Source organism: Pseudomonas sp. GW821-FHT03A09 (assembly GCF_059421065.1).
Map to the genome: position 1 here is coordinate 128,801 of NZ_JBWKUX010000010.1, position 57,375 is coordinate 186,175.

Annotated in this window: 50 protein-coding genes and 2 riboswitches (1 of these 52 running past the window's edge); of the genes, 24 read left to right on the plus strand and 26 right to left on the minus strand. The window is 60.2% G+C overall.

Features of this window, described 5'->3' with window-relative positions; genetic code table 11:
- Window positions 1-100 precede the first annotated feature (100 nt).
- Window positions 101-3,811 (minus strand): methionine synthase, encoded by a 3,711-nt coding sequence (metH, locus tag AC07V4_RS19145; RefSeq protein ID WP_492636501.1) that lies wholly within the window; start codon window positions 3,809-3,811, stop codon window positions 101-103.
- A gap of 162 nt (window positions 3,812-3,973) precedes the next feature.
- On the opposite strand from metH, the gene AC07V4_RS19150 reads away from it, so the two are divergent.
- Both AC07V4_RS19150 and nfuA read left to right on the plus strand, forming a co-directional pair.
- The gene (locus AC07V4_RS19150; protein ID WP_492636502.1) at window positions 3,974-6,265 is read left to right on the plus strand and encodes a fatty acid cis/trans isomerase; all 2,292 of its coding nucleotides are present in this window, start codon (window positions 3,974-3,976) and stop codon (window positions 6,263-6,265) included.
- A 94-nt stretch (window positions 6,266-6,359) separates the two neighbouring features.
- Entirely contained in the window at window positions 6,360-6,944 is a 585-nt protein-coding gene (gene nfuA, locus AC07V4_RS19155; protein WP_003190728.1) for a Fe-S biogenesis protein NfuA, read from the plus strand.
- Window positions 6,945-7,164: 220 nt separating this feature from the next.
- Here nfuA and cobM read toward each other — a convergent pair whose 3' ends face one another.
- The 4 genes from cobM to AC07V4_RS19175 all read right to left on the minus strand — a co-directional run bounded on the left by cobM (window position 7,165) and on the right by AC07V4_RS19175 (window position 9,271).
- Complete coding sequence (cobM, locus tag AC07V4_RS19160) at window positions 7,165-7,911, minus strand: precorrin-4 C(11)-methyltransferase (protein WP_492636503.1); 747 nt, start codon at window positions 7,909-7,911, stop codon at window positions 7,165-7,167.
- Window positions 7,912-7,980: 69 nt separating this feature from the next.
- Entirely contained in the window at window positions 7,981-8,373 is a 393-nt protein-coding gene (locus AC07V4_RS19165; protein ID WP_431750800.1) for a cobalamin biosynthesis protein, read from the minus strand.
- Window positions 8,370-9,071 carry a CbtA family protein gene (locus tag AC07V4_RS19170; RefSeq protein ID WP_492636504.1) on the minus strand — a complete coding sequence of 234 codons (702 nt, stop codon included), beginning with the start codon at window positions 9,069-9,071 and terminating at the stop codon, window positions 8,370-8,372. Before AC07V4_RS19170 ends, AC07V4_RS19165 begins: the two co-directional genes overlap by 4 nt.
- Window positions 9,072-9,082: 11 nt before the next feature.
- Entirely contained in the window at window positions 9,083-9,271 is a 189-nt protein-coding gene (locus AC07V4_RS19175; protein WP_078742010.1) for a CbtB domain-containing protein, read from the minus strand.
- A 97-nt stretch (window positions 9,272-9,368) separates the two neighbouring features.
- Window positions 9,369-9,570: riboswitch (cobalamin riboswitch) on the minus strand.
- A 759-nt stretch (window positions 9,571-10,329) separates the two neighbouring features.
- Window positions 10,330-10,529, plus strand: a riboswitch (cobalamin riboswitch).
- A gap of 93 nt (window positions 10,530-10,622) precedes the next feature.
- On the opposite strand from AC07V4_RS19175, the gene cobW reads away from it, so the two are divergent.
- The 4 genes from cobW to AC07V4_RS19195 are packed head-to-tail and all read left to right on the plus strand — an operon-like array spanning window position 10,623 to window position 17,103.
- Window positions 10,623-11,684, plus strand: coding sequence for a cobalamin biosynthesis protein CobW (gene cobW / locus AC07V4_RS19180; RefSeq protein ID WP_492636505.1), 1,062 nt, complete (start codon window positions 10,623-10,625; stop codon window positions 11,682-11,684).
- 3 nt (window positions 11,685-11,687) lie between these two features.
- Window positions 11,688-15,449: a cobaltochelatase subunit CobN gene (cobN, locus tag AC07V4_RS19185; RefSeq protein ID WP_492636506.1), complete on the plus strand. Its 3,762-nt coding sequence runs from the start codon at window positions 11,688-11,690 to the stop codon at window positions 15,447-15,449.
- Window positions 15,449-16,447, plus strand: coding sequence for a magnesium chelatase ATPase subunit I (locus AC07V4_RS19190; protein ID WP_492636507.1), 999 nt, complete (start codon window positions 15,449-15,451; stop codon window positions 16,445-16,447). Before cobN ends, AC07V4_RS19190 begins: the two co-directional genes overlap by 1 nt.
- Before the next feature lie 53 nt (window positions 16,448-16,500).
- Complete coding sequence (locus AC07V4_RS19195; protein ID WP_492636508.1) at window positions 16,501-17,103, plus strand: vWA domain-containing protein; 603 nt, start codon at window positions 16,501-16,503, stop codon at window positions 17,101-17,103.
- A 292-nt stretch (window positions 17,104-17,395) separates the two neighbouring features.
- On the opposite strand, the gene AC07V4_RS19200 is transcribed toward AC07V4_RS19195, so the two are convergent.
- Window positions 17,396-18,343: a DUF1853 family protein gene (locus tag AC07V4_RS19200; protein ID WP_492636509.1), complete on the minus strand. Its 948-nt coding sequence runs from the start codon at window positions 18,341-18,343 to the stop codon at window positions 17,396-17,398.
- A gap of 145 nt (window positions 18,344-18,488) precedes the next feature.
- Here AC07V4_RS19200 and AC07V4_RS19205 point away from each other — a divergent pair, with 145 nt between their 5' ends.
- From AC07V4_RS19205 to AC07V4_RS19250, 10 genes are all read left to right on the plus strand, one after another.
- Window positions 18,489-19,379, plus strand: a complete 891-nt coding sequence (locus AC07V4_RS19205; RefSeq protein WP_003217892.1) for an NAD(+) kinase — start codon at window positions 18,489-18,491, stop codon at window positions 19,377-19,379.
- Window positions 19,376-20,350: a metallophosphoesterase gene (locus AC07V4_RS19210; protein WP_492636717.1), complete on the plus strand. Its 975-nt coding sequence runs from the start codon at window positions 19,376-19,378 to the stop codon at window positions 20,348-20,350. The genes AC07V4_RS19205 and AC07V4_RS19210 overlap by 4 nt, the downstream gene beginning before the upstream one ends.
- The gene (locus AC07V4_RS19215; RefSeq protein ID WP_431752062.1) at window positions 20,347-21,216 is read left to right on the plus strand and encodes a rhomboid family intramembrane serine protease; all 870 of its coding nucleotides are present in this window, start codon (window positions 20,347-20,349) and stop codon (window positions 21,214-21,216) included. Before AC07V4_RS19210 ends, AC07V4_RS19215 begins: the two co-directional genes overlap by 4 nt.
- Before the next feature lie 14 nt (window positions 21,217-21,230).
- Window positions 21,231-21,491, plus strand: coding sequence for a YeaC family protein (locus AC07V4_RS19220; protein ID WP_016972751.1), 261 nt, complete (start codon window positions 21,231-21,233; stop codon window positions 21,489-21,491).
- Window positions 21,488-22,318, plus strand: a complete 831-nt coding sequence (locus AC07V4_RS19225) for a DUF2797 domain-containing protein (RefSeq protein WP_492636718.1) — start codon at window positions 21,488-21,490, stop codon at window positions 22,316-22,318. Before AC07V4_RS19220 ends, AC07V4_RS19225 begins: the two co-directional genes overlap by 4 nt.
- A 13-nt stretch (window positions 22,319-22,331) precedes the next feature.
- Complete coding sequence (pepN, locus tag AC07V4_RS19230; RefSeq protein WP_492636510.1) at window positions 22,332-24,989, plus strand: aminopeptidase N; 2,658 nt, start codon at window positions 22,332-22,334, stop codon at window positions 24,987-24,989.
- A gap of 202 nt (window positions 24,990-25,191) precedes the next feature.
- The gene (locus tag AC07V4_RS19235; protein WP_492636511.1) at window positions 25,192-25,908 is read left to right on the plus strand and encodes a helix-turn-helix transcriptional regulator; all 717 of its coding nucleotides are present in this window, start codon (window positions 25,192-25,194) and stop codon (window positions 25,906-25,908) included.
- Window positions 25,909-25,959: 51 nt separating this feature from the next.
- Window positions 25,960-26,295, plus strand: coding sequence for a nuclear transport factor 2 family protein (locus tag AC07V4_RS19240; protein ID WP_492636512.1), 336 nt, complete (start codon window positions 25,960-25,962; stop codon window positions 26,293-26,295).
- A gap of 15 nt (window positions 26,296-26,310) precedes the next feature.
- Window positions 26,311-27,417, plus strand: a complete 1,107-nt coding sequence (gene zapE / locus AC07V4_RS19245; RefSeq protein ID WP_492636513.1) for a cell division protein ZapE — start codon at window positions 26,311-26,313, stop codon at window positions 27,415-27,417.
- Window positions 27,418-27,582: 165 nt separating this feature from the next.
- Window positions 27,583-28,074 (plus strand): GNAT family N-acetyltransferase, encoded by a 492-nt coding sequence (locus AC07V4_RS19250; RefSeq protein ID WP_431752974.1) that lies wholly within the window; start codon window positions 27,583-27,585, stop codon window positions 28,072-28,074.
- A gap of 101 nt (window positions 28,075-28,175) precedes the next feature.
- Here the strand turns inward: AC07V4_RS19250 and AC07V4_RS19255 are convergent, their stop codons facing one another.
- From AC07V4_RS19255 to AC07V4_RS19265, 3 genes are all read right to left on the minus strand, one after another.
- Window positions 28,176-28,397 (minus strand): hypothetical protein, encoded by a 222-nt coding sequence (locus tag AC07V4_RS19255; RefSeq protein WP_492636514.1) that lies wholly within the window; start codon window positions 28,395-28,397, stop codon window positions 28,176-28,178.
- A 161-nt stretch (window positions 28,398-28,558) separates the two neighbouring features.
- Entirely contained in the window at window positions 28,559-30,301 is a 1,743-nt protein-coding gene (locus tag AC07V4_RS19260) for a phosphoethanolamine transferase CptA (protein ID WP_492636515.1), read from the minus strand.
- 158 nt (window positions 30,302-30,459) lie between these two features.
- A complete protein-coding gene (locus AC07V4_RS19265) occupies window positions 30,460-30,636 on the minus strand; it encodes a DUF6026 family protein (RefSeq protein WP_492636516.1) in 177 nt (58 codons plus the stop codon).
- A 269-nt stretch (window positions 30,637-30,905) separates the two neighbouring features.
- Here AC07V4_RS19265 and gnd point away from each other — a divergent pair, with 269 nt between their 5' ends.
- The 3 genes from gnd to AC07V4_RS19280 are packed head-to-tail and all read left to right on the plus strand — an operon-like array spanning window position 30,906 to window position 34,227.
- Window positions 30,906-31,889 carry a phosphogluconate dehydrogenase (NAD(+)-dependent, decarboxylating) gene (gnd, locus tag AC07V4_RS19270; protein ID WP_492636517.1) on the plus strand — a complete coding sequence of 328 codons (984 nt, stop codon included), beginning with the start codon at window positions 30,906-30,908 and terminating at the stop codon, window positions 31,887-31,889.
- Entirely contained in the window at window positions 31,886-33,409 is a 1,524-nt protein-coding gene (gene zwf / locus AC07V4_RS19275) for a glucose-6-phosphate dehydrogenase (protein WP_492636518.1), read from the plus strand. The genes gnd and zwf overlap by 4 nt, the downstream gene beginning before the upstream one ends.
- Complete coding sequence (locus tag AC07V4_RS19280) at window positions 33,406-34,227, plus strand: HAD family hydrolase (RefSeq protein WP_492636519.1); 822 nt, start codon at window positions 33,406-33,408, stop codon at window positions 34,225-34,227. The genes zwf and AC07V4_RS19280 overlap by 4 nt, the downstream gene beginning before the upstream one ends.
- Before the next feature lie 136 nt (window positions 34,228-34,363).
- Here AC07V4_RS19280 and AC07V4_RS19285 read toward each other — a convergent pair whose 3' ends face one another.
- Window positions 34,364-34,624, minus strand: a complete 261-nt coding sequence (locus tag AC07V4_RS19285) for a hypothetical protein (RefSeq protein ID WP_492636520.1) — start codon at window positions 34,622-34,624, stop codon at window positions 34,364-34,366.
- 346 nt (window positions 34,625-34,970) lie between these two features.
- Here AC07V4_RS19285 and AC07V4_RS19290 point away from each other — a divergent pair, with 346 nt between their 5' ends.
- A complete protein-coding gene (locus tag AC07V4_RS19290) occupies window positions 34,971-36,296 on the plus strand; it encodes a sigma-54 dependent transcriptional regulator (RefSeq protein WP_492636521.1) in 1,326 nt (441 codons plus the stop codon).
- A gap of 64 nt (window positions 36,297-36,360) precedes the next feature.
- Here AC07V4_RS19290 and fapF read toward each other — a convergent pair whose 3' ends face one another.
- The 9 genes from fapF to AC07V4_RS19335 all read right to left on the minus strand — a co-directional run bounded on the left by fapF (window position 36,361) and on the right by AC07V4_RS19335 (window position 47,609).
- The gene (fapF, locus tag AC07V4_RS19295; RefSeq protein ID WP_492636522.1) at window positions 36,361-37,674 is read right to left on the minus strand and encodes a fibril amyloid transporter FapF; all 1,314 of its coding nucleotides are present in this window, start codon (window positions 37,672-37,674) and stop codon (window positions 36,361-36,363) included.
- A 50-nt stretch (window positions 37,675-37,724) separates the two neighbouring features.
- Window positions 37,725-38,474: a fibril amyloid subunit FapE gene (gene fapE, locus AC07V4_RS19300; RefSeq protein ID WP_492636523.1), complete on the minus strand. Its 750-nt coding sequence runs from the start codon at window positions 38,472-38,474 to the stop codon at window positions 37,725-37,727.
- A 36-nt stretch (window positions 38,475-38,510) separates the two neighbouring features.
- Complete coding sequence (gene fapD / locus AC07V4_RS19305; protein WP_492636524.1) at window positions 38,511-39,188, minus strand: fibril amyloid maturation endopeptidase FapD; 678 nt, start codon at window positions 39,186-39,188, stop codon at window positions 38,511-38,513.
- Between the two features lie 62 nt (window positions 39,189-39,250).
- Window positions 39,251-39,928 carry an amyloid-like fimbrin subunit FapC gene (gene fapC, locus AC07V4_RS19310; RefSeq protein ID WP_492636525.1) on the minus strand — a complete coding sequence of 226 codons (678 nt, stop codon included), beginning with the start codon at window positions 39,926-39,928 and terminating at the stop codon, window positions 39,251-39,253.
- Window positions 39,929-39,994: 66 nt separating this feature from the next.
- Entirely contained in the window at window positions 39,995-40,558 is a 564-nt protein-coding gene (gene fapB, locus AC07V4_RS19315) for a fibril amyloid subunit FapB (protein WP_492636526.1), read from the minus strand.
- Entirely contained in the window at window positions 40,555-41,007 is a 453-nt protein-coding gene (gene fapA, locus AC07V4_RS19320) for a fibril amyloid chaperone protein FapA (RefSeq protein ID WP_492636527.1), read from the minus strand. The genes fapB and fapA overlap by 4 nt, the downstream gene beginning before the upstream one ends.
- A gap of 314 nt (window positions 41,008-41,321) precedes the next feature.
- Window positions 41,322-42,317, minus strand: a complete 996-nt coding sequence (locus AC07V4_RS19325) for a FecR family protein (protein ID WP_492636528.1) — start codon at window positions 42,315-42,317, stop codon at window positions 41,322-41,324.
- A 139-nt stretch (window positions 42,318-42,456) separates the two neighbouring features.
- A complete protein-coding gene (locus tag AC07V4_RS19330; RefSeq protein ID WP_492636529.1) occupies window positions 42,457-46,932 on the minus strand; it encodes a dermonecrotic toxin domain-containing protein in 4,476 nt (1,491 codons plus the stop codon).
- The gene (locus AC07V4_RS19335) at window positions 46,914-47,609 is read right to left on the minus strand and encodes a hypothetical protein (protein WP_492636530.1); all 696 of its coding nucleotides are present in this window, start codon (window positions 47,607-47,609) and stop codon (window positions 46,914-46,916) included. Before AC07V4_RS19335 ends, AC07V4_RS19330 begins: the two co-directional genes overlap by 19 nt.
- A 207-nt stretch (window positions 47,610-47,816) precedes the next feature.
- Between AC07V4_RS19335 and AC07V4_RS19340 the strand changes: the two genes are divergently transcribed.
- Window positions 47,817-48,845, plus strand: coding sequence for an Ldh family oxidoreductase (locus tag AC07V4_RS19340; RefSeq protein WP_492636531.1), 1,029 nt, complete (start codon window positions 47,817-47,819; stop codon window positions 48,843-48,845).
- Window positions 48,846-48,882: 37 nt separating this feature from the next.
- On the opposite strand, the gene AC07V4_RS19345 is transcribed toward AC07V4_RS19340, so the two are convergent.
- The gene (locus AC07V4_RS19345; RefSeq protein WP_431752957.1) at window positions 48,883-49,203 is read right to left on the minus strand and encodes an ElaB/YgaM/YqjD family protein; all 321 of its coding nucleotides are present in this window, start codon (window positions 49,201-49,203) and stop codon (window positions 48,883-48,885) included.
- Window positions 49,204-49,367: 164 nt separating this feature from the next.
- Here AC07V4_RS19345 and AC07V4_RS19350 point away from each other — a divergent pair, with 164 nt between their 5' ends.
- The gene (locus AC07V4_RS19350) at window positions 49,368-49,622 is read left to right on the plus strand and encodes a hypothetical protein (protein ID WP_003190904.1); all 255 of its coding nucleotides are present in this window, start codon (window positions 49,368-49,370) and stop codon (window positions 49,620-49,622) included.
- On the opposite strand, the gene AC07V4_RS19355 is transcribed toward AC07V4_RS19350, so the two are convergent.
- The gene (locus tag AC07V4_RS19355) at window positions 49,615-50,499 is read right to left on the minus strand and encodes a LysR family transcriptional regulator (RefSeq protein ID WP_492636532.1); all 885 of its coding nucleotides are present in this window, start codon (window positions 50,497-50,499) and stop codon (window positions 49,615-49,617) included. The two genes, AC07V4_RS19350 and AC07V4_RS19355, sit on opposite strands and share 8 nt — an antisense overlap.
- An 82-nt stretch (window positions 50,500-50,581) precedes the next feature.
- Between AC07V4_RS19355 and AC07V4_RS19360 the strand changes: the two genes are divergently transcribed.
- A complete protein-coding gene (locus AC07V4_RS19360) occupies window positions 50,582-51,508 on the plus strand; it encodes a carbon-nitrogen hydrolase family protein (RefSeq protein ID WP_492636533.1) in 927 nt (308 codons plus the stop codon).
- 112 nt (window positions 51,509-51,620) lie between these two features.
- Here the strand turns inward: AC07V4_RS19360 and AC07V4_RS19365 are convergent, their stop codons facing one another.
- Genes AC07V4_RS19365 through AC07V4_RS19375 form a run of 3 tightly spaced genes read right to left on the minus strand, consistent with a single transcriptional unit; the run spans window position 51,621 to window position 54,080 of the window.
- Entirely contained in the window at window positions 51,621-52,172 is a 552-nt protein-coding gene (locus tag AC07V4_RS19365; RefSeq protein WP_492636534.1) for a GNAT family N-acetyltransferase, read from the minus strand.
- 5 nt (window positions 52,173-52,177) lie between these two features.
- Entirely contained in the window at window positions 52,178-52,639 is a 462-nt protein-coding gene (locus AC07V4_RS19370; protein WP_492636535.1) for an LEA/WHy family protein, read from the minus strand.
- Window positions 52,640-52,652: 13 nt separating this feature from the next.
- Window positions 52,653-54,080, minus strand: a complete 1,428-nt coding sequence (locus tag AC07V4_RS19375) for a nucleobase:cation symporter-2 family protein (protein ID WP_492636536.1) — start codon at window positions 54,078-54,080, stop codon at window positions 52,653-52,655.
- 234 nt (window positions 54,081-54,314) lie between these two features.
- Between AC07V4_RS19375 and AC07V4_RS19380 the strand changes: the two genes are divergently transcribed.
- Window positions 54,315-55,940, plus strand: coding sequence for a methyl-accepting chemotaxis protein (locus tag AC07V4_RS19380; RefSeq protein WP_492636537.1), 1,626 nt, complete (start codon window positions 54,315-54,317; stop codon window positions 55,938-55,940).
- Window positions 55,941-56,069: 129 nt separating this feature from the next.
- Here the strand turns inward: AC07V4_RS19380 and AC07V4_RS19385 are convergent, their stop codons facing one another.
- Together AC07V4_RS19385 and AC07V4_RS19390 are read right to left on the minus strand one after the other, a co-directional pair.
- Window positions 56,070-57,047 (minus strand): NAD(P)-dependent oxidoreductase, encoded by a 978-nt coding sequence (locus tag AC07V4_RS19385; protein WP_492636538.1) that lies wholly within the window; start codon window positions 57,045-57,047, stop codon window positions 56,070-56,072.
- On the minus strand, window positions 57,044-57,375 hold the final stretch of the coding sequence (locus AC07V4_RS19390; protein WP_492636539.1) for an MFS transporter. It continues 961 nt past the right edge of the window; 332 of the gene's 1,293 nt are visible here — the last part of the coding sequence; its start codon lies beyond the right edge, outside the window; the stop codon is at window positions 57,044-57,046. Before AC07V4_RS19390 ends, AC07V4_RS19385 begins: the two co-directional genes overlap by 4 nt.

Sequence of the window (57,375 nt, forward strand, 5' to 3'; positions counted from 1 at the left end):
GTCGGCAGTGTTTTCCCAAACACCGCCAATCTCCTGTGGGAGCTGTCGAGCTTCAGCGAGGCTGCGAAGGCGGTGGCACAGGCGGCCATGCGGTATCGGATCAGTTGTCGTAACCCAGGTTTGGCGCGAGCCAACGCTCGGTCACGGTCAAGTCCTGGCCTTTGCGGGCGGTGTAGCTCGTCACCTGGTCCTTGTCGACCTTGCCCACGGCAAAGTATTGCGCCTGCGGATGGGCGAAGTACCAGCCGCTGACGGCTGCCGCCGGGAACATCGCGTAGTGTTCGGTAAGGAACACGCCGCTGCGACCGGCCTGCATCTCACGTGCCTCTGGGTCCAGCAGTTGGAACAGGGTGCCTTTCTCGGTGTGGTCCGGGCACGCCGGGTAGCCGGGGGCAGGGCGGATGCCGCTGTACTGCTCCTTGATCAGCGCTTCGTTGTCCAGTTGCTCGTCCTTGGCGTAACCCCAGTAGTCTTTACGCACTTGCTGGTGCAGCCACTCGGCGCAGGCTTCGGCCAGGCGGTCGGCCAGGGCCTTGACCATGATCGAGTTATAGTCGTCGCCCGCATCCTGGTAGGCCTTGGCGACTTCTTCGGCGCCGATGCCGGCGGTGGTGATAAAACCACCCACGTAGTCAGTCACGCCGCTGTCCTTGGGCGCCACGAAGTCGGCCAGGGAGAAGTTCGGCTTGCCGTCGGTCTTGATAATCTGCTGGCGCAGGTGGTGCAGTGTCGCCAGGGGCTTGCCGTCTTCGCCGTAGACTTCCAAATCATCGTCGCGCACCTGGTTGGTCGGCCAGAAGCCGAATACCGCACGGGCGCTGATGAGTTTTTCGTCGATCAGTTTCTTGAGCATTTCCTGGGCGTCGGCGTACAGCGCGGTGGCCGCTTCACCCACCACTTCATCGGTGAGGATGCGCGGGAACTTGCCGGCCAGATCCCAAGAGATAAAGAACGGCGTCCAGTCGATGTACTCGGCCAGGACGTTGAGGTCGATGTTGTCCAGCACCTTGGCGCCAGTGAAGGTCGGAACCACCGGCGTATAGGTGCTCCAGTCGAACTGCGGCTTCTTGGCGATGGCCGCCGCGTAGCTCAGGCGCTCGGTGCGGGCGCTGCGGTTGGAGGTGCGTTCACGCACTTCGACGTATTCCTCGCGGGTACGTTCGACAAACCCGGCTTTGAGTTCCTTGGACAGCAACTGGGTGGCCACGCCCACTGCACGCGAGGCGTCGGTGACATACACCACCGCATCGTTGCTGTACTTGGGCTCGATCTTCACCGCTGTATGCGCCTTGGACGTGGTGGCGCCTCCGATCATCAACGGCAGGTGGAAGTCCTGGCGCTGCATCTCACGGGCTACATGCACCATCTCGTCGAGGGACGGTGTGATCAGTCCGGACAGCCCGATGATGTCGCACTTCTGCTCCTTGGCTACCTGCAGGATCTTCTCCGCGGGCACCATCACGCCGAGGTCGACGATGTCATAGCCGTTGCAGCCGAGTACCACGCCGACGATGTTCTTGCCGATGTCGTGCACGTCGCCTTTGACGGTCGCCATCAGGATCTTGCCCTTGGCTTCCGGCTTGTCGCCTTTCTCCAGCTCGATGAACGGGATCAAGTGGGCCACGGCTTGCTTCATCACCCTGGCGGATTTCACCACCTGTGGCAGGAACATTTTGCCCGCGCCGAACAGGTCGCCGACGATGTTCATGCCGGACATCAACGGGCCTTCGATCACTTCAATCGGCCGCGCGAACGACAGTCGCGATTCCTCGGTGTCTTCGACAATGTGCGTGGTGATGCCCTTGACCAGTGCATGTTCCAGGCGCTTGTTCACGTCCCAGCCACGCCATTCCTCGGTCTCGGCTTCCTTGACGCTGCCGTCGCCCTTGTACTTGTCGGCAATGGCGAGCAGGGCGTCGGTGCCGTCCGGGGTGCGGTTGAGCACTACGTCTTCCACGGCGTCGCGCAACTCGGCCGGGATCTGGTCGTAGATCTCCAGTTGGCCGGCGTTGACGATACCCATGGTCAGGCCGTTGCGGATCGCGTACAGCAGGAACACCGAGTGGATCGCCTCACGTACCGGGTTGTTGCCACGGAACGAGAACGATACGTTGGACACGCCGCCGGAGGTCAGTGCATACGGCAGCTCGTCACGGATGTAGGCGCAGGCGTTGATGAAGTCGACGGCGTAGTTGTTGTGCTCTTCGATACCGGTGGCGACCGCGAAGATGTTCGGGTCGAAGATGATGTCTTCCGGCGGGAAGCCGACTTCATTGACCAGGATGTCGTAGGAGCGTTTGCAGATTTCTTTCTTGCGCGCTTCGGTGTCGGCCTGGCCGGCTTCGTCGAAAGCCATCACCACCACGGCGGCACCGTAGCGCTTGCACAGCTTGGCGTGGTGAATGAACTGCTCCACACCTTCCTTCATGCTGATGGAGTTGACGATGCCCTTGCCCTGGATGCATTTCAGGCCGGCTTCGATCACATCCCACTTGGAGGAGTCGATCATGATCGGCACGCGGGAGATGTCCGGCTCGCCGGCAATCAGATTGAGGAAGGTCACCATGGCCTTCTTCGAATCCAGCATCCCTTCGTCCATGTTGATGTCGATCACCTGGGCGCCGGCTTCCACCTGCTGCAGGGCGACTTCCAGGGCTTCGGTGTAGTTGTCTTCACGGATCAGGCGGGCGAACTTGGCCGAGCCGGTGATGTTCGTGCGTTCGCCGACGTTGACGAACAACGAGCTGCGATCAATGGTGAACGGCTCCAGGCCGGAGAGGCGGCAGGCCTTCGGAATATCCGGGATCACGCGCGGAGCATAACCGGCCACTGCCTTGGCGATGGCTTCGATGTGGCCCGGCGTGGTGCCGCAGCAACCGCCGACAATGTTGAGGAAGCCGCTCTGGGCGAATTCTTCGATGACCTTGGCGGTTTCCGATGGCAGTTCGTCGTACTCGCCGAACTCGTTGGGCAGGCCGGCGTTGGGGTGCGCGGATACGTGGGTGTTGGCCTTGTTCGACAACTCTTCCAGGTACGGACGCAGTTCGCTGGCGCCCAGGGCGCAGTTCAGGCCCACCGAAATCGGTTTGGCGTGGGCGACGGAGTTCCAGAACGCTTCGGTGGTCTGGCCCGACAGGGTGCGGCCGGAGGCGTCGGTGATGGTGCCGGAGATCATGATCGGCAGTTCGATATTAAGTTCTTCGAACACACCTTGCACGGCGAAGATCGCGGCCTTGGCGTTGAGGGTGTCGAAGATGGTTTCGATCAGGATCAGGTCGGCGCCGCCTTCGATCAGGCCTTTGGTGGCCTCGGTGTAGTTCTCCACCAGTTCATCGAAGGTCACGTTGCGGTAGCCGGGGTTATTCACGTCGGGCGACAGCGAGCAGGTGCGGCTGGTCGGGCCGAGTACGCCGGCGACGAAACGTGGTTTGCCCGGGTTTTCCAGGGTCTTGGCGTCGGCCACCTTGCGTGCCAGGCGTGCGCCTTCAACGTTCAGTTCATAGGCCAGCTCTTCCATGCCGTAGTCGGCCATGGAGATGCGAGTGGCGTTGAAGGTGTTGGTTTCCAGGATATCGGCGCCGGCATCCAGGTAGGCCTTTTCGATCCCACCGATCACGTCAGGGCGGGTGATCACCAGCAGGTCGTTGTTGCCCTTGACGTCGCTGGGCCAGTCGGCGAAGCGTTTGCCACGGTAGTCGTTTTCCTCAAGCTTATAGCTCTGGATCATCGTGCCCATGCCGCCGTCGAGGATCAGGATGCGTTCCTTGAGGGCTTGGTTAAGGGCTTGCAGACGAGCGCTACGATCGGACATGGGACTACTCTGGTCAGGCATTACGGAGGGCGTGGATCATAGCAAACCTGTGCCGATTTGGAGCATGTTCGGGTTTTGCATGAATATCGTTCATGTTGTCGTGGGTGATGGCCCGGTAGAATTACCGGCAATTTTCCAGCGCTTCGAATCGGGACCGGATACATGTCACTTCGTCTAATTACCAGCACCATCGTGGCGCTGGTCACCAGCTTTGCCCAGGCACAAGGTCCCGCCTCGGTGATCTCCTATACCCGCGATATCCAGCCGATCTTTACCGAAAAGTGCGTGGCCTGCCACGCCTGCTACGACTCGGCGTGCCAGCTCAACCTGGGCAGCGCCGAGGGTGCGGCCCGTGGTGCGAGCAAAACACCGGTCTACGATGGCGAACGCAGCCAAGCCACGCCGACCACCCGTTTGTTCTACGACGCGTTCGGCAAGCAAGCCTGGCAGCAAAAGGGCTTTTATTCGGTGCTGGACGCCCAGGGCAGCCAGGCCGCGCTGATGGCGCGCATGCTGGAGCTGGGCCACAACGCGCCGTTACAACCCAACGCCAAGTTGCCCGAAGACATTGTGCTGGGCCTGAACCGTGAAAACATGTGTGCCATGCCCGGCGAGTTCAACGCCTACGCCGGCAGCCACCCCAAGGAAGGCATGCCGCTGGCGGTCACCGGCCTGACCGACCAGCAATACCAGACCCTGCAACGCTGGCTCGCCTCCGGCGCGCCCATAGACGAGCAGGGCCTGGCGCCCAGCGCAAAAGAAGCGCTGCAAGTGCAGCAATGGGAAAACCTGTTCAACCAGCCCGGCGCCCGGGAAAGCCTAGTGGCGCGCTGGTTGTTCGAGCATTTGTTCCTGGCGCATATCTATTTCGAGAACGGCGAACCCGGGCATTACTTTCAATGGGTACGTTCGCGCACGCCGAGCGGCAAGCCCATCGACCTGATCGCCACGCGCCGTCCCAACGACGACCCCGGTACCCAGGTGTACTACCGGCTATGGCCGGTTCAGGGTGTGATCGTGCATAAAACCCACATCACTTACCCGTTCAGCGCCGAGAAGATGGCGCGCATCAAAGAGCTTTTCTATGCCGGCAACTGGCAGGTCAATGCGCTGCCAGGCTATGGCCCGGGCCGTCGCGCCAACCCATTCGAAACCTTCGAGGCGATCCCGGCCAAGGCGCGCTACCAGTTCATGCTGGATAACGCCGAATACTTCGTGCGCACCTTCATTCGCGGGCCGGTGTGCCGTGGGCAGATCGCCACGGACGTGATCCGCGATAACTTCTGGGCCCTGTTCCAGGACCCGGACCACGACCTGTACATCACTGATGCCCGTTATCGCGGCCAGGCCACGCCACTACTGGCGATGCCGGGGCAGAACGATGACGTGGGCAGCGTACTCAGCCTGTGGCTGGCCTATCGCGACAAGCGCAACCAATACGAGGCGTTGCGCCGTGATAGCTATGCGGATGTGTCGCCGCCAAGCTGGTCAACCCTGTGGGCCGGCAATGACAATGCCTTGTTGAGCATCTTCCGTCACTTTGACAGCGCCTCGGTCACCAAAGGCTTGATCGGCGAAGTGCCGCAAACCATGTGGCTGTTTGATTACCCGCTGCTGGAGCGCACTTATTACCAATTGGCGGTGAACTTCGACGTGTTCGGCAACGTGTCGCACCAGGCCCAGACCCGCCTGTATTTCGACCTGATCCGCAACGGCGCTGAGCAGAACTTCCTGCGCCTGATGCCGGCGGACAGTCGTGATGGGTTCCTCGATGACTGGTACCAGAACAGTGGCAAGCTCAAGCTGTGGCTGGACTACGAATCGATTGATGATGACAAGCCGAGCGGTTTGTACCTCAACGAGAAAGACCCGAAACGCGACTTCGCCAACCAGTTGCTGAGCCGCTACGGCGACCTGAATGCCAGACCGGACCCGATCAACCGCTGCGCCGGGGCCTTTTGCTCCCGTGACGGTATCGATCCGGCGTTACAGGACGCAGAGCAGGCGCTCAGCCGGCTGACCTCGCGCCCGGCCGCCGGGCTCAAGGTCATTGACCAATTGCCTGAAGCCACCATGCTGCGCATTGAAACCGCTAGCGGCAAGCGTGAGGTCTACAGCATGCTGCGCAACCGTGCACACAGTAACGTGGCGTTCTTGCTGGGTGAGGCTTATCGCTATCAGCCAGGGCTGGATACGGTGACGATCTATCCGGGCGTACTGAGCAGCTACCCCAATTTCATGTTCAATATTCCGGCACGGGAAGTGCCAGAGTTTGTTGCTGCGATGGAGAATGCCAAGGATGCCAAGCGTTTCGAGCAGATCGTCGATCGCTGGGGTATCCGTCGCAGTCACCCGCTGTTCTGGCAGTACTTTCATGACTTGTCGCAGTACATCCACGAGACTGCGCCGGTAGAAGAGGGCGTGTTGGACATGAATCGCTATGAAAACCTCTGACAGGCGGTGCGGGTCTTTTCCGACAAAATTACTAGGACTTTGTACCTGCGTAATATTTTGGCGTAAACTGCCGGCAAGCCTGTGAGGAGTTTCCATGACTGCCATAACCATTACCGACGCCGCCCACGATTATCTGGCTGACCTGCTGTCCAAGCAGAACACCCCGGGTATCGGCATCCGCGTCTTTATCACCCAGCCCGGCACCCAATACGCCGAGACTTGCATCGCCTACTGCAAGCCTGGGGAAGAGAAGCCTGAAGACACCGCCCTGGGGCTGAAAAGCTTCACCGCGTACATCGATGCCTTCAGCGAAGCCTTCCTGGATGACGCCGTGGTTGACTACGCCACCGACCGCATGGGCGGCCAGTTGACCATCAAGGCGCCGAACGCCAAGGTGCCGAACGTCAACGCCGACAGCCCGGTGAACGAGCGCATCAACTACTACCTGCAGACCGAGATCAACCCAGGGCTGGCCAGCCATGGCGGTCAGGTCAGCCTGATCGACGTGGTGGATGACGGCATCGCCGTGCTCAAGTTCGGCGGCGGCTGCCAGGGCTGTGGCCAGGCGGACGTGACCCTGCGTGAAGGTATCGAGCGCACGCTGCTCGAACGCATTCCGGAGCTCAAGGGTGTACGTGACGTGACTGACCACACGCAGAAAGAAAACGCCTACTACTGAGTAAGGTGTTCGCTGCGAACAAAAAAACGGCGCCCCGTGAGCGCCGTTTTTTATGCTTTAAATTCAATGTATTGCACTATCTACTTAACAAAACACATCAACTGTGGGAGCTGGCTTGCCTGCGATAGCGGTACATAAGCAGGCAAATGTTTTACCTGGCACACCGCAATCGCGGGCAAGCCCGGCTCCCACAGGGTTTTGCATTGAGTTCGGAATGTGTTCAGGGGCGATAAAGGTGCGCATGCCCAGCCCGATACAGCGACGACTCACTAAAGCTGTCACTGGCCAGCACACGGCCCACCACGATCAGCGCCGTGCGCCGAAACCCCTTGGCGGCGACCTTCTCGGCAATATCAGTAAGCGTTCCGACCACCCAATCCTGATCCGGCCACGTCGCCCGGTGCACCACAGCAATCGGGCAATCCGCGCCATAGTGCGGCAGCAGTGCGGCGACGATCTTCTCCAAGTGGTTGACCCCCAGGTGAATCGCCATGGTCGTGCCATGTCGGGCCAGGCTGTCGAAGTCTTCGCCAGCGGGCATGCTGGTTTTGTCGGCGTAGCGGGTCAGGATCACGCTCTGGGCGATGTCCGGCAGGGTCAGCTCCGTTTCCAGCAGCGCCGCACATGCCGCCACGGCGGTGACCCCAGGAATGATCTGGAACGGAATGCCCAGCTCGCGCAGATAGCGGATCTGCTCGCCAATCGCCCCATACAGGCTTGGGTCACCCGAGTGCACGCGCGCCACATCCTGGCCCTTGGCGTGGGCCGCCTTGATCAGGTCGATGATCTGTTCCAAGTGCAGCTCGGCACTGTTGACCACCGTTTGCGCCTGATGACCTTCCAACACCGCTGCTGGAACCAGCGAGCCCGCGTAGAGGATCACCGGGCAGCTGCGGATCAGTCGCTGGCCCTTGACGGTGATCAATTCCGGGTCGCCGGGGCCTGCGCCAATGAAGTAGACGGTCATGGGGAGTTCCTGTTGAAAAACGGGCGAGCATGAAAAATGCTCATGATCTGACGGGCAATTATCGGGATTTCAGCCGGCGCACGCCAATGCAAAGGTGGCCTGGGAGGATTTTCTGCGGTTAATCAACAGGCGGGCAGGTGCGTTGGCCAGGTGTTCGGCCAGGGCCAGGGCGGCGCTTTCGGCGATGCCGTAACAGCCGGTATGGGCAAAGGCAACTTCGGACCTGTGGCTCAGGCGGTCTTCAAACGTCGCCAAGTGTTGCGCACTGAAACACTGCAAAGGCAGGTCCAGCAGCGCGGCCAGTGCCAGTAATCCCGGTTCATTCTGTTTGTTATCGATACTTGCCAGCGCCGTGACCTGTTGGCGCTCGATACCGCCCGTGACCAAGGCGTCGTCAAACAGCGCCAGCAAGGTGTGAACTTCACAACCTCGCTGGCAACCCAGGCCAACCACCAAGGTCATGCCGAATACTGACCATCGCGATTACGTCGAAACAACCAGGCGCTGATCAGGCCCAGGGCCAGCCAGAACGCCACGTTGGTGAGTTGCGACGCGATCTTGAACTGCGCCTCCAGGGCCTCTGGAGCCAGCATCGAATGCACTTCCGGTTGCGGTGCGCCGATTACGTGGGGCACGACCAGGATCGCCACGCCCAGCACTTTCAGCAGCCAGCTTCGGCCGAACACGATTAGCGCAATACCAACGGCGGTAGACGCAGCCGTGCCGATCCACCAGATTTGGCGCTGCGCCAAGTCCGCTGCGGTAGTGCCCGGCAACTCTGGCGGCAGGCCCAGGGTCGGCGCCAGTACAAAGGTTGCGTAACCCGCCAGGCCCCACAGCAGGCCTTGGGCGGTGCGGGTGGGGGCGCGCAAGGTATAGAGGCCGGCCAGCATCAGCGCGAAACCTACCGCGACCACCAGGTTGCCACCGGTGGTGGACAGCACGCGCTGCCAGCCGTTTTCCGGCTCCCAGGCTTCAGCGTCGTGGGTATGTGCGGCCGCACCTTCGGCGTGCTCGTGTATTTCGGTAGCGGCCGGGGCCTTTTCAAAAGTCTCCGCCTGCAGAATCAGCGGGGCGACCCAGAAGCTTTGCAGCAAGGTCAGCAGCAGGGCGGCCAAAAGGCCCGTGAAACCTGCGGTTTGCGCAATACGCTTGATCATGTCGGCAGGTCTCAGTGGCACGGGAACGCGGCGCTGTGGCGGGTATCGTGGGCGGCGTTATGCACCGCTTCGATATGGGAGAAACCCGCGAAGTACACCAGGCACGCACCCAGGATCGATGCACCGATGGCGGCGGTCAGGCGTTGGCTCAGGGTAGAAGTGCTGCTGGCGGTGTGCGAAGTGCTGCTGATGATCGACATGGCGCGTCCCTTTGGGTTTTCGGGGCGAAACGAGCGCATGAAAACCCCGCGAGCCAGGCCCGCAGGGTTTCGAACAGCGCCCGCCCACCGCGGGTTTGTTATCTGATTTTTTCGGGCCGGTCTCCGGGCTTGCGAGGGGCTCAATGCCTGAAAACGTCGCCTTCCCATACCGTTTGGCACAGTGGATATGACGTTTCGCTCGCTTACCGTTGCGGGGGCAGCACCGGACTGTCATGTGAACATGAGTCACCGGTTTCCCGTTTCACCCTTTGCAGGGCACCCGAAACAAGATGTGTAGGAGAGCATGGGGGTGGGAGGGGAGTCAATTGGGATGTGGTTTTTGGTGGTGGTGTACATATCCGTTATTTGGGTAACGGCTACTATTGGTTCCGCCCTTACGGCGGGTCACTTTGGAAAAGTCCCAAAGTAACCAAAGGGCTCTTGCCCCAACACTCGGCACCTCGCCTAGGCTCGGTGTGCCCTCACTCCGGGTTGCCCACGGATTCAAGCCTGCGTTCGGCCAGCGTGTTTGACGGGGCGCTCCAGATCAAAAGCAAAAGCGCGGCGGCCTTAGAGCTGACCGGTTTCTGACTGTCGATCTCGGTCAAATGTGGGAGCTGGCTTGCCTGCGATGGCATCAGTTGGGTGTACCTGATTCACCGAGGTGTTTGCATCGCAGGCAAGCCAGCTCCCACAGAAAAGCAGATCTGATGCTGCTCTGGCTTTTGCTCTGTTTTTGATCTTGATTTTGATCTTAGGCGCCCCATCAAACACGCTGGCCGGAATTCGGCATGGATTTGGGGGGTAAACCGGCATGGATGCCGGTTTAGCCGCCCCGCGCCATGGATGGCGCGTGGCGGCGGCCCCCCAAATCCATGTCGGATTACGGGCACACCGAGCGTGAGCGAGGTGCCGAGTGTTGGGGCAAGAGCGTTTTGCTTACTTTTGCGCTTTTCAAAAAGTGAGCCGCTGTAAGAGCGGAACCCTAAGTGGCCGTTACCGCAGCAACGGATATGTACACCAGCCAACCCCATCATTGACCATCCCCCAAGCACTGCGTAGCCTTGCACCCTCGAGGTTCTTCGGCCCAGGCCGAAGCTAAGAAGGGAACGCGGTTCAAGCCGCGGCTGCCCCCGCAACTGTGAAGGGTTCTGCTGACTGCCACGCCACTGCCGATAAGGCGGGAAGGCGCAGCCAGCGCCGGTCGCAAGACCTGCAAGCCCCAAGCCAGGAGACCTGCCTCGCAACCGATTTTCCAATTCAACCGGGCGGGGTGATCCGGTGACGAAATCCGCTGCTGCGCGCTGCCGCAGGGCCTGTCGTCCCGTATGCCCGCCCCAAAGGGCATCCGATGAAAACACTGGCCAAACTCCCTGTCACCATCGTTACCGGCTTCCTCGGCTCGGGCAAGACCACTTTGCTGCGCCATATGCTGGATAACGCCCAGGGCCGCCGCATCGCTGTGATCGTCAACGAATTTGGCGAGCTGGGTATCGACGGGGAAATCCTCAAGCAGTGTTCCATCGGTTGCACCGAGGAAGAAGCCAACGGTCGCGTGTACGAACTGGCCAACGGCTGCCTGTGCTGCACCGTACAAGAAGAGTTCTTCCCGGTGATGCGCGAGTTGGTGGCCCGTCGCGGTGACCTCGACCATATCTTGATCGAAACCTCCGGCCTGGCCCTGCCCAAACCTCTGGTGCAAGCCTTCCAGTGGCCGGAAATCCGCAGCGCCTGCACCGTTGACGCGGTGATCACCGTGGTCGACAGCCCGGCCGTGGCCGCTGGCACTTTCGCCGCGTTCCCGGATCAAGTGGACGCCCAGCGCAAGCTCGACCCGAACCTGGATCACGAGTCGCCGCTGCACGAGCTGTTCGCCGACCAACTGGCCAGTGCCGACTTGGTAATCCTCAACAAGACTGACCTGATCAGCCCTGAAGACCTGGCCCGTGTGCGCCTGGAAGTCGCCGAAGAACTGCCGCTAGCAGTGAAGATCATCGAAGCCAGCAGCGGTCGCCTGCCATTGGACGTGCTGATTGGTTTGGGCGCAGGCTCTGAGGAGCATATCGACGCTCGTCACAGCCATCATGATCATCATCACGAAGGCGAAGACGATCACGACCACGATGCTTTCGATTCGATCTCCATCGACCTGCCCCAAACCGACGAAGCGCTGCTGCTCGACGCCCTGACGCAGCTCGTTGTGCAACACGGCATCCTGCGCATCAAAGGTTTTGCGGCCATCCCGAACAAACCGATGCGCTTGCTGATCCAGGGCGTGGGCACACGTTTCGACAAGCACTTCGACCGTGCCTGGGGCGCCGATGAGGCGCGCACCACACGCCTGGTGCTGATCGGCCAGGAGCTGGACGCAGCGGGCCTTGAAGCGCAACTGCGCGCTGCCCTCAGCGTCTGACCCATGCACCTGCTCAGGACCCAACCCGGTGGTTTCGTCTCGGATGACAATATTGCCGACTTAGGCCAAACCCCCGCTGAACTGGTAATCCTGTGCAGTGGCGATTCCAGCCTGGCGCTGTTGGCCGAGGCCGCTCAGCAGTTGCCTGAGGATTACCCCAGCCTGCGCCTGGCCAACCCGATGCAGGTACAGAACCACGCTTCGGTCGATCTGTACGTTGATGAGGTGTTGCGCCACGCCAAGGTGATCCTGATTTCGCTGCACGGCGGTATCGGTTATTGGCGCTACGGCATCGAACGCCTGGTGGAGTTGGCCGAGCGCGGCGTGCAACTGATCCTGGTGCCGGGGGATGATCGCCCGGACCCGGAACTCAGTGGCCTGAGTACCGTCGGTATGGAAGAGCGCGACCGCCTCTGGCACTTCCTGCGCCAGGGCGGCTTGGGCAATGCCCTGGATTTCTATCGTTGCCTGGCCAGTGCTTACCTGGGCCGCGATTACGCGTGGAGCGAGCCGCAAACCTTGCCGCGTACGGCGATTTACCACCCACATAAAGCCAATGCCCGGCTCAATGACTGGCAAATAGCGTGGGAGGCTGAGTTTCCGGTGGCGGCGGTGCTGTTTTACCGCTCTCATTTGCAGGCCGCCAATACCGCTTTTATCGATGTGTTCTGCCAACGTTTGCAGGCGGCGGGGCTTAATCCGTTGCCGATAGCGGTGGCCAGTCTGAAAGAGCCCGGCTGCCTCACGGTGGTCGAGGAACTGCTGAATGACGTCGGAGCAGCGGTGATCCTGAATACCACCGGCTTTGCCCAATCCAGCCCCGAAGCGCCGCACTTGCGCCCGTTTCGCCGCAATGTCCCGGTGATCCAGGCGATCTGCGCCCAAGACAACCAGCCCGGCTGGGAGGCCAGCGAACAAGGTCTCGGCCCGCGTGACCTGGCGATGCACATCGCGTTGCCGGAGTTGGACGGGCGCATCATCAGTCGGCCCATCAGCTTCAAAGACCTGGCTTGGCGCAGCGAGCGCAGCCAGTCGGACGTGGTGTGCTACCGCGCCGCCCCTGAGCGCATGGACTTTGTCGCCGCACTGGCGCGGCGTTGGGTCGAACTGGCGCGGCTGCCGAATGCGAGCAAACGCATTGCGCTGGTGCTCGCCAACTACCCGACCCGCGACGGACGCATCGGCAACGGCGTGGGCCTGGACACCCCGGCCGCTGCGCTGAATATCCTGCGTGCGTTGCAAGCTGAAGGCTATCCACTGCCGCAGACACTGCCGGACAGTGGTACGGCGCTGATCCATGAGCTGTTGGGTGGTGTTACCAACGACATGGACAGCCTCGACCAGCGCCCTTGTCACCAAAGCCTGGGCTTGGACGATTATGAGGCGATGTTCAACGGCTTGCCCGCAGCCAACCGCCAGGCCGTGCTGGAGCGCTGGGGCGCGCCTGATCGCGACCCGATGTGCCGCGACGGTCGTATGATGGTCGCTGGCCTGCGCTTGGGCCTGACGTTTGTCGGCATCCAGCCAGCGCGGGGTTATCAAGTAGACCCTAGCGCGGTGTATCACGATCCGGACCTGGTGCCGCCCCACGGCTATCTCGCCTTCTATTTCTGGTTGCGCCACACCTACGGCGCTCACGGCGTTATCCACGTGGGCAAGCACGGCAACCTCGAATGGCTACCGGGCAAAGGGGTGGGCCTGTCGGAAAACTGCTGGCCCGACGCATTGCTCGGGCCGCTGCCGAATATCTACCCGTTTATCGTCAATGACCCGGGCGAGGGCGCCCAAGCCAAGCGGCGCACCCAGGCGGTGATCATCGATCACTTGATGCCACCGCTGACCCGTGCCGAAACCTACGGCCCGTTGCGTAACCTGGAGCTGTTGGCGGACGAGTACTACGAGGCGCAGTTGCTTGACCCGCGCCGTGCGCTGGAGCTGCAGAAAGACATTCTCAAGTTGGTGCGCGAAACCCGTATCGACCAGGAACTGGAGTTGGGCAGCGACGTGGATGCGGCCGTCTGGTTGCCGCGCCTGGACACTTATCTATGCGACTTGAAAGAGTCACAGATTCGCGACGGCCTGCATATCTTTGGCGAATCCCCCGAGGGCCGCTTGCGTATCGACACGCTGCTGGCGTTGTTACGCATCCCGCGCGGAGATGGTCGTGGCCCGCAATCGAGCCTGTTGCGCGTGCTGGCCAAGGCTTTCGACTTGGGCTTCGATCCCCTCGATTGTGCCTTGGCCGAGCCCTGGACCGGGCGCCGTCCGGAGGTGTTGCAGAAGATCGACGCGCAATTGTGGCGCACCGCCGGTGATACCCGCGAACGCTTGGAGCTGTATGCGACGCGACTGATCGAGCAGGCGCTGGAAGGTCCGCTTGAGCAGTTGGAGGAGCCCGGGTGGGAGGATGTGAAGGCGGTTATCGAAAGCCTGCGCATCGTCGTCGCGCCACGCCTGGATGCCTGCGGCCCGGCAGAAATGCGCGGGTTGCTGGATGCCCTGAATGGTCGGTTCGTGCCCGCAGGCCCCAGTGGCGCGCCGAGTCGTGGGCGCCTGGATGTACTGCCCACGGGGCGCAATTTCTTCACGGTGGATGTGCGCAACTTGCCGACCACCACCGCTTGGCGCATCGGTTTCCAGTCGGCCAACCTGATACTTGAGCGGCACCTGCAAGACCACGGCGATCATCTGCGTCAACTCGGCCTGTCGGTGTGGGGCACGGCGACCATGCGCACCGGCGGTGACGATATCGCCCAGGCCATGGCGCTGATGGGGGTACGCCCCGTGTGGGCCACCGGCAGCCAGCGGGTGGATGACTTTGAGATCCTGCCGATCAGCCTGCTGGATCGCCCGCGAGTGGATGTGACGTTGCGGGTGTCCGGGTTCTTCCGCGATGCCTTTGCCAACCTGATTCGTCTGTTCGATGCGGCGGTGCAGGCGGTCGCGGCGTTGGATGAGCCGGACGATATGAACCCGTTGGCAGCCAAGGTGCGTAGCGAGCGTGAGGCGCTGCTCAAGTCCGGCCTGGATGAAGAAGCCGCCGCCAAGCAGGCCGGTTGGCGTATCTTTGGTGCCAAGCCGGGTGCCTATGGCGCAGGCGTGCAGGGCGCCATTGACGGGCGCTTGTGGCAAAGCCGCGAGGATTTGGCCGAGGTCTACCTCAATTGGGGGGCTTACGCGTATGGCGGCTCCGATGAAGGCACCGCGGCCCGCGAGCAATTCGCCCAGCGCCTGAGCCAAGTGCAGGCGGTGTTGCAGAACCAGGACAATCGCGAGCACGACCTGCTCGACTCCAACGACTATTACCAATTCCAGGGCGGCATGCTTGCTGCCGTGGAAACCCTGAGTGGCGAAAAAGCCGCCAGCTACCATGGCGACCATAGCCAACCGGACTTGCCGAAGATCCGCACCTTGAAGGAAGAGCTCAACCGTGTGATCCGTTCCCGGGCCGCCAACCCCAAGTGGATCGACGGCGTTAAACGTCATGGTTATAAAGGTGCGTTCGAAATGGCGGCGACCGTGGACAATTTGTTCGCCTTCGACGCCACCACGGCCCTGATCGATGATCATCAATACGCCTTGCTCGCCGACGCCTACCTGCTTGACCCTGACACCCGGGCTTTTGTGCAGCAGCACAACCCGGCTGCGCTGCGTGACATGACCGAGCGCATGCTCGAAGCCCAGCAGCGTGGTCTGTGGCAGGAGCCGGGGGCCTATCGCGAGGCGTTGGAAAACCTGTTGCTGGATATAGAAGAAGACAGCTGATGACTGATATTCCCCATTTCCCGCTGTCCGCCGTGGTCGGTGCCAACGACTTGAAACTGGCCCTGTGCCTGACCGCCATTGACCCGAAGATCGGCGGCGTACTGATCGAAGGTCCGCGCGGCATGGCCAAGTCCACCTTGGCCCGTGGCTTGGCCGACCTGTTGGCCAGCGGTCAGTTCGTCACTTTGCCGCTGGGCGCCACCGAAGAACGCCTGGTCGGCACCTTGGACCTGGATGCTGCACTGGGCGAAGGGCGTGCGCAGTTTTCTCCTGGCGTGTTGGCCAAGGCCGATGGTGGGGTGTTGTATGTCGATGAAGTCAACTTGTTGCCGGATCACTTGGTGGATCTGCTGCTGGACGTGGCCGCCAGCGGCACCAACCTGATCGAGCGAGACGGCATTTCCCATCGGCATTCGGCGCGCTTTGTGCTGATCGGCACGATGAACCCGGAGGAAGGTGAGTTGCGCCCGCAGTTGCTCGATCGATTCGGCTTCAATGTGGCCTTGAGCGGGCAGACCTTGCCGACCGAACGCGGGCAGATCATTCGGCGTCGACTGGATTTTGACAGCGACCCTGACACCTTCTGTGCGCAATGGGCTGAGCAACAGGCTGCTTTGCGCGAACGTTGTACCCAGGCCCGGGCGCGGCTCGACCGTATCGCGTTGGATGATCAGGCCTTGGCGCAGATTACCGAACGCTGTTTTGCCGCGGGTGTCGATGGTTTGCGTGCCGACCTTGTCTGGCTGCGCGGCGCCAGGGCGCACGCCGCTTGGCGGGGGGCTGATGCCATCGCCGACGAAGATATTGAGGCCGTGGCCGAATTTGCCTTGCGCCATCGCCGTCAGGAGCAATCACCGCCTGCCGGCCCATCCAATCAGGGCCAGTCGCCCAAGCCGTCCGATACTTCATCCGGTCAAGGCCAGTGGGGCGATATGCCCGCACCGGCACTGCCCACGGGCGTTCGCCGTGATGTGCCTGCCTGGCCAAAAAAGCCCTAGGCATTCGCCCTCGACTTGACGCGGGGGCGGATGCCCGGCCCAAAGCAGGGCGAGTGGACAAAGGCAGACAGGGCAGGGCACGTAGCGCTCAACAGGGCTTGATCAATTGGCCGGGCACCTTGCTCGGTGGTCGCCCGCAAGCGCGCGAGGACTTGCTGTTTCATCTGCGCAGCCGTTCGGCCCATGAATTGTGGCTGGTGATTGTCGATGCCTCGGCGTCCACGCGTCGCCATCGTGCATTAAGCGACGCCAAAGGCTTGCTGGCCCAACTGTTCGAGGACGCTTACCGCCAGCGAGCGCGCATGGCGTTGTTGACCGCCAGCGGGCAGTCGCCCAAGTGGCAGGTGCAGGGGCTGAAAGCGGCGAAGAGCCTCTCAGGTTGGCTGGAGCCGTTGGGCGCCGGTGGCGGTACGCCGTTGCTGGCGGCGCTGACCGAGGCTGGGCATTGGTTGGCGCTGCGGCGCAAACGCTATCCTGCCGAGCAGCAGCGGTTGTTGGTGATTACGGATGGGCGGCTTAAGGATGTTGCCGGGTTGCCGTTGCTGGAGTGTCCGGGGTTACTGGTGGATATCGAACGTGGGCCGATCAGGTTGGGCAGGGCTCAACAGCTGGCGATGGGGTTGCAGTTGGAATATTGGCATATCGATAAGTTGTAGTGCCTGGGCAACTGCTATCGGGGGCAAGCCCCCTCCCACAGGTGACCGCATTCCAAATGTGGGAGGGGGCTTGCCCCTGATGAGGTCCTGAAATCCACCACACAATTCAACCTATCCCGGCATATTTCCCACAGGTGAACGCATTCTAAATGTGGGAGGGGGCTTGCCCCCGATGAGGCCTTGAAGTCCACCACACAACTCAACCCACCCCGGCACATTTCCCACAGGTGAACGCATTCCAAATGTGGGAGGGGGCTTGCCCCCGATGAGGCCTTGAAGTCCACCACACAATTCAACCCACCCCCGGCACATTTGGCCAAAGATCCGCCACCAGGAACAACCGCTCGGCCTCTTCCCAGTCCTCACCGTTCTGCACCAACCGCACCAGCAATTGCGCCGGCGCCATGGGGTCCAGGTCGGTGAGCCAGCCTTGCATCTGCGGTTCACTCCAGACCTCATCCGGCGGGTAATGCGCCGGCGCCAGCCACGCGTGCCGGGGCAGAGGCTGCCAGCGGCCGGGCTGGCCCGCGCTGACAAAGTCGCGCCAGTCCCGCTGGTGCAACCAACGCCCACGCAGATGCTGCGGGTGGGCGCCGTGGGGGGATTCAGCCTGACCAGGCCATGGGTACAACAAATAGCCGCCGAGCCACAAATGCGCGTCGAATTGCTGGATGTCCAGCGCGGCCAAGGCTTCGCGGCTCTCTGATTTGGCCGATATCGGCAGTTGATGGTGCGCCAGGTGCGCCAACTTGCGGTCCAGCCGATCATGACAACCCGGCCCTAGCCATTGCGCCGCATCTTGGCCGTCACCGTCCTGGGGGCCGAGATACAGTTTGATTGCCAGTTCCAGGTGGTGCACGCCATCGCGGTCGCGCACCAGCATGTCGAGCTCGCCCAAGGTGTGCCCGGCGCGGCGGATCGGCAGGTTGGCTGCCAACAATTCCACCCCCGGTGCATGCTGCACGGCGAACTGCCACAGGCGTTCATAGTAGAGGCCCAGGCGCCGGGTGCGGGACAGGCTCAGCCAGTGCTGCAAGGCGCTGCTGTCTTGGTCGAGGGTGCGCAACCAATGCTCAAGCCGATCGGGCGCCTGCACCCAGTCGCTGCCGGCCAATGGATGACGCTGCGGCCATGGCGTTTGCGCGAGCATCGGCGGGGCGAGCATCACCCACGCCAAGTCGCGCACTTCTGGGTGGCGCAGTTGGCGGGGCAGGTTGTGCAGATCCGGGAACACAGTCATGGTCCGAGCATAGCCTTTTAACTGCACGGCAGGTGGCTGAGAACCGTTGTCATCACGGCTTCACGGCGACAAAGGGTTTTGCCTGACGCGGCCTTTCGCCCATAATCGTTCTTTTTGGCCACACCCCATACCCCGCAGGAGCCCCATGGAGCAATTTCGCAATATCGGCATTATCGGTCGCCTGGGCAGTACCCAGGTGCTGGACACCGTCCGCCGGCTGAAAAAATTCCTGCTGGAACGCCACCTGCATGTGATCCTCGAAGACACCATCGCCGAAATCCTGCCGGGCCACGGCCTGCAAACCTCGTCGCGCAAGATGCTCGGCGAAGTGTGCGACATGGTGATCGTGGTCGGCGGCGATGGCAGCCTGCTCGGCGCAGCCCGGGCGTTGGCGCGGCATAATGTGCCGGTGTTGGGGATCAACCGGGGCAGCCTGGGTTTCCTCACCGATATCCGCCCCGATGAACTGGAAGTCGAAGTGGCCAAGGTGCTCGACGGCCATTACCTGGTGGAAAACCGCTTCCTGCTGCAAGCCGAAGTACGCCGCCACGGTGAAGCCATCGGCCAGGGCGATGCACTGAACGATGTGGTGCTGCACCCAGGCAAATCCACGCGGATGATCGAGTTCGAGCTGTACATTGACGGCCAGTTCGTGTGCAGCCAAAAGGCCGACGGCCTGATTGTCGCCACGCCTACCGGCTCCACGGCCTATGCGTTGTCAGCGGGTGGCCCGATCATGCATCCCAAGCTCGATGCCATTGTGATCGTGCCGATGTACCCCCATATGTTGTCCAGCCGGCCAATTGTGGTCGATGGCAACAGTGAGCTGAAAATCGTGGTGTCCAAAGACATGCAGATCTACCCGCAAGTCTCCTGCGACGGGCAGAACCATTTCACCTGCGCCCCCGGTGACACCATCACCGTGAGCAAGAAGGCACAGAAGTTGCGCTTGATCCATCCTCTGGATCACAACTACTACGAAGTGTGCCGCACCAAGTTGGGCTGGGGCAGCCGCTTGGGGGGTGGAGGCGACTGATGCTCGATCCCGCGCGTAGCTACGACCTGATTGGTGACGTGCACGGTTGCGCCCATACCCTTGAGCACCTGCTCGACCGGCTGGGTTACCAAAAGCAGGGCGGCACCTGGCGCCATCCCACGCGGATGGCGGTGTTCCTCGGCGATATCATCGACCGTGGCCCGCGTATCCGCGAGGCGCTGCATATCGTCCATGACATGGCCGAGGCCGGCCAGGCGCTGTGCATCATGGGCAACCACGAGTTCAACGCGCTGGGCTGGACCACACCGGCGCCGCCGGGTAGTGGCAAGCAGTTCGTGCGCGAGCACACCCCACGCCATGCGCGCTTGATCCACGAGACCCTGGCCCAGTTCGAGCACCACCCGGCTGACTGGCACGACTTCCTTGGCTGGTTCTACGACATGCCGCTGTTTGTCGACGCCGGACGCTTCCGCGTGGTGCATGCGTGCTGGGATGACGGCTTTATCGATCCGCTGCGCGCCACGTTCCCGGATGGCTGTATCGATCAGCACTTCCTGCAAGCCGCCGCGGTACCGGGCAGCTTTGCGTGCAATGCCTTCGACCGCTTGCTGCGCGGCACCGACATGCGCCTGCCCGATGGTCTGACGTTGACCGGTGGCGATGGCCTGACGCGCTCGTTCTTCCGTACCAAGTTCTGGGAAGACGATCCGAAAACCTACGGCGACATCGTGTTCCAGCCGGACGCACTGCCGGAGCCAGTGGCACGCACGCCGTTGTCGTCGACGGAGAAAAACTCCCTGCTGCGCTATGGCGTCGACGAGCCGTTGTTGTTCGTTGGCCATTACTGGCGCAGCGGCAAACCTGCACCGATCCGCGACAACCTGGCCTGCCTGGACTACAGCGCCGTGCTGTACGGCAAGTTGGTGGCGTATCGACTGGACCAGGAAGCCCAACTGGACCCGCGTAAATTTGTCTGGGTGGACGTTGAGCGCCCTGAGGTCATTGCATGAGTACCGTAGCTGTATTGCGTTTGCCCCTGAGCGTCGACCTGGGTGGTTTCGTCAAGTTGTTGCAACGCATGCAAGTGCCCCATCGCGTCAGCGAAGAGGGCGGAGAGCAGGTGCTGTGGGTGCCTGAAACCATTAGCGACGATGTGCGTGTGCTGTACCAGCGTTTCCCCGCCGGTGACCCGGACCAACAGCTGGATATTCCCGAGCAGGCGCCCGTTACCCGCCCAAGCTTCGTTCAACAACTGCGCATGAGCCCGGTCACGGCGCTGGTGTTGTTGGCGAGCATGGTTGTGGGTGCCGTGACCTTGCTTGGCGAAAACCTGCAAGCCATGGCCTGGCTGACCTTCCTGCCGTTCCGGGTGATGGGCGAGTACATCCAGTTCACGCCGCTGGCCGACAGCCTGGCCTCGGGGCAGTGGTGGCGGTTGGTTACGCCGATGCTGATCCACTTCGGCATCCTGCACCTGGCCATGAATGGCATGTGGTACTGGGAACTGGGCCGCCGTATCGAAGTGCGCCAGGGCAGTATCAATTTGCTGGGCTTGACCCTGTTGTTCAGCCTGGTCTCCAACTACGCGCAATACGCCTATGGCGGCCCCGGCCTGTTTGGTGGGTTGTCCGGCGTTTTGTATGGCCTGCTCGGGCACTGCTGGATTTTCCAATTACTGTCGCCGAACCCGGCCTATCGCCTGCCCCGTGGAGTGCTGGCGATGATGCTGATATGGCTGGTGCTGTGCATGTCGGGGCTGGTCTCGATGATCGGCTTCGGCGAAATCGCCAACGCGGCCCATGTGGGCGGCTTGGTCATCGGTTGCCTGACGGGTTTGCTGGGTGGGCTGTACAGCCGCCGCAAAGCCTCTATTTGATAAGGAAGAGCCTTATGTCCTCTTTTGCTGAAATGATCGAAAACATCACCCCGGACATCTACGAGAGTCTCAAGCTCGCCGTTGAAATCGGCAAATGGTCCGATGGCCGCAAACTCACCGCCGAGCAGCGCGAATTGTCCCTGCAAGCGGTGATCGCCTGGGAAATCCAGAACCTGCCGGAAGACCAGCGCACCGGCTATATGGGCCCGCAGGAATGCGCGTCCAAGTCGGCACCGGTGCCGAACATCCTGTTCAAGTCGGATGCGATCCATTGATTGAAATTGGTCGCGGTGCAGTCAGTAAAATGTCGGCTCAACTCGGTGAGCCGACCGTTCAATACGCGTTTCGTCTGGGTGATGTCGAGGTGCCGGTCAACCCGTTGATCGGTACTCACGTGCGCCTGGAATACCTCGGCGCCATCCATTGCAGCCATTGCGGCCGCAAGACCAAGACCAGTTTCAGCCAGGGCTATTGCTACCCGTGCATGACCAAACTGGCCCAGTGCGATCTGTGCATCATGAGCCCCGAGCGTTGCCATTACGATGCCGGCACCTGCCGTGATCCGGGCTGGGGCGAAAAATTCTGCATGACCGACCACGTGGTCTACCTGGCCAATTCGTCAGGCATCAAGGTCGGCATCACCCGCGCCACGCAATTGCCAACCCGATGGCTCGACCAGGGCGCCAGTCAGGCGCTGCCGATCATGCGGGTTGCGACTCGCCAGCAATCCGGTTTTGTCGAAGACCTGTTCCGCAGCCAAGTGGCTGACAAGACCAACTGGCGCGCGCTGCTCAAGGGCGATGCCGAGTCGGTGGACCTCAAGCAGGTACGCGATGAACTCTTTGCCTCCTGCGCCGAAGGCTTGCTCGGCTTGCAGGAACGCTTCGGCCTGCAGGCCATCCAACCGGTGACCGATATCGAGCCCATCGAAATCCGCTACCCGGTGGAGCAATATCCGGCCAAGATCGTCAGCTTCAACCTGGACAAGAACCCGATTGCCGAAGGCACGCTTCTGGGGATCAAGGGCCAGTACCTGATCTTCGACACCGGCGTAATCAACATTCGTAAGTACACGGCCTACCAGCTCGCCGTGCATCAGTAGAAGGATGCCACCCATGCGCACCGAACAACCGAAGATGATTTACCTTAAGGACTATCAGGCGCCGGACTACCTGATCGACGAGACACACCTGACCTTCGAGTTGTTCGAGGACCACAGCCTGGTCCACGCGCAGCTGGTGATGCGCCGCAACCCTGAGCGCGGCGCCGGCCTGCCGCCACTGGTGTTGGATGGTCAGCAACTGGAGTTGTTGACCGTCACCTTGGGCGACCACGAGCTGACGGCTTCGGACTACCAACTGACCGACAGCCACCTGACCCTGCACCCGACCAGCGAAACCTTCACCGTCGACACCAGCGTGCGCATTCACCCGGAAACCAATACCGCCCTGGAAGGTTTGTACAAGTCCAGCGGCATGTTCTGCACCCAGTGCGAGGCCGAAGGTTTCCGCAAGATCACCTACTACCTCGACCGCCCGGATGTGATGAGCACGTTCACCACCACGGTGATCGCCGAGCAGCACAGCTACCCGGTGCTCTTGAGCAACGGCAACCCGATTGCCAGCGGCCCTGGTGAAGACGGCCGTCACTGGGCGACCTGGGAAGACCCGTTCAAGAAGCCTGCCTACCTGTTTGCCCTGGTAGCCGGTGATCTGTGGTGTGTCGAAGATACCTTCACCACCATGACTGATCGTGAAGTCGCACTGCGCATCTACGTCGAGCCGGAAAATATCGACAAATGCCAGCACGCCATGACCAGCCTGAAGAAATCCATGCGCTGGGATGAAGAAACCTACGGCCGCGAGTACGACCTCGACATCTTCATGATCGTGGCGGTGAACGACTTCAACATGGGCGCCATGGAAAACAAGGGCCTGAACATCTTCAACTCCAGCGCCGTACTGGCCCGTGCCGAAACCGCCACCGATGCCGCGCACCAGCGTGTGGAGGCGATTGTCGCCCACGAGTACTTCCACAACTGGTCGGGCAACCGCGTGACCTGCCGCGACTGGTTCCAGCTGTCGCTCAAGGAAGGCTTTACCGTGTTCCGCGATTCGGGCTTCTCCGCCGACATGAACTCGGCCACGGTCAAGCGCATCCAGGACGTGGCGTACCTGCGCACGCACCAGTTCGCTGAAGACGCTGGCCCCATGGCCCACGCCGTACGTCCGGAAAGCTTTATCGAAATTTCCAACTTCTACACCCTGACCGTGTACGAAAAGGGCTCGGAAGTAGTTGGCATGATCCACACCTTGCTCGGCGCCGAAGGCTTCCGCAAGGGCAGTGACCTGTACTTTGAGCGCCACGACGGGCAAGCCGTGACCTGCGACGACTTTGTCAAAGCCATGGAAGATGCCAATGGCGCCGACCTGAGCCAGTTCAAGCGCTGGTACAGCCAGGCCGGTACGCCACGCCTCGCGGTAAGCGAGTCCTACGATGCCGCTGCCAAGACCTACAGCTTGACGTTCCGCCAAAGCTGCCCGGAAACCCCGGACAAGGTGGAAAAGCTGCCGTTCGTGATTCCAGTGGAATTGGGCCTGTTGGACGGGAAGGGCAACGGCATTGCGTTGCGCCTGGCCGGTGAGGCGACTGCGGCGGGTGTATCCCGCGTGATTTCGGTGACCGAAGCCGAGCAAACCTTCACCTTCGTCGATATCGCTGAGCAACCGTTGCCTTCGCTGCTGCGGGGCTTCTCGGCGCCGGCGAAGCTGAGCTTCCCGTACAACCGCGATCAGTTGATGTTCCTGATGCAGCACGACAGCGACGGTTTCAACCGTTGGGACGCCGGCCAGCAGTTGGCGGTGCAGGTGTTGCAGGAACTCATCGCTCAACATCAGCAGGGCCAGGCGTTGCACATGGATCAGCGCTTGATCACCGCGCTGCGCAGTGTGTTGAGCGACGAAAGCCTGGATCAGGCCATGGTTGCGGAAATGCTGTCGTTGCCGGGTGAAGCCTACCTGACTGAGATCAGCGAAGTGGCGGATGTAGATGCCATCCACGCCGCCCGCGAGTTTGCGCGCAAGCAACTGGCGGACAACCTGCACGAAGCGCTGTGGTTGCGCTACCAGGCCAATCGCGAGCTGTCCAAGCAAACGCCTTATGTGGCTGCGGCCGAGCATTTTGCTCGTCGTGCATTGCAGAACATCGCGTTGTCGTACCTGATGCTCAGTGGCAAACCGGAAGTGTTGGCGGCGACCATCGAGCAGTTCGACACTGCCGACAACATGACCGAACGCCTGACCGCGCTGGCAGTGCTGGTGAACTCGCCGTTCGACGCGGAGAAAGCCCAGGCACTGGCGGTGTTCGCGGAAAACTTCAAGGACAACCCGCTGGTCATGGACCAATGGTTCAGCGTGCAAGCGGGCAGCACCTTGCCGGGCGGCCTGGCGCGGGTCAAGGCGTTGATGGCGCACCCAGCGTTCAACATCAAGAACCCGAACAAAGTACGGGCACTGGTGGGCGCGTTTGCCGGGCAGAACCTGATCAACTTCCACGCGGCCGACGGCTCGGGTTATCGCTTCCTGGCGGACCTGGTGATCCAGCTGAACAGCCTTAACCCGCAGATCGCCTCACGCCAACTGGCGCCACTGACACGCTGGCGCAAATATGACGACGCGCGCCAGGCACTGATGAAGGCAGAGTTGGAGCGCATCCGTGCTTCCGGTGAGCTGTCGAGCGATGTGTTCGAGGTGGTCAGCAAGAGCCTCGCGTAAATCCAGTTCAGTTAAGGAAATCTGCCGCAGAAAAGCTCTTGTAGTGAGCGGGCTTGTCCCGCTCACTACAGATGCTGCGCTCGACATCCCACTGGTCTTAGCCTGAACAGGCACCTCATCCAGGGCGGGCCTCTGCTGCTGACATTTTCTGACAGTGGGCTCTGCTAAGCTGCGGCACTTTTTCCTTTTCGGTGGGATAAACGTGTCGAGAACCACTCGTCTACTGACGCTGTTGCAGGCGCTGCGCGGTAAGAAACGCCCGGTGACTGCTGCCGTCTTGGCAGCGCAGCTGGAGGTGTCCGAACGCACGCTCTATCGTGATATCGCTGAGCTGACGGCCTTGGGTGCGCCGATTTTTGGTGAGGCCGGGGTAGGGTATGTATTGCGTGCCGGCCTGTTTTTACCGCCATTGATGCTCAACGCCGAGGAAACCGAAGCCATCGTGCTGGGCCTGCGTTATGTGGACCAGCGCGGCGATGACGTGCTGAGCCGCGCCGCCGCCAACGCCCTGGCGAAAATCGCCGATGTACTCGATCCCGCCGCCCAGGAAGCGCTGCGCAACCCGACGCTGTTGCCTGGCCCGTCCGGCTTCGGCTACCCGGAAAACCGCGTGCCGCTCAATGTGTTTCGCGAAGCCATCCGTAACCAGGCCAAGTTGCATATCGACTATGCCGATGCCGCCCAGACTCAAAGTCAGCGCCTGATCTGGCCGTTGGCGCTGGGTTTTCTGAATGAGGTGCGGGTCATCGTCGCGTGGTGCGAGTTGCGTGAGGCCTATCGCACCTTTCGCACTGACCGCGTGGCTGCTGCAACGTCCCAGGGTGAGCGCTACCCAGGGCGGCGCGGTGACTTGCTGCGGGGCTGGCGCAAGCTGATGGAGCAGCAGGAAGCCGGGCCGTTCACTCCTGACAAAAACTGACACAACCCTGGCTTAGCATGGCGCCATAAATCACCAAAAAGGAGCTGTGCCATGTCCCTTCCTGAATTGGCCCCGGCCATCGTGGCCTATATCGCGGCCGCCAACACCGGTGACACCTCGGCTGTTGCCCAGTGTTTTGCCGATGATGCCAACGTATTCGATGAAGGCGAGCACCAGGTCGGTACTGCCGCCATTGCGCGGTGGATGGAAGACACCGGTCGTCGTTACCAGCCTCGGGTCGAGGTGCTCAACGTACAGCATCGCACCGGCAAGGTGTTGGTCAGCAATGTGGTCCACGGCAATTTTCCCGGCAGTCCGCTGGAGCTGCGTTACACCTTTCGCTTGAATGAGCAGGGCAAGATTTCACGACTGGATATCTCGCTGTAAGTCATACTGGCGCGCATGACTTTCGACTCGCCTCTCGCCGCTTACCAACATGCCATCGCCCAGCAAGGCTTCGTGCCCGACGACGCCCAGCGCCGGGCGGTGGACGCTTTGCAGGCGTGCCACGAAGCCTTGCACCACGGTCGCTCGCCGATCACCGGCGTTTACCTGTGGGGGCCGGTGGGTCGTGGCAAGACGTGGTTGATGGACCAGTTCTTCCAGAGCCTGCAAGTACCCGCCCGGCGTCAGCACTTTCATCACTTCATGGGATGGGTGCACCAACGTTTGTTCCAGCTCACCGGCACCCATGATCCCTTGCAGGCATTGGCCCGCGAGTTAAGCCGGGAAGTGCGTGTGCTGTGTTTTGATGAGCTGTTCGTCAATGACATCGGTGACGCGATCATCCTCGGTCGCCTGTTCCAGGTAATGTTCGAGGAGGGCGTGGTGATGGTCAGCACGTCCAATCAGCCACCGGACCAGCTGTATGCCGATGGTTTCAATCGTGAGCGCTTCTTGCAGGGTATCGAGGCGATCAAGCGGCATATGCAGGTTGTGGCGGTGGATGGCGTCGAAGACCATCGCCTGCATCCGGGCGTTGGCCTGCAGCGCTATTGGGTCAATCAGCCGGATGCGCTTGCCGCGTTGTTCAAGCAATTGAGCGAGGGGCAGGCCATCTCCGAGGGGGCAGTCGGCGTGGGTCATCGAACCCTCGTGGCGGTGCGCTCCAGCGACAGCGTGCTGTGGTGCCGATATGCCGACCTGTGCGAGCAAGCGCTGTCGGCGATGGACTTCATGCTGCTGTGCGATCGGTTCAAGGCCATTCTGTTGGGCGAAGTCCCGAATCTGAGCGCCCAGACACGTCCGGGCCGGATCGCCCGTGGCACCGAGGATGGTGCGCAACGTGTAGAGGCCGGCGATCGCGAGCTGCCGGCATTGTCGGTGCACGATGACAGTGTGCGGCGTTTCATTGCGCTGGTGGATGAGTGCTATGACCGCAAGGTGCCGCTGTTCATCGAGGCCAAGGTGCCTCTGGACCAGCTCTACACCGAAGGCTACTTGGAGTTTGCGTTCCGTCGCACCCTGAGCCGCTTGCAAGAGATGCAGTTGCAGCGTTTCGGCGGCTAGGAAAAATGTCTGTATAGCGCCCGTGGCACCTGTTTGATACGTGCAACCTTCGTGCTTTCTGTCGGGTATTTGTAGTTAATCTCCTTCATCTGCGTCCGGCTCCACGCTTACAATCGTCCCTCTCAATGGGAACCGGTTCCCTTGTTGTCGTGATCGAGGAAGGAAATGGACACCCCAGACATCCTGGTGCTGCAAGCAAGCTACACAAACCCTGTACACGCGCAAGCCATTGGCAAGGTGCTTAATCATTACGCGCAGGACCCCATGGGCGGCGGCCAGACCCTGTCCGCCGACTTGTTGGAGCAACTGCCTGCCGAATTGGCCAAGCGTGCTCATGCATTCAGCGTGCTGGCGTTCGTCGGGGGGGAGCCGGCAGGGTTGGTCAATTGCTTTGAAGGGTTCTCGACCTTTGCCTGCCGTCCCTTGGTCAACGTCCACGATGTGGTGGTGATGCAGGCGTTCCGTGGCTTGGGGTTGAGTCAGAAGATGCTGCAGAAGGTTGAAGAGATCGCGCGCCAGCGCGGTTGCTGCAAGATCACCCTTGAAGTGCTGGAGGGCAATACGGTTGCGCAGTCGGCGTACCGCAAATTCGGTTTCGAGGATTCGATCTTTGATCCAGCCCATGGCCGCATGTTGTTCTGGAAGAAATCACTTTAATAAATAACATGCATAAAAAAGGCGCCATTAGATGGCGCCAAGTTAACCTTTGCCAAAGGAGCGGAATGGCATAGGGTCCTGCGGATTAAGTCAGCGTTAAATCAACTTTTCGGAAGCTGTTCCGAACTTTTTTCTTCAACGGTAGAAGTTTTTACGCTTTTGCCATCGGCGGCGGCAGTCTGTTCAGTGGTGCCGTGGGTTTGTTGCTGGACGAGGTTGAAGTTGTTGTAGAACTCTTTCGAACGCTCTGAACCGCCTTCGGCAAAGGCGGCGGCCGAGGTCAGGGTCATCAGGCTGGCAAGCATCAAAGTCGAGAGTTTCATTGTGGTATTCCCATTAAGAGTGATAGGTGCCCAGTCGTTCCGTGATTAGGTTCATGGGGCGACTATAGGGCTATCTTATTAAGGGGGAATTAACGCGTGGATGCCCCGAAGTTAACGTTTTTGTTAACTTCGGGAAGGGGGAGGGATAATCAACTCAATGATTATTTGAGCACTACGCCGGCAGCGTCCGGGCTCTTTGGCTTGAGCAAGCTGAAATCAATCAGACTCTTTTGTTGGCGTGCGTAGGGGTTGCCAATCAAGCGTGGTCGCGGTTTGAAGCTGTCGTTGACCAGGCTCTTGCTGCGGTCCCATTCATCGAAACTCAGCCCGGCCAGGTCGGCCCAGGTGTGAATCAGTTGCGAGCTGCTGTACGGGCGCTGCAAGTCTGCCGCAAAGCTCCAGTCGTGGGTTTCACGCCACTTGGGCGAGGCGTAGGCCATGAATGGAATGGTGTACATCGGCGCAGTCGGCTTGCCCTCGTTACGCCCCAGCGTGTTGTGGCCCGCCGAGTCGTAGACGTCCTCACCGTGGTCCGACAGGTACAGCAGGAAGCCATTCGGGTCGGTCTTGGCGTAGTCCTTGATCAGGCTCGAGACGACGAAGTCGTTGTACAGCACGGCGTTGTCGTAGCTGTTGTAGATCGGCAGTTGTTCATCGCTGATGCCGTCGGGCACACCCTGGCGGTCAGTGAATTTGTCGAAAGTTTCCGGGTAGCGGTACTGGTAGCTCATGTGGGTGCCCAGCAGGTGTACCACGATGAACTTGCGTTCGGCGGTATCGGCCAGGGCCTTGGAGAACGGTGCCAGCACGTCGCCGTCGTATTGGCGGGCGTTCTGGTTGCGGTTGTTGTTCAAGTACACCTGTTCGTCGGCCTGTTCGGAAAAGGTCGTGAGCATGGTGTTGCGCTTGGTCATGGTCTGCTGGTTGGTGATCCAGAAGGTCTTGTAGCCGGCCTGTTTCATCACGCTGACGATCGACGGCGTCTTGAGGTACAGGTCCGGGTTCTCTTCGTCAGCGAAGGTCAGCACCTGTTGCAGCGCTTCGATGGTGTAAGGGCGCGGGGTGATGACGTTATCGAACACGGCCAATTGGTCGCGCAGCTTGTCCAGTTCCGGCGTGGTATTGCGCGGGTAACCGTAGAGGCTCATGCGCTGGCGGTTGGTGGACTCACCGATGACCAGCACCAAGGTCGACGGCTGGCCGGCCATGGTGTCCTTGAGGTTCTTCAAGGGCGGAATCTGGCTGGCACTGGTCAGCATGCCTTGCATGTTGTTCAGTTGTTCGGTGTAGCGGCGATAGGCAACGATCATCTGCCAAGGCACTGCTGGCTCGATGCGGGTTTCGAAGCGCTCGATGGCTTGTTCCCGGGTGTCGCTGGTGGCGAACTGCTTGACCAGCGGATAACCGACAACGGCTACCACAATGGCGACGGCTGCCAATATCGACTGGCCACGCGGCAGGTAGACCGGGCGCAGGCGTGTCCACAGGAAGACCGCCATGGCGGTATGGGCGATGAACGCCAATATGATCCACCAGGCAAAGTACTGGGTGGCATATTCGCCCGCTTCAGAGATGTTCGACTCGAACATGATGAAGATGACGCTCTGGGAAAACTCCTGCTGGTAAATGAAGAAGTAACCCAGGCTGGCCATGGAGCAGGCCCACAGCACCACACCGATCAAGGCTGCGAGCAGGCGCGTGCGGCGCGGGAACAGCAGCATGGGCGCCAGCCACAGCGCACTCATGAAGAAGGCTTGACGGAAACCACTGAAGCCGGACGTGCCGGTCAGTTGGATAAGGAGTTGGGTGATACCCGAGAAATACCAGAAAAACAGAAATAGCCAGCCAAGGCCGGCCCAGTCAAAGCCTTTCGCAGTCGTCGTGCTGCGTTTGAACATCGCCATCCAGCGCCCCATCAGTCAATGATTGCCGCGCATAGGCGCACGACATCGGGCCGCTCAGTAAGTGAGCGGCATCGCGGATCGGGAGTATCGGGAGCGGAGTGTGAAAACTTTGTGAGTTTTCTGTAGGTATTGCCTTACAAAGCTTTAACGGGAGCTGCTCAGCAGAGCGTGGTCTTGGCGCTGGAGGCCTGATCCAGCTGGGCTTGCAGGTGTGAACGCAGGCGCAGGACTTCCTGCTGCAACTGATCACGTTCGTCTTTCAACTGGCGCAGTTCATCACGACGGACAGTGACGTAGAGGGTCTGCGGCGGACGGGTCATGTGTGCTGTGCTCATTGCTTACCTCGCAAATAGCCGGTAGATCGCGGTGCCGGAGTGCTCGGATCGAGGTGCTCGGCAACAGTCGGCAGCAAGTCTGAATTCTTTTTTTGGGCAATGGAACTTTTTTATTTTTGGTGGTCGTGTGACTTTTGCCGGGGTGATGCTGAAACGATGGCAACTTTTTTGTCATGAAACTACACGTATCTGCTCTGGACTAACCCTCATTAGCCTCATTGCGCTATAAACTATGTCACACATTTTTTAGTAGTTAGGAGCATCAGCACATGCAACTGGGGATTATCGGACTAGGCCGCATGGGCGGTAACATTGCGCGGCGCCTGATGCTCAATGGGCATACCACCGTTGTATACGACCGTAACGAAGCCTTCGTCAAAGGCTTGAGCGAGGAGGGCGCCACCGGTGTCGCCGACTTGAAAGCCCTGGTGGCCGGCCTGCAAAAGCCGCGCGCCGTGTGGGTGATGTTGCCTGCAGGCGCCCCCACCGAAGACACCATCAACGAGCTGAGCACGCTGCTGGAAAGCGGTGATGTGATCATCGATGGTGGCAACACCATGTACAAGGATGACATCCGTCGCGCTAAGGCCCTGTCGGAAAAAGGCCTGCATTACGTTGACGTCGGCACCTCGGGTGGCGTCTGGGGTCTGGAGCGTGGCTACTGCATGATGATCGGTGGCGACACCGAAACCGTACAGCGCCTCGATCCGATCTTCAAAAGCCTGGCGCCGGGCCTGGGTAACATCCCGCGCACCAAGGACCGTTCCAGCTCCGCCGACAGCCGTGCCGAGCAAGGTTACATCCATGCAGGCCCTGCGGGTTCCGGGCATTTCGTGAAGATGATCCACAACGGCATCGAGTACGGGATGATGCAGGCCTTTGCCGAAGGTTTTGACATTCTCAAGACCAAAAACTCGGAGAGCCTGCCGGAGCACGAACGCTTCGACCTCAACGTCGCCGACATCGCCGAAGTGTGGCGCCGTGGCAGCGTGGTGTCGTCGTGGTTGCTGGACCTGACCGCCGACGCCCTGGCCACCGACCCGAAACTCGACGGCTACTCCGGCTCCGTGGCCGACAGCGGCGAAGGTCGCTGGACCATCGAAGCCGCCATGGAACAAGCCGTGCCAGTGCCCGTGCTGTCCACTTCGTTGTTCGCCCGTTTCCGTTCGCGCCAGCAGAGCACCTACGGTGACAAAATGCTGTCTGCCATGCGCTTCGGCTTTGGCGGCCACGTGGAGACCTCCAAAAAATGACCGCCAACGGCAAGAAATCCAAGGCCGAACCCGCTCCGCCCACCACACTGTTTCTGTTTGGTGCCCATGGTGATTTGGTAAAGCGCCTGCTCATGCCGGCGCTGTACAACCTCAGCCGTGACGGGCTGCTGGGCGATGGCCTGCGTATTGTTGGCGTTGATCACAACGCCATCAGTGATGCCGACTTCGCCAAGAAGCTCGAGGATTTCATTCGTACCGAAGCTGCCAGCAAAGTCAGGGGCAATGCCGAAAACGCATTGGACCCTGAACTGTGGGCGCAGTTGGCCAAAGGCATCAGCTACGTCGAGGGCGACTTCCTTGACGACAGCACATACGTCGACATTGGTAAGAAAATCGCCGACAGCGGTACCGGCAATGCGGTGTTTTATCTGGCTACCGCGCCGCGCTTCTTCAGTGAAGTGGTGCAGCGCCTTGGCAGTGCCGGCTTGCTGAATGAAACCGAGGATGGCTTCCGCCGCGTGGTCATCGAAAAACCATTCGGTTCCGACCTGGCCACCGCTGAAGCCTTGAACGCATGTCTGCTCAAGGTGATGAGCGAGAAGCAGATCTATCGCATCGACCATTACCTGGGCAAGGAAACGGTGCAGAACATCCTGATCAGCCGTTTCTCCAACGTGCTGTTCGAAGCGTTCTGGAACAACCATTATATCGACCACGTGCAGATCACTGCGGCGGAAACCGTCGGTGTGGAAACCCGGGGTAATTTCTTCGAGAAAACCGGCACCCTGCGCGACATGGTGCCCAATCACCTGTTCCAGTTGCTGGCGATGGTAGCCATGGAGCCGCCGGCGGCGTTCGGCGCCGATGCTGTACGTGGTGAGAAGGCCAAGGTGGTAGGGGCGATCCGGCCGTGGTCCCTGGAGGATGCGCGGGTCAACTCGGTACGCGGTCAGTACACCGCTGGAGAAATCGGCGGCAAGCCACTGCCCGGCTACCGCGAAGAAGCCAATGTGGCGCCCGACAGCAGCACCGAGACTTTCGTCGCCCTCAAGGTGATGATCGACAACTGGCGCTGGGTGGGCGTGCCGTTCTACCTGCGCACCGGCAAGCGCATGAGCATTCGCGACACCGAGATCGTGATTTGCTTCAAGCACGCGCCTTATGCGCAATTTCGCGACACGGATGTGGATGAACTCAAGCCCACTTACCTGAAAATCCAGATCCAGCCCAATGAAGGCATGTGGTTCGACCTGCTGGCCAAAAAGCCTGGGCCGACCCTGGAAATGGCCAATATCGAGTTGGGGTTCGACTACAAGGATTTCTTCGAGATGCAGCCGTCGACGGGTTACGAAACCCTGATTTACGACTGCATGACTGGCGATCAAACCCTGTTCCAGCGTGCCGATAACATTGAGAACGGTTGGCGGGCGGTGCAGCCGTTTCTCGACGCCTGGAAGGAGGATGACGGTATCCAGGCCTATAAGGCTGGTGAAGACGGCCCGGCAGCCGCCGACGAACTGTTGGCCCGCGATGGCCGCACTTGGCACAGCCTCGGATGAGTGACGCAGCGATTCATCCCATCCGATTTGTCTTGAGTGATATGGACGGGACGCTCTTGCGCCCCGATCACCTGCCTAGCCAGCGCACCCTGGATACAGTGCGCGCGCTGCGTGACGCCGGTGTGTTCTTCAGCCTGGCCAGCGGGCGACCGCCCAAGGCCATGTTGCAGATGGTCGAAGCGTTCGGCATCGACATACCGGTGGCCGGCTTCAATGGCGGTACGCTGGTCAACCCGGACGGCAGTGTGTTGGTCGCCCATCACTTGCCAGCGGAAGCGGCGCTGATCACCCTGGCGCTGTTTTCGGCGGAGCCGGACGTGGAAGTCTGGCTGTTCGCCGACGGCGAATGGCTGCGTCGTGATCCGCCAGGACCGATGGTGGCCGTGGAAGCGGCGGGCTTGGGTTATGGACCGTTGGTGGTGGAAAGTTTCGAGCCCTACCTGGATCGTGTCGACAAGATCGTTGCCGCCAGCCACAACACACAATTGCTGGTGGAGCTGGAGGCGCGGTTGCAACCCAAGGTGCAGGGCTTGGCCCATGCGTCGCGCTCGCAACCGATTTACCTGGATGTGACTGCCTTGAAGGCCAATAAGGGCGAAGCCTTGAAAACCTTGGCGGCGCACCTTGGCGTGCCGCTGGAACAGACGGCAGCCATCGGCGATGGCGGCAATGACCCGGCCATGTTTGCAGTCGCCGGGTTGTCGATCGCCATGGGTCAGGCTGAAGAAGTAGTGAAGCAGCAAGCGAACGTGGTCACCGGCACCAACCACGAAGACGGTGCCGCTGAAGCCATCGAGCACTTTGTACTGAACCGTTAGAACCGCAGTGGCCTGCTCGGGGACGCCAACAATGGCGGCTCCCGAGTCGCCAACTTTCATGACTTCGCTCGAACATTGACTATGAAGTAGCGCAAGCCATGTTTTTATCGAGAAAGCCGAATCGACGTTGCGTTAATTACTTCGGCATTGCCCACGATTGCAACTGGTAGCCATCTTTGTCGAGTTCGGCGCGGGCTTGCAGCAATAAGTCTTCAAGTTGTGCCGGGTCGGTATAGGCACTCGAAGACAGCTGTTTGCGGCCGATCCGGGTATTGGTACGGTCGATGACGCTCAGGCTCAGGGCGCCGTTGCCATCGTGCCAGGCTACGCACTGAAAGGGCTGGAAAGCACGGTCTGCGATCAAAAGAGCTTCGTTGATGCGGAGCGGGGCGTTCATGTGGGTCTTCTCTCTAAATGCCCGTTCAAGTGAAATGCCGTCGGTTGGGCTGACCGTGCGGCGGGTTACTTGTACTGATGCACGATGGCGGGGTACGGGTCACATGTTAGAACCATAAATTTCAACTTTCTGTGATTAGCGTCATGTAAGCGGCTGTTTTGAAAGCTGAATGAAAGTTTGCGAACAGCGAAACTTTTTCCGGCATGAGGTGAGGGCATGGCTTTTGGCCGCTCACTTATAGCGAAACGGTACAAAGCAGGCGTCAAGATCTTGCTAGGGTTACTAGGAGCTGCCACAAACGCTTGTTTCTAAATAACTTTAACAATTTTGACGCCAGGGAATAGTCATGGTTGTTACACCTGTCCAGCGCCGCTTGCTCGTGGTCGACCCGTGTGACGACTGTCACGGCCTATTGCCTGGTTTACGCGGCGTCGGGTGGGAGGTAGACAGTTGCAGCCTGGAGGCTGTGGGCGAGCGCTCTTGCGATGTCGGCCTGTTGCGCTTGCAGCCCTATCATCTGGAGCGGCCTGAGGCGGTCAAGGAGTTGATCAGTCGTAGCGGCACCGAGTGGATCGCCGTGCTCAGTCAGGATGTGCTGCGCCTGCAAAACGTCGGTGATTTTGTCTGCGAATGGTTTTTTGACTTTCACACCTTGCCGTTCGATGTCTCCAGGGTGCAAGTCACTCTGGGCCGTGCCTTTGGCATGGCGCGCTTACGTGGTAAATGCCATGCGCGGGTCGACGAACCTGAGCATGAACTGCTCGGCGATAGCCGTCCGATCCGAGAGCTGCGCAAGCTGCTGGCCAAACTGGCGCCTACTGAGTCTCCGGTATTGATCCGCGGTGACAGCGGCACCGGTAAGGAGCTGGCGGCCAAGACCCTGCATCGCCAGTCCCAGCGCCATGCCAAGCCCTTTGTCGCGATCAATTGCGGCGCTATTCCCGAACACCTGATCCAGTCCGAACTGTTCGGCCACGAGAAGGGCGCGTTTACCGGTGCTCACCAGCGTAAGGTCGGGCGGATCGAAGCCGCCCATGGCGGCACGCTGTTCCTCGACGAGATCGGCGACTTGCCCATGGAACTGCAAGCCAACCTGTTGCGCTTCCTGCAAGAGAAGCAGATAGAGCGGGTAGGGGGCAGCCAGCCCATTCCGGTGGATGTGCGAGTGCTGGCCGCGACGCACGTTGACCTGGAAGCCGCTGTGGCCAAGGGCACTTTCCGTGAAGACCTGTATTACCGGCTCAACGTCTTGCAGGTGGTGACCGCGCCGTTACGTGAGCGTCACGGCGATGTAGGGATGCTGGCCAACCATTTTTCCCACTTCTACAGCCAGGAAACCGGCCGTCGCCCTCGCAGTTTCAGTGAGGATGCGTTGGTGGCCATGGGCGAGCACCAGTGGCCGGGCAATGTGCGGGAGTTGGCCAACCGCGTGCGGCGCGGCCTGGTGCTGGCGGAAGGGCGACAGATTGAAGCCGCCGATTTGGGCTTGCAAAGCCGGCAGGCAATCGCGCCAGTGATGGCTACACTGGAAGATTACAAGCACCGTGCCGAACGCCAGGCGCTGTGCGATGTGCTCAACCGGCACAGCGACAACCTGAGTGTCGCCGCCCGCGTGCTGGGCGTGTCCCGGCCGACGTTCTACCGGTTGCTGCACAAACACCAGATCCGCTAGGGCGGGTAAACCGAAAAGCCCCGCAACGACCCTTATCGTTGCGGGGCTTTTCCTTGCGCGGCTTTTAGAAGTAGTACGGGAACTTCAGGCTGAAGCTGAACGATGGTGCGTCAGGAGTTATGCCAATGGCCAGGTTCGGCACGATGGTCAGATTGTCGCTGGCCGCGATGGTCATGCCGACGTTGAAGTAACCGGCATTGGCATCACTGGAAACCACCGACTGCCAATCCTGCCCATCAGGCTTGAGCCTGCTTTTACGTTGCACCAGGTCGGACACCGAGAACGACATACTCATTTTCTCGTTCAAGGCAAAGGCTACGCCGGCACCTATCTGGAAACTATCCCCCAGTTGTACCTTGCCAGGCACCTTCTGGCCGACGTTGGCGCTGATGTCACTGAAAGATTCTTCCAGGTTATGGGTGTAAGACAGCGAGCCGAACAGCACGGCCGGGTCGAACGTCTTGACCAGGGAGATGCCCGGTGTGATCGACCAGACACCATTACCCGTAGGCAGGTTTTCCGGTACGAAAAGGTTGGTGTTGTTGGGGGATTGGACCAGCTTGATACCAAACGGGTCTTCGCCGGTTGGCGCCTTGACCCGTACCGACACCACCGCATCCGGCAGGTTGATGCTCTCGTCGAGGAACTTATAGGCAATCCCGAAGTTGACGTCACCGATCGTCGGGTTGCGCGTGACTGACTGTTCAGAGGTTGCCGTACCGCTGCCACCGTTGGCGCCACCGGACTGATAGGTCGATTCTCGATAGACAACCGGTACGTTCACATCGAACTGCCAGCGATTGTCGAGGTTGTAGCGGCCGGTAAGGTCGACCGTCCAGTTATCTGACTTGATCCGGTCCAGGTTGATGTTGCCGAGGAAGATCGAGTCCAGTGCCAAGAAGCCGTTCAGCGTTAGCTGGCGCGCATCGTAGCGAGAGTAAGTGACACCGGTCTCAAAGCTGAACTTGCCGTTACCGAAGAAGCCACTGGCCTCGTTGTACAAGTTGCTCACGCTTTGTGCGGGAGCCGAATCGTCCTTCAATGACTGGCCATAAGAGGCCCCGCCCGCAGCCCCACCCGAAGCAGCAGCGGCGCCCACACCAGGTGTATTGCCTGCGACCGTCGTGCCGCCTTTCTGGAAGTCGGCCGGCGATTTGGCCAGGCGCTTGGGTGCTGGCGTCGCCGGTTGGTCTTCCACTTGCCTTACGCGTTGTTCCAGCACCGCCAGTGCTTTTTGCTGCACTTCGTAACGTTGCTTGAGCTCCAGCAGTTCCTTTTTCAATGTGTCTATATCGGCGTCCGGCGCGGCATACAGCACGGATGCTGGCAGGAGCGTACTCAAACAAATTACGGCACGTAACGATAACGATCGATGCATGAAATAAGCCGTCCCTTTCTTAAAGCGTAAGTGTCGAGGCTCAGCGTAGTTCAAGAACCTGGAGTGCGTAGTCCCTTGAGTTGATTAAGGTTGAGATTCTGCGCCAAGTTGTTCAAGGCAGGATTTCCAAGGACAACATTGAGCTGAGTCATGTTGTTAATGAAGTTGCTGTTGCCTTGAATAACCGTGCCTTGCAACACGTTGCCTCCGCCAATTTGCTGTAGTGCATTACCCTGGTTGTTGTTAGCCAAGAGCGCCAGTTGCAACCCGCCATTGACGGCCGATACCGTCACCTGGCCTGCGGCTGTGCCACCGGTAATCGGTTGACCTGCGACCAATGCCTGGCCTGACTGCACAATATTGGCCGGTGACAGGCCGTTTTGCGTGACATTGATGTCCACGCCGTTATTGGCCGTATTACCGTCACCGGCGGCGCGCACGCTTTGGGTCACGCCCTGGCCGGTACCCAGGCCGCTGCCACCGATGACCGTTCCGGTGCCGTTGGGCTGTTTCGAGATACCGGTGCCGTCATGACCGGTGACTTGTACGTAAAACTGCGGGGTAATCGTGGATGAGTTGATCTGCATGCTGGCGGTGCCCGTGACAGTTGCGCCGGTGGAGTTGGTCCACGTGGTGCTCATGACCAAGCCAAAACTGATAATCCGCCCCGGCATCACAAAGCGCCCGCGCAAATCGGCCAGTTCCGCATCCTTAAGCTCGATCGGCTTGAACGCCGATGCTGCATGAGCGGGCATTGAGGCTGCCAGGCACATGACCGTCAGCCAACGGTAGGTGTTCATTGTGTGCTCCTGGAGCGTCCTGCTCCGTATGCGCTTCTAGAAGAAGTCGCTTTGTATGAAACCGAAGTCCATCAATTCACTGTCCCGGACTGGGGCGAACTCGTTCAGCTTGTTTTTGGCGGTCAGGGGCGTAGGTGGGGTGAGCAGGGCATTGCCCTTGTCGTAGCCTTCGCCGAGGACGGCGAACACGATGCCGTTCCAGCCTTTGATGAAGTCGTCTCGTGTATAACGCTTGTTGCCCAGGACGGAGTCGCCGATGTACACCCAGTCCTTATCGGCCCGTTGCATCACCACGAAGTGCTTGTAGCCACGGATGTCCAGCAGCACGATCACGGGTACTTTTACCGTGAGCAGCGTCTCGCCATTGATCCGATAGCCCCTGGCACGCATACCAATGCTTTCCAGGTAACGCTTCATGTCCAGCATCGAGAAACCCTGAGTGCGAACCAGATCCTGGTCGGCGTTGATCAGCATGCCTTTGATCACATGCTCTTCATCCACATCTTTCCAGTAGGCCTGGCGCAGGATGGTTGCCAGGGCGGCGGCGCCACAGCTGAAATCGGTTTTTTGTTCCACCAGGTTGGCGAATTTGCGCTCGCGGATGCTTTCGACATTCTTGTAGATCACTGCGCCATTGGGCATGACCACAGCCATTTGCCCCGCCCAGGTCGGGCCGGTGAGTGTCAGCAGAAGGAGGAAGGCAACGAGGCGCATGATCGTATGACCTGTTGGACACTGGAAATAAAAAGGGCCTTGTTGCCAAGGCCCTATCTGGATCAGAAGCGAGTGATTGCTACGTTGTTCTGACCTTGGTTGTTGCTGCCCGACAGGGAGTTGGAGTTCATTACCCCACTGCCATAGTTCATCGAGCTGTTGATGCTGGCGTTGTTCACGACAGGTTTGCTGTTCCAGCCGTGGCCGCTGGAGTTGAAGGTCAGGTTGGCTGACACGTCCTGCACGCCGGTGACCGTTGCGGCACCGCCGTCACCATTACCCGAGGCAATGGCAACGCTGCTGCTGGCTTGGTTGGAGGTGCCCGCTGCAGCGTTCAGTTGAGTGATACCCGAGTTGTGGTTGCCACTGTCGTTGAGAGAGGCATTGTTACGTGTGCCGTTGTTGACCACCACGTTGCCGGTGTTGGATTGTGCGGTGCCGGTGCTGGAGAACACGAAGTCCGCATCGCCGGAAATGATGGCCACGTCGTTTTTGCCTTGGTTGTTGTCACCACTCAGGGAGTTGCTGTTGGTCACGCCGCTGTTGTGGTTGTTGGAGTCATTGATCGAGGCGTTATTCTTGGTTTTGTCATTGATCACCAAGTTGCCATGGTTGCTTTGACCATCCAGGGTGGTCGCCGCCGCTGTGGTAGGTGCGTGATAACCGCCTGCTTGAGCTGCAACAGCCATGAGTGCTGCGAGAGCGAAAGCCAGTGGTTTGAGAGCCATTGAAGTTTTCATGGTGTAACTCCTTGCTTCTATTAGTTGGTTAAGTGTTGGTACGGTCTAGCTATCGACTCAGCTCCATCAGTTGAGTCGTAAGTTCAGGGTGTTAGCCACTCGGTTCCCCACCCCGGCGCTCTGGTTGACCTGTACCACTCCACGGCTGCCGGTGAAGGCCTGGTCGCTGGTCACGACCTGGCGGCTGCCAGTGGTAGAGGTCAATCCTGAGTCGGTTGCCAACGTCACGTTCTGCTGCGACATGACGCTGTCATCGATGCTTTGCGGCCCGGCATTCACGCTGATCCGCACGGCATTGATCATCTGGTTCTGCGCACCGGCCGACTGATTCACGCTCAGTGCACCGTTGCCATTGCTGAAAGAGTTGCCCTGGATCGCGGCTTTGGCGTTCAGGGAGCGGTCGTTGGGAACACCGCTGATTTTTTGCGTGATGGTCATGTTCGACTGGGCGTTGTGGCCCGTCGAAATGGCGATGTTGTTGCTCAATTGCTGTTGGTCGCCGGCGGCCTGGTTGACCAGGGCCACGCCGTTGTACTGAGTGCCCGAGTTATCGATGGTGGCGTTGTTGTTGCTGTCGGCCATCGCCGCTGTGCAACCAAGCGCCGCGAGCAGCATCCAGGAGCGCTTCATTTCATCGCTCCCCCAACCATGCCGCTGATGTTATTCAAGGGGGCCAGGCCGCTGGAGACCGCCCCATTGATCGTTCCCGCAATGCTGCTGCCACTGCCGGAGCCACTCGCGCTACCGGCGCCCAGGCCAATGCCGCCGCCGTTGTTGCTCAGACCTGGGAGGTTGCCTCCAGGCAAAATGCTACGAGTGATGCTGGCACCGCTGCTGACCCTGGCGAAATCACTGTCGCCCAGTTCGCTGGTAGCACGCAGTACCTGTGACGAGGGGTTGGCATTTACGGTGGTGGGGTTGGGGTCGACGCCGGGTGAACGGCCGGCCATGTGGCCTTGGACGGTGCGCTGGATCACAATCACGCCATCATCGGCCGCAAACACGGGAAGGCTTGCACTGGCACTCAGTACGCAGCTGATAAGCAGGAGGCTCAGAGAGCCTGGATTGTGTGTGTCCACGGCAGTGTTCCTTATTCTTCGCGCTGACCCTAAACAGCGTTGTCAGGGAAAGAGCAGAAGGCGTGCCGCTTTTGATTTTTTGTTGTTATTCAAAAGCTTGTGATTTGCACGTAATGGAAGGAACAGCGTTGTGTCTCATCGTTGGAACAGCGTTGACCCGCCCACACATGCCCGACGCCCCGATGGGGTGTTTCAACAATGAAACAGGGTGGTGAACTAAACGGTGAATCCGCGTAAGGCGGTTCGTTCAGGCAAGTGAGGTGTTTCAAAAATGGACACTGAGGGCGAAAGAAAACCCGCCCTGGCAGGAAAACTCAGCCCTTGGGGGTTTTACGCGGGATGGAATTGAGTACGGGGTTTCCGTCCACGTTCTGGGTCAGGTAGACCGGCAGCACTTTGGGCAGGGAAGGGATGAGGTTGTTGACCTCATTGATGTTGTAGATGCCGCCAATGCGAATAGCCCCGGTATTGGCGTCTGCCAGCATCACCGGTTTGCTCAAGTAGCGGTTGATCAACGGCAGTGCGTCGGTGAGCGCGAGGTTGTCGAGGATCAACTTGCCTTGGCGCCAGGCCAGGGCCGTATCGTTGGGTGTGATCGCCTGCACGCGCGGTGTCGCGTCACCTTGTTGGTAGCTGGCCTGCATGCCGGGTGTAAGCGGCACGCTGCCGTGTACCTTGTCGCTGGAAATCTGCACCGAGCCCTCAAGCAGCATCACTCGCACCTGGTCTTCATATTTCCAGACATTGAATTGGGTGCCGGTGACCCGCACCTGGCCTTCGCCAGCACGCACGATAAATGAGTGCGCGCTGTCATGGCTGACGTTGAAGAAGGCCTCGCCTTTTTTCAGCGTGACCCGGCGCTGATCCTTGTAGTGGGTGTAGACCAACTCTGTACCGAGGTTGAGTTCCACCTGGCTGCCATCGCTCAAAGTGACCTGTCGCAACCCGTGGATGGCGTCATAGTGCTCATAAGCACTTGGCAACCAGCCTGCTTCCCAACCGGTAAAGGCCGCCAGGGGCAGCGCAACCAGGCTGATAGCCGCCGCGACTGCGTAAGTTCGCAAACGGCTGCGAGGCTTGAACGGCACCACGACAGCGGTGGGTTCATTGCGTGGCAGGTGGTCGGCGACATCCCAGATCTCCAGCATCGCCGCGTATTCGAAGGCGTGCAGCGGGTGGGAGTCGTGCCATTGTGCAAAAGCCTCACGTTCAGCACTCATGCAATCGCTGGCGTGCAAACGCATGCACCAATGCGCCGCGGCGTCGGTGATAGCGTCATATTCGGCTTCTGAAAGGGACTTTTCGGTCATTAACTCATCCTGATTTCGTACATTCTAACCTCCACAGCGGGACGGCGAGAACATCCATCATGGCGATTGCGCATCAATTGGGAGCTATTCTCGTTTGGCATCTGCCTTTAAAAACCGGGGCTTTCCCTTTCAGGCTTGCTCAGGCCCCCATATCGAGCACGCGTCCCACCTGCGTAATCAGGTAGGTAATGGAGTCCGCGTTGGCCAGGATGGTGCTGATGCGTTTGTCCGGGTCCGTCATGAATGTCTGCCGAGCGTCGTCTAGCGTCTTTGCGCCGGTGATCTGCAGGATTTTGCGCTTGACTGACCCCGACCCCCGGGAGGTTCCGAAATCCTCCCAAGCCGATGCCCATTCGTTCCAGGTCTTGAACAAAATGGTGGCGGGAGTGAGGATGGACAAGGCCGTGTCACGCAGATTCACCAATTCAGTCTTCAGCAGTGGTGCTCCGCGCGTACTCATGTTTATCAGGTCGGAAAAGGGTCGCATGCTGTCCAGGTAGGCCACGTCTTCGGTCAGGCACTTGAGGTGTGAAATTTCATGGATCAGGACGGCGGCACGTGCGTGGGCCACGATGTTGAACGGTGTATTCAAGCGGTTTTCATAAATGTCGAAAGGTGGGTCGAAAAAGGGATTGAGTAGATAGATCTTCTGGTCGGCATCATCGGGCAATGTAAAGGCAAAGCTGTGTTCTTCCCCCGAATGACCCGTGCCGCATACAAAACGCATGGAATCCGGGCTGGTCAGGGTGTGGTTGACCAGTTCATTGAGCACTTCATCCACACACTCTTCGATCTTGCGCAGTTGCTGCGGGCTCAGGCTGAGCGCGCCAAACAACTCGGTGAAGAACCGTCCCATCCGACTGTTCGGGTCACGAATCTGTGTAAAGTTGAGGATGTTGCGCTTGCAATTGACTGCGTAGAAGGTTGCAACATTGAGCGCCTCATTGATGACCTGGGCTCTCCAGCTGGACAAGGCGCGAATCGCTTGCATCCCTACGGCTTCGATATTCATGACCTGGCGCTCGGCGGTACGAGTCCGATAGCGTGCTCTATGACACGACAAGGTCTTGCCGTAGCGCGGGTGGTGTCGATCCAGGTCGAGTACCCATTGGTTGGCGGCGTTGCAGCGTACGTAAGGCCCGTGCTGCTCACCATTGGACAGGCGCCACTGCTCACCGGCCTTGCGCACGGGGTACACCTTGCCCGCCAGGGGCACGTAATGCCGATTCGAGGTTTTGTCCTGATACAGATGGGTCTTGGGCTGGTGGCTTAGATCTGTGAGGGCAACGACGTGATGCTCAAGCACCTGCAACTGGGTTCGACGGGGCTCAGTGATGTCCAGAGACGTGAGGGTGGTTGCCGGTGACAGGGGCTTGCTGTCCCACTCCGGCGTGCGGTCAGCCGACAAAGGCGGCGACGGCTCTGGTTGCAGGGCCAGCTCCTTGCGCAATGCAGCCAGCTTTGCGAGGCCCTTGATAAAGGTTTTGAACCCTTCGCCAAAGCGCTGTTGTTGGAGATGTTCAGCTGCAACTTCCAGCAGCTTATAGCTGCGCCATACCTCCCGTGGGAAGTAGAGTTTGCCTTGGATGAATTGCGTGATGGTTGAGGCACCTGCATGCAGGAGGCTGGCCAGGCTTTCCCACTCGCTGTGCCCCGACTTGTCGAATTGACTGGAAAACATCCGGGTCAACGCGTGAATGTTGTCCTTGAACAGGCGCATCAGGATATTGCCCAGTATTGGGCTATTGCCCAGGCGTATTTCTGAGGCGTTGGCCGGGTCTTGCTGGGAGAGCAAGTGGCGATAGGTCGACTGGTGGGGATCTTGCTGGCACCTGAGTACCCAGTCTTGCAGAGGTCCCGGTGTGCTGATATCGCGGATCAGGTCTTCCTCGCGTTGGTATTCCTTGAGGGTATGACGCGGGCTGTAAGGGGCATACAACACCAGCGGTCCAGTGGCGTTGGTGCTCGAGCTGATCACGTAGACTCCCGATACCAGGGCCGGCGTCGCTCCTTCGGTGGCGATCAGTTCAAGGGGGCGGATCATCGCCGTGGCCCCCGTGACACTCTTGCGAGCGAGCGCGTCAGGCATGTCTAACACTTGCTGGACCAGGCTCCAGGCCGTGGCAGACAGCCGTTCCTCAAGTTTCTCTTCGTGGGCATGGCGTAACAGTTGCCAGGGCAGTTGCCGACAGAACCGGTCGCGGCGCCTGCGCGCATCCTCGGTGTCGGCAGCCAAATGCGTCGTCACCCAGGCCTGGTAAGTTTTTGCCAGGTCCAATTGCTGCACCATCTGAATCACTGCACTGGCGTTCAGCGCTGCTGGTAACGGCGTGGCGGTGCGTGAGCGCGGTCGAATATCTTCGCCCGGCAGGTTGGGATGGTGCCTGAGCGCAAAGTCAGTGAGGGTCTGGATATCTCCTTCCACGGCATGGCGCCGGGGGATCAGGACGTTGTCGGGCAGCACATTTGCGTCCGGGTAACGTACGCCGAGCAGTTCAGTCAGGCGGGTCACCACGTGTTCGCGCAACGCCGGCACATCGTGAAGGTAGTCCCGGTCGTCCGGCGCACTGAGTCGGGTTTGCTCCAGCAGTTCGGCCTGCAAAATCTGTTCGGCGGGTGTCGCCATGCCCAGCCAGACCGGTAATGCTTGCTGGAGAATGATTGCACGCGCCACGGCGCTGGCCCGAGGCACGTTGGTCGGAGCGGGCCGCTTTATCAGTGCATCCAGACAGTCCTGCAACTGCCGTGCTTTGAGGTTCATCGTCAGCAGGTAGTCAATGCCATCGACCAGGGCGTTCCTGTAGGTTTGCTGGCGGTCGTCCAACAGGTTTTCGTCGATGCGCTGCAAGGGGCCCAGGTGATAAGCCTGGTGAGGCTGGCGCTTGGAGGTGTCGAGGTTTTCCAGAAACGTCAGACGGGCCAGTGGATCCTCCAGGCGCCGCTGCAATTGCACGCGCATGGCTTCCACCGAGGGGAAGGTTTCATGGCCGCTGCCAGGCGTCCATAGTTGCACTTGCCCGGACCGTTGGGGGTCCACACCCCCGCGCTCGGTGAGTACGAAGCAGTTGGCCAGGCCATGGGGCGTGGGATCGGCTCCCAGCGTGAGGGTCAGGCCGAAAGCGTCGGGCAAGAAACCGTTCAAGCCATGTCGCGTTAGGCGTGTCAGGCTGTCACGGCGCAAGACAGTGTCGAGTATGGCCTGACCGCGTGCCCCCAGGCTCTTGTTGAGCAATCTGAGGTCGGCTTCGTTTCGCAGTCCCAGCATCAGGCTTTGGCTCAAGTGGCTTTGCTGGGTTTCCAGGAACAGACGGGGCAATGTACGCAGGTCATGTTGGGTGAACGACAACATGACTTGATCGATGATGGCGTTGAAGGTGCGGATAGCCAGGTTATTGAACTGGTTGGCAGCGCCGGCCTCGCGCTTCTGGAAGAAACCGATGTTTGACGATTCCGCTATCGGTCCTGCCTGGTTGGCCAGGCGCTCGATGAAGTGCTCCACCATATTCAACGATGTCTGGGCCAATCGTTCTTCCCGCTGTTGGGCTGGGGAGTCATAGGTGTTGATGTAGGTGTCGTCTGCCTTGAGGTCCAGTTGACGCTTTTCCAACTCGGCATTCAATGCATGGGCCACCAGGCGGCGCAGGGTTGGCGCTCGGCTTCGCTCCATTGCCAGTGCCGCGTCGGTGGCCTGCAACTGCAGTAGCCGCTGTTTGGCGTGCTCGGCTTGTACGGTAGAAGGGCGCCCGTTGTCACTGCTCACCGGATGTAGGGTCCAGCGGCCGTCAGAGTCCAGCGCCAGCAAACGGCTGTCGAGCATAGAGCGCACATCCAGCGCCTGATCCAGCAAGGCGTCGAGGTCGACCGCGCCATCACTACGGCGGTACAACCCCAAGGCATGCTCCAGGTTGCTCAGTTGCTTGGTCATAATGTCCTCGACCATTTCCGCGAATACGCCGCTGGCAATCGGCAGGCCAGTGATCTGTACGTGGTCCAGGCCGATAAATGTGCTGCGTTCGTCAAGCGACACGAAGTTGAGCAGCTCATCTTCATGACCGCGCGCTTTGAGCATGGCGCGCAAGGTGTTCGTCAGGTCGTCCATATCCTTGAGCACCTGCAGCCCTCGGGACTGGGTGTAGAGGTAGGCGGAGCTATCGCTGATCATCAAGGTGCCAGCCAAGTCTACGTAATGGTGGTAGGGCGCTTCGATGCGTACTTTCTCTATACGCAGCGTGTCAGCATGGGCGGTGCGAGCTGCCAGGTCCGGGAGGAACATGGCCAGCAACGCTTGGCTCTCGGCAGTGGACAGGATCCCATCCTGGCGCTTGAGCAGCAGGTCTACGCGAAATTTGTCGCTCATGACCTGGGCGAAGAATTCCAGCCGGGATTGGCCTTTGTTGAAGTCCTCGTTCCAATAGGTCAACAACAGGCTATTGAGCAATTTTGAAAGAACTCCGGCGGTTTGGCTGACCAGGCTTTCCCATTGTAGGAGCGCCTGTGTTTGTTGTGTATCGCCGGCAGCCTGACGTGGGTTGTGAAAGCGCCGTGTCTGTTCGACCGGCCAGGCTTGCTGTGCATAAAACTGCAGCAACGCTTCACTCAAGGGGACTGAAGCCACCAGGCGCTTCTCCAGGCCCGCATTCGGGCTAGCGATAAACTGTCCATTCGTGTATCGCGCTGATCCAGCTGCGGGAAATACAAGCGTCCCATGATCGTCAGCAAGGTATCGAGCATCCACGGCAGGGCGGGCGTTTTACGCAATTGCTCCAGCATTGCCTGGACATTTTGCATTTGCGCGTCCTGGAGCATGCGTTCCTGATCCGCCATTACCGCGCCGCTGATCAGTGTGGTTGTTACGGTCAGCGTGGCTTCTAGAGGCGTTAGGTCGCGTTGGGATATGGACAGGAAGCGCAGTAGATCCACCCGTTCTAATGGGTCCTTCAGGCGTTCGCTCACTTGTTCCAGCAGGGTGGCTCGGCTATCGAACACCTCAAGACCACCATAAGGCGTATAGAGCACGGCCTTGCTTTCATCCGGGCTGGGGCTCATCAAAAACGCACCCGCCAGGGGGATCGCGGGTGGTTGGGCCAAGTTGATCAACAGTGTTTCGACCACCATCGGGGCTTCCCGCAGCGTTGAGTTCTGCCGGGCTTCGTCGGTGGCGTAGTAAAGGGTATGCAGCCAGTCAAGGTCCTTCATGGTCAGGCCCAGCGCACGCTCGCGGTCCGAAGGCTTGACCCTTTTGATCGGTTGCAGGAATTCATCAAAAAAATACGGGGGGGTTACCCGTGCCATGATCGGTCTCCGTCGCTGCCGACCTGAGCCGGCGGGATAAAACCACAGAGTAGGAGGGCGTCGAGCCGTCACAGAGGTAGATAACTGCCGCAGGGGAGCACAAGAGAAGAAAACGCAGGTTGACAGTGGGCTTGCCCAACGGTGTTTAATCGACGGCCTGGATACCCAGTCTTGTTGCCCCTTCCAATCATAAAATCGGAGCTTCAGATGTCACAGGTCCATGAGCGGGCGTTGGCCCGCATCGGTTTCGCCGAACTGGTGGCGTTGCTCCATCGGGTCTTCGTGCTGCACGGTACATCGCCGCAGGTCGCAGCGACCTTGGCACACAACTGTGCCAGCGCCGAGCGCGATGGCGCCCATAGCCACGGCATTTTCCGTATACCAGGCTATGTCAGTACCCTGGCCAGTGGCTGGGTGAATGGCAAGGCCGAACCCGTCGTCACGGATGTGGCCTCGGGCTTTATCCGCGTGGACGCTGGCAATGGGTTTGCCCAGCCGGCGCTGGAGGCTGCCCGCCCACTGCTGGTAGAAAAAGCCCGCAGCGCCGGGATTGCCTTGTTGGCCATTCATAACTCCCATCACTTTGCCGCCTTGTGGCCTGACGTCGAGCCCTTCGCCGAAGAAGGCCTGGTGGCTCTGAGTGTGGTCAACAGCATGACGTGCGTGGTGCCCCATGGCGCCGACCGCCCATTGTTCGGCACCAACCCGATCGCCTTCGCGGCACCGCGTGCCGATGGCCCGCCTATCGTGTTTGACCTGGCCACCAGCGCCATCGCCCACGGCGATGTGCAGATCGCCGCACGCAAGGGGGAGCGCCTGCCACCGGGCATGGGCGTGGACAGCCTGGGTCAGCCGACCGAAGATCCAAAGGCCGTGCTGGAAGGTGGTGCGTTGTTGCCCTTTGGCGGGCACAAGGGCTCGGCGTTGTCGATGATGGTGGAGTTGCTGGCGGCAGCCCTGACCGGGGGTAATTTTTCCTTCGAGTTCAATTGGGCCGACCATCCAGGGGCGCGCACGCCGTGGACTGGGCAGCTGCTGATTGTGATCGACCCGAGCAAGACCACCGGGCAAAGTTTTGCCGAGCGTAGTCAGGAGTTAGTGCGACAGATGCATGCGGCAGGGCTGCGGCGGTTGCCGGGGGATCGACGTCATCGCACACGGGTGCAGTCAGACGAGCAGGGCATTGAGGTTGACGCTGAGGAGTTGGCGCGGCTGCGGGAATTGGCCAGGCAGTAAAACAGGCTGCGCCCCATCGGGCGCAGCCTTCTATCGATCAGTTACGACGACCCAGCAGCAGGCCGACAACCAAGCCGACACCTGCGGAAATCGCCACGGTCTGCCATGGATGGCCGCCGATGTAGGTCTCGGTGGCATCCACCACGGGTTTGCTGCGCTCACGCACATTGGATACCGAGTCCAGGGCTTGCTTGAGTTTGACAGCGACCTGCTCACGCAGGGTTTCACCTTCTTCGCCTACCAGTGACGCGCTGCTTTTGAGCAGTTTGTCCGACTCTTCGATCAGCGCGGTCAGTTCGCTGAAGGCTTGGTCCTTGATTTGATCTTCGACGGCTTGGGCAGTGGTTTTGCGGGCCATTGGGTGACTCCTTGCAGGTGAATGTGACAGTGAACAATGGAGTATCGGGCAGCGGCAAAAGTTGCAGTTTTTTTGCGCCTGGGGCGATTGCGGGTGAAATCCGGATCGGGAAGTTTCGGCCTACAGTGTAAGATGTCACCTATTTGTGCAGCAGGTAATTCAACATGAGCTTCAATCTGGCCAACAAGACCCTCGCCGAACGTGCCGAGCTGGAAGATGAAAAGTCGCGCCTCTATGACCTGTGGCAAACCAACCTGGGCAAAGCCAAGGGCGAAGCCGCGCGTTTGTTCGGCGAGCGCGCCAAGCGCAAGGGCAAGTGGGCCGAATGGGTCCGTGCCGAGCTTGACGGCATGTCGCCGCCGGAGTTTTCCAACATGGTGCGCAGTGAAGTCAACAAGCTGATGGCAGCGGCTAAATAAAGCACGCCACAATCGCTTCGCGCACCTTCAGAAGCAACGGGTCGAGCTGTGCCTGGGTGCGCCAGCCCAACTCCACCGGGTAGCGCGGCAGGGCCAGCGGGCAGGGCAGCACACTCAAACCCGTCATATCCGCGATCGCTTCGGCGGCATGCCCGGGAATGGTTGCCACCGCCTGGCTGCCCTTGAGCAGATACGGTAGTGCAGCAAAGTGGCTGGTGGATGCACACACCTGGCGGCTCAACCCCAGTGCCGCCAACCCTTCATCGGTAATCCCGATAAACCCGCCCGACGACACCAATACATGCTCCCGTGTGACGAATTCATCCAGGTCAATGCTGGCTTGGTCCGAGTCCACCAGGCAGCGGTAATCACCTTCCCCCAATACCTGGCGACTTAGTCGCCCTTGGGCAAAACCTCCGGCCGTGATCGCCAGGTCCAGGGTGCGATCGAGCAGCGCGGCTGCAACGATCTGGCTGTGGGTCTGACGGAAAATTACCCGCAGTTTCGGTGCCCGTTGTGCGAGTTCCTCCATCAGCCGACGACCATAGGCAATCTCGAAATCATCCGACAAACCCACGACCACGGAACGTCCCTGATAGTGCTGGTTATCCGGGTCAACCATGGCCAGGCTCTGGCGGCAGCGATCAAGGGCTTCGCTGATCACCGGTTTCAATTGATTGGCGCGCAATGTCGGTGCGAGTCCGCGCCCGGTACGCACGAACAATTGATCGCCGTATACCTCGCGCAGCCGCCGCAAGCCTGCGCTGATAGCCGATTGCGTCACGCCCAGGCGCAACGCCGCGCGGCTGGCGCTGGACTCGTCGTGCAGGGCCTCGAAGGTTTTCAGCAGGTTCAGGTCGATATTCATTTGGCTCATATCATTCAGCACTGAAGTGGGCTTTATTCATGATCGAGGCTGGCGGGAGAATGGGCAACCCCCCTGACTTGGAGTGACCGTGATGCCCGTTTCGATAGTGGCAGCCCTGCAAATTGGTTCCCTGCCTAGTGGCAAGGCTGAAACCCTTGAGCAGATCCTGGCGTATGAGGACGCTATCAAGCGCAGCGGCGCGCAACTGGTGGTGATGCCGGAGGCCTTGCTGGGTGGTTATCCCAAAGGCGAAAGCTTCGGTACACAATTGGGCTACCGCCTGCCGCAAGGGCGTGAAGCGTTCGCCCGTTATTTTGCCAATGCGGTGGATGTGCCGGGGGCCGAGACCGACGTGCTGGCCGGGTTATCCGCCCGCACCGGGGCCAGCCTGGTTATCGGTGTGATCGAGCGCAGTGGCAGCACGCTGTATTGCACCGTGCTGTATTTCGAACCAGCGGGCGGGCTAGTAGCCAAGCACCGCAAGCTAATGCCCACTGGTACCGAGCGGCTGATCTGGGGCAAGGGCGATGGCTCCACCTTGCCGGTGATCGACACGGCGGTGGGGCGCGTCGGCGGCGCAGTGTGCTGGGAAAACATGATGCCGCTATTGCGTACGGCGATGTACGCCAAGGGCGTCGAAGTGTGGTGTGCGCCGACCGTGGATGAGCGCGAAATGTGGCAAGTGAGCATGCGCCATGTGGCCCATGAAGGGCGCTGCTTTGTGGTGAGCGCCTGCCAGGTGCAGGCATCGCCCGAGGCCTTGGGTGTGGAGGTTGCCAACTGGCCGTCAGAGCGCCCGTTGATTGCGGGTGGCAGTGTGATTGTCGGGCCGATGGGTGATGTCCTGGCCGGACCGTTGCGGGGTGAAGCTGGCTTGTTGACGGCGCAGATCGATACAGACGAGTTGGTGCGTGCGCGTTATGACTACGACGTGGTGGGCCACTACGCTCGGCCGGATGTGTTCGAGCTGACCGTGGATGAGCGCGCTAGGCCCGGCGTGCGCTACATCACTGACTAAACGCGGTAAAAAATGTGGGAGCGGGCTTGCCCGCGATGATGGGGGCACATCCAATATAAATGTCGGCAGCCATATCGCTATCTCAGGCAAGCCCGCTCCCACATTTGGATCTTCATTGGCTCAGGCGTTTGTATTTCAGCCATTGCTCGCGGGTCATTTCCCAGATTTCCCGGGGAAAGGTGCCCTCTACAAACTGGCCCACCTCCGTCCTGATCAACCGCATGCCCTCACGCTCGGAGATCCGCCGCGACCCCAGGTTGGGTGCCGCCTTGGGCGCGCGCAGCACCGGGCGTTCGAGTACGCCAAACCAGTAGTCGGTGACCGCCGCACTGGCTTCGGTCATCAGCCCCAGGCCCTGCCATTGCCGGCCCAGCCAGAACCCACGGTTGTCGTCCACGGTGTCCGTCAGGCAGATGTTGCCAATCATCACTTCAGGTGCGCTTTTGAGGCGGATCGTCCAATGCCATTCCTCGCCCCGCGCCATGGCTGGCAAGGCCACGTTTTCCAGGTAGCTGCGCGCACCGTCGGCCGGGTAGGGCCAGGGCACCTCGGCGGTGAGGTAGCGCACCACTTCCCAGTGAGGAAACAGTTCCTGGCTGGCCTCGGCATCGTCCAGGGTCAGTGGGCGTAGAATCAGTCGTTCGGTGTACAGCGTCGGTTGCATAGTGTTCACCAGGTGGCGGTGCTCGGCAGGTCCAGTGTACCGCGCTCCACAAACCGCATCGTGCCAAACAGGCCACCGGCCAGTTTGCCCCGCAGCACGTAGGGCAGGTTGTTCAAGCTCTGGGTCTGGCTCAGGCCCAGGGTTTGGCGCAACACAGAAAATGCCGAAACACTCACGGGCACCATCAACACCTTCTCGGAAAAACGTGGGATGGAGCCTGCCTGATCACTTACACCCGACGCCAACGGCCGGCCATTGACGTCTAGGTCCAGGGCGATGCCGCTGTAGTCGATCGTCGTCTCATTGGGGTTCTGTACCCGCAACTTCACGGCAAACCGTACTTCCAGGTCCTGGCTTTGCAGAGGTTCGATGCCCACCACCGTGATGTTGACCGGGTCACGGTTGGGAAACAGCGCGCAGGCGCTCAAGGTCAGCAGCAGTAACGATAGAACCATGAGCTTGCGCATCTGAAAGGTGCTCCTATTTGGTAACGTCCGGGTCTTGCATGACTTTGAGGGTAGAAGACTCCGGATCGAATTCGTCTTCTTCCAGCTCTATGAACTCTTCCGGCAGGAAAATGTTCAGCACGATCGCACAAAACGCACCCACGGTGATCGGCGATTCGAAGATGTTGTGCAGCGCCTTGGGCAGGTCGCGCAGCACTTCCGGCACCGCGGCTACGCCCAGGCCCATGCCCAGCGAGATGGCCACGATCAGCACATTGCGGCGGTGCAGACCGGCTTCGGCAAGGATCTTGATCCCGGCCACGGCCACGGTGCCGAACATGATCAGGGTCGCGCCACCGAGCACCGGCTTGGGCATCAGTTGCAGCACGGCACCGATCATCGGGAACAACCCCAGCAACACCAGCAGGCCGGCGATAAAGTACGCCACGTAGCGGCTGGCCACGCCGGTGAGCTGGATCACGCCGTTGTTCTGGGCGAAGGTCACCATGGGCAGGCTGTTGAAGGTGGCGGCCATGGCCGAGTTGAGGCCGTCGGCCAGCAGGCCGGACTTGATGCGCTTGATGTACAGAGGACCTTTGACCGGCTGTTGGGAAATCATCGAATTGGCGGTCAGGTCCCCAGCGGCTTCCAGGGGCGAAATCAGGAAGATCACTGCCACTGGGATAAACGCCACCCAGTCGAACGAGAAACCATATTTGAACGGCACCGGTACGCTGATCAGCGGCACCTGGGGCAGGGCGGTCATGTCGACGCGGCCCATCCACCACGCGACGACAAAGCCCAGGGTCAGGCCGATCACGATCGAACCCAGGCGCAGGAACGGGTTGCTGAAGCGGTTGAGGACCACAATGGTCAGCAGCACCAGTGCTGCCAGCCCCATGTTGCCGGCGGCGCCCAGGTCGCTGGAGCCAAAGCCACCGGCCATGTCGGTGACGGCTACCTTGATCAGCGACAGGCCCATCAGGGTAATGATGGTGCCGGTTACGACCGGGGTGATCAGTTTGCGCAGCTTGCCGATGAACTGGCTGAGCACCACTTCGATAAAGGCGGCGAAAAAACAGATACCGAAGATCGTCGAAAGGATTTCATCGGTGCCACCGCCCCGGGCCTTGACCATGAAGCCGGCGCTGAGGATCACACTGATAAACGAAAAGCTGGTGCCCTGCAGGCACAGCAGCCCGGAACCCACTGGACCGAATTTACGTGCCTGCACAAAAGTGCCCAGCCCCGAGACGAACAGCGCCATGCTCACCAGGTACGGCACTTCGCTTTCCAGGCCCAATACGCCGCCGACAATCAGGGTAGGGGTGATGATGCCGACGAAGCTGGCGAGCACGTGCTGCAACGCGGCAAAAATCGCTGCGGTGAAGTGCGGGCGGTCTTCCAGGCCGTAGATCAGGTCGGATTTATAACGGGGGCGAGGGGTTTGAGTGTCAGACAAAATACGAGCCCGGTAGGGAAAGGGGCGCGCAGGATGCCAGAAAGTGCCGGCTGTCAGAAGTGTGTAAAAATATTTCGAAACATCCTGCATTAAATCATCAAGGCTGCCGATAGCCTGGAAAGGCCCACATTCCAACGATAACAGTGGTGCCCAAAGGTCAGAGCGGCGCGTTGACGCCGACTGATTGTGTCGCGGCATGGACGCTCGCCACCACCACTTCTCGAGAGCACCCCTATGTCCCTTCGTAATCTGAATATTGCCCCTCGCGCTTTTCTCGGTTTTGCGTTCATTGCGTTGCTTGTCGTGATTCTTGGGGTGTTTGCGGTCAACCGCATGACCCAGATCCGCCAGGCCTCGCTGGACATGGGCACCAACCAACTGCCCAGTGTGAAGTTCCTCGGCAACATGACCGAGAACGTACTGCGCCTGCGCATTCTCTCGTTCCGCATCTTGATCAATCGGGAGCCGACGGCCCTGGATGAGGCCAAGACCCGTGTGGCGGTATTGGTGGATAAGGTCAAACAAGCCCAGAGCGCCTACGCCGCCATGCCGGCGGGTACGGAAGAGGCGGCCTTGTACAAGACGTTCGCCGCTACCCTCGACAGTTACCTCAGCGCACAGGTCGAAATGATGTCGCTGTCCCAGCAGAACAAGGTCGAGGAGATGCGCAGCCTGATCAACACCCGGATCAAGGACGGCACCGACCTGATGGGGGAGCAGTTGAACAAATTGATTGCGATCAACAGTGCGGACGCGGATCAGGCCGGGCGTAACGCCGAGAGCAGTTATCAGATGGCGGTGACCGGAATCATCATCGTCGCCGTGGTGGCGGCGCTGATGACGGTGCTGCTGGCCTGGTTGCTCACTCGCAGCATCGTCACGCCGCTGCGCAAAGCTGTGGACATGGCTGAAACCATTGCCGGTGGCAACCTGACCAAAACCATCGAAGATGACGGCAAGGACGAACCGGCGCGCCTGCTCGGCGCGTTGTCGGCCATGCAAGCCAACCTGCGCCAGACCATTCACCATATCGCCGGTTCGGCCACACAACTGGCCTCTGCCGCCGAAGAACTGAGTGCCGTCACCGAGGAAGCGTCCCGGGGCCTGCAGCAGCAAAACGATGAAATCGACCAGGCCGCCACGGCGGTCAACGAAATGACTGCCGCCGTGGAAGAGGTAGCGCGCAATGCGGTGTCCACCTCCGAAGCTTCTGGCCAGTCCAACCAGGCCGCCCGGGAAGGCCGCGACCGCGTGGTGGAAACCGTCGGTGCCATCCAGACCATGACCCAGGACGTGCAAAGTACTGCCGTACTGATCGAAGGCCTGGCGTCCCAGGGCCGGGACATCGGCAAGGTGCTCGACGTGATCCGTGCGATTGCCGAGCAGACCAACCTGCTGGCCCTCAACGCCGCCATTGAAGCCGCACGTGCCGGTGAGGCCGGGCGCGGGTTCGCGGTGGTGGCCGACGAAGTACGGGCGCTGGCTCACCGCACGGCACAGTCGACGCAAGAGATCGAAAAAATGGTCGCCGGCATCCAGAGCGGTACCGGTGAAGCCGTGCATTCGATGCAGCAGAGCAACCAGCGCACCCACGCCACCCTGGAAATGGCGCGCGCCGCGGGTGTGGCCCTGGAGCAGATCACCCAGTCCATCAGCCTGATCAACGAGCGCAACCTGGTGATCGCCAGCGCTTCGGAAGAACAGGCCCAGGTGTCCCGTGAGGTGGACCGCAACCTGGTCAACATCCGCGACCTGGCGAGTCAATCGGCGGCGGGGGCCAACCAGACCAGCGCGGCCAGCCATGAGCTGTCGCGCCTGGCGGTGGATCTGAATGGGATGGTGGCGCGGTTCGTGATCTAACCAGCTGCGCAGGTCAATGGTGGGAGCTGGCTTGCCTGCGATGCGGTGGATCAGTCAATTATGTACTGACTGACAGATTGCTATCGCAGGCAAGCCAGCTCCCACATTGGTTGTGTGGAGTGTCAGGCGTTAGTGCTTCCAGGCGGGCGGGTTCACCAGGTTTTTCGGCTTTTGCCCGGCCAACGCCTGCAACAGATTATCCACCGCACACTTGGCCATCGCCTCCCGTGTCTCATGGGTCGCAGAGCCGATGTGCGGCGTGGCCACCACGTTGTTCAAACGCAGCAACGGTGAGTCGTGGTTCAGCGGCTCACGCTCGAACACGTCCAGCCCGGCCGCCCGGATAGTGCGTTGCTGCAACGCTTGCACCAACGCGGCTTCGTCCACCACCTTGCCCCGCGAGATATTGATGAAGATCGTCTCAGGGCCCATGCGTGCAAACGCCTCGGCACCGATCAGCTTCTCGGTTTCGGCCGTCAGCGGCAGGGTCAGGCAAACAAAGTCAGCCTCTTGCAGCAAGTCATTCAAGCTGCGGTATTGCGCGCCAAAGCGTGCTTCCACCGCTGGCTTGGGCGAATGGCTGTGGTAGATCACCGGCATGCCGAAGCCGAAGTGCCCGCGCTGGGCCAGGGCTTCGCCGATGCGGCCCATGCCGATGATACCCAGGGTCTTGCCATGCACGTCGGTGCCGAAGTGCGCAGGGCCGATGTTCTTGTTCCATTGACCGGCGCGTACCATGTCCGCCAGTTCGACTACCCGGCGCGCGGTGGCCAGGATTAACGCAAAGCCGGTGTCGGCAGTGGTTTCGGTGAGCACATCCGGGGTGTTGCTGAGCAGAATGCCGCGCTGGGTCAGGTAGTCGATGTCGTAGTTGTCGACGCCTACCGAGACGCTGGCCACGGCCTGCAGGTTGGGCGCCAGGTCCAGCAGCTTGGCGTCCAGGCGCAGGCTGGCGCCGAGCAAGCCATGGGCAGTGGGCAGTGCGTCGCGCAATTTGGCCAGGCCGGTGTCGTCCAGGGCTTCGATCAAGGTGACATCGGCCTGTTCCTGCAGGCGCGCCATCAGCGGCGCGGAGAGTTTTTTGTACAACACGACAGACTTTTTCATGAGGTTTTTACCTTCAACTCCAGGGTTGGCATCCGTACGCGATCACTGGCGCCGGGCTTGAGGAAAATCGTCAACACCACCGACAGCAGCAGCGCACCGCTCATCAGCAGGTACGAAGCGCCGGGCGAGCCGGTGCTGCTATTGAGGTAACCCACCAGGTACGAACCGCCGAACGAGCCCAGGGCGCCCATGCTGTTGATCAGCGCCATGGCGCCACCGGCGACGTTGGCCGGCAGGATTTCCGGGACGATGGCGAAGAATGGACCGTAGGGTGCATACATGCAGGCCCCGGCAATCACCAGCAGGGTGTAGGACCACCAGAAATGTT

Bases quoted from the DNA above. Each gene is read 5' to 3' on its own strand.
- metH (WP_492636501.1), bottom strand. From the start codon at position 3,811: ATGTCCGATCGTAGCGCTCGTCTGCAAGCCCTTAACCAAGCCCTCAAG.
- AC07V4_RS19150 (WP_492636502.1), top strand. From the start codon at position 3,974: ATGTCACTTCGTCTAATTACCAGCACCATCGTGGCGCTGGTCACCAGC.
- nfuA (WP_003190728.1), top strand. From the start codon at position 6,360: ATGACTGCCATAACCATTACCGACGCCGCCCACGATTATCTGGCTGAC.
- cobM (WP_492636503.1), bottom strand. From the start codon at position 7,911: ATGACCGTCTACTTCATTGGCGCAGGCCCCGGCGACCCGGAATTGATC.
- AC07V4_RS19165 (WP_431750800.1), bottom strand. From the start codon at position 8,373: ATGACCTTGGTGGTTGGCCTGGGTTGCCAGCGAGGTTGTGAAGTTCAC.
- AC07V4_RS19170 (WP_492636504.1), bottom strand. From the start codon at position 9,071: ATGATCAAGCGTATTGCGCAAACCGCAGGTTTCACGGGCCTTTTGGCC.
- AC07V4_RS19175 (WP_078742010.1), bottom strand. From the start codon at position 9,271: ATGTCGATCATCAGCAGCACTTCGCACACCGCCAGCAGCACTTCTACC.
- cobW (WP_492636505.1), top strand. From the start codon at position 10,623: ATGAAAACACTGGCCAAACTCCCTGTCACCATCGTTACCGGCTTCCTC.
- cobN (WP_492636506.1), top strand. From the start codon at position 11,688: ATGCACCTGCTCAGGACCCAACCCGGTGGTTTCGTCTCGGATGACAAT.
- AC07V4_RS19190 (WP_492636507.1), top strand. From the start codon at position 15,449: ATGACTGATATTCCCCATTTCCCGCTGTCCGCCGTGGTCGGTGCCAAC.
- AC07V4_RS19200 (WP_492636509.1), bottom strand. From the start codon at position 18,343: ATGACTGTGTTCCCGGATCTGCACAACCTGCCCCGCCAACTGCGCCAC.
- AC07V4_RS19205 (WP_003217892.1), top strand. From the start codon at position 18,489: ATGGAGCAATTTCGCAATATCGGCATTATCGGTCGCCTGGGCAGTACC.
- AC07V4_RS19215 (WP_431752062.1), top strand. From the start codon at position 20,347: ATGAGTACCGTAGCTGTATTGCGTTTGCCCCTGAGCGTCGACCTGGGT.
- AC07V4_RS19220 (WP_016972751.1), top strand. From the start codon at position 21,231: ATGTCCTCTTTTGCTGAAATGATCGAAAACATCACCCCGGACATCTAC.
- pepN (WP_492636510.1), top strand. From the start codon at position 22,332: ATGCGCACCGAACAACCGAAGATGATTTACCTTAAGGACTATCAGGCG.
- AC07V4_RS19240 (WP_492636512.1), top strand. From the start codon at position 25,960: ATGTCCCTTCCTGAATTGGCCCCGGCCATCGTGGCCTATATCGCGGCC.
- zapE (WP_492636513.1), top strand. From the start codon at position 26,311: ATGACTTTCGACTCGCCTCTCGCCGCTTACCAACATGCCATCGCCCAG.
- AC07V4_RS19250 (WP_431752974.1), top strand. From the start codon at position 27,583: ATGGACACCCCAGACATCCTGGTGCTGCAAGCAAGCTACACAAACCCT.
- AC07V4_RS19255 (WP_492636514.1), bottom strand. From the start codon at position 28,397: ATGAAACTCTCGACTTTGATGCTTGCCAGCCTGATGACCCTGACCTCG.
- AC07V4_RS19260 (WP_492636515.1), bottom strand. From the start codon at position 30,301: ATGGCGATGTTCAAACGCAGCACGACGACTGCGAAAGGCTTTGACTGG.
- AC07V4_RS19265 (WP_492636516.1), bottom strand. From the start codon at position 30,636: ATGAGCACAGCACACATGACCCGTCCGCCGCAGACCCTCTACGTCACT.
- gnd (WP_492636517.1), top strand. From the start codon at position 30,906: ATGCAACTGGGGATTATCGGACTAGGCCGCATGGGCGGTAACATTGCG.
- zwf (WP_492636518.1), top strand. From the start codon at position 31,886: ATGACCGCCAACGGCAAGAAATCCAAGGCCGAACCCGCTCCGCCCACC.
- AC07V4_RS19280 (WP_492636519.1), top strand. From the start codon at position 33,406: ATGAGTGACGCAGCGATTCATCCCATCCGATTTGTCTTGAGTGATATG.
- AC07V4_RS19285 (WP_492636520.1), bottom strand. From the start codon at position 34,624: ATGAACGCCCCGCTCCGCATCAACGAAGCTCTTTTGATCGCAGACCGT.
- AC07V4_RS19290 (WP_492636521.1), top strand. From the start codon at position 34,971: ATGGTTGTTACACCTGTCCAGCGCCGCTTGCTCGTGGTCGACCCGTGT.
- fapF (WP_492636522.1), bottom strand. From the start codon at position 37,674: ATGCATCGATCGTTATCGTTACGTGCCGTAATTTGTTTGAGTACGCTC.
- fapE (WP_492636523.1), bottom strand. From the start codon at position 38,474: ATGAACACCTACCGTTGGCTGACGGTCATGTGCCTGGCAGCCTCAATG.
- fapD (WP_492636524.1), bottom strand. From the start codon at position 39,188: ATGCGCCTCGTTGCCTTCCTCCTTCTGCTGACACTCACCGGCCCGACC.
- fapC (WP_492636525.1), bottom strand. From the start codon at position 39,928: ATGAAAACTTCAATGGCTCTCAAACCACTGGCTTTCGCTCTCGCAGCA.
- fapB (WP_492636526.1), bottom strand. From the start codon at position 40,558: ATGAAGCGCTCCTGGATGCTGCTCGCGGCGCTTGGTTGCACAGCGGCG.
- AC07V4_RS19325 (WP_492636528.1), bottom strand. From the start codon at position 42,317: ATGACCGAAAAGTCCCTTTCAGAAGCCGAATATGACGCTATCACCGAC.
- AC07V4_RS19335 (WP_492636530.1), bottom strand. From the start codon at position 47,609: ATGGCACGGGTAACCCCCCCGTATTTTTTTGATGAATTCCTGCAACCG.
- AC07V4_RS19340 (WP_492636531.1), top strand. From the start codon at position 47,817: ATGTCACAGGTCCATGAGCGGGCGTTGGCCCGCATCGGTTTCGCCGAA.
- AC07V4_RS19345 (WP_431752957.1), bottom strand. From the start codon at position 49,203: ATGGCCCGCAAAACCACTGCCCAAGCCGTCGAAGATCAAATCAAGGAC.
- AC07V4_RS19350 (WP_003190904.1), top strand. From the start codon at position 49,368: ATGAGCTTCAATCTGGCCAACAAGACCCTCGCCGAACGTGCCGAGCTG.
- AC07V4_RS19355 (WP_492636532.1), bottom strand. From the start codon at position 50,499: ATGAGCCAAATGAATATCGACCTGAACCTGCTGAAAACCTTCGAGGCC.
- AC07V4_RS19360 (WP_492636533.1), top strand. From the start codon at position 50,582: ATGCCCGTTTCGATAGTGGCAGCCCTGCAAATTGGTTCCCTGCCTAGT.
- AC07V4_RS19365 (WP_492636534.1), bottom strand. From the start codon at position 52,172: ATGCAACCGACGCTGTACACCGAACGACTGATTCTACGCCCACTGACC.
- AC07V4_RS19370 (WP_492636535.1), bottom strand. From the start codon at position 52,639: ATGCGCAAGCTCATGGTTCTATCGTTACTGCTGCTGACCTTGAGCGCC.
- AC07V4_RS19380 (WP_492636537.1), top strand. From the start codon at position 54,315: ATGTCCCTTCGTAATCTGAATATTGCCCCTCGCGCTTTTCTCGGTTTT.
- AC07V4_RS19385 (WP_492636538.1), bottom strand. From the start codon at position 57,047: ATGAAAAAGTCTGTCGTGTTGTACAAAAAACTCTCCGCGCCGCTGATG.